This is a genomic window from Mesorhizobium sp. CNPSo 4689, from assembly GCF_057784325.1.
Genome location: NZ_JBWLUZ010000004.1, coordinates 508,825 through 564,668, shown reverse-complemented (window position 1 = coordinate 564,668; position 55,844 = coordinate 508,825). Strand labels below are relative to the sequence as shown.

The 55,844-nt window shown below is 63.3% G+C and carries 54 protein-coding genes (2 of these 54 only partly in view); 19 read left to right on the top strand and 35 right to left on the bottom strand.

Going from position 1 to position 55,844, the window contains the following annotated elements; genetic code table 11:
* The 6 genes from AC04SI_RS10355 to AC04SI_RS10330 form a co-directional block, all read right to left on the bottom strand.
* Positions 1-756, bottom strand: the beginning of a protein-coding gene (locus tag AC04SI_RS10355; protein ID WP_488474190.1) for a type I secretion system permease/ATPase. The gene continues 1,026 nt to the left of window position 1, outside the view; only the first 756 of its 1,782 coding nucleotides appear in the window; it begins with the start codon at positions 754-756; its stop codon lies beyond the left edge, outside the window.
* Between the two features lie 532 nt (positions 757-1,288).
* On the bottom strand, positions 1,289-2,515 hold the full coding sequence (locus AC04SI_RS10350) for a polysaccharide biosynthesis/export family protein (protein WP_404278311.1): 1,227 nt from the start codon (positions 2,513-2,515) through the stop codon (positions 1,289-1,291).
* A gap of 171 nt (positions 2,516-2,686) precedes the next feature.
* Positions 2,687-3,907 carry a glycosyltransferase gene (locus AC04SI_RS10345; protein ID WP_488474172.1) on the bottom strand — a complete coding sequence of 407 codons (1,221 nt, stop codon included), beginning with the start codon at positions 3,905-3,907 and terminating at the stop codon, positions 2,687-2,689.
* A gap of 210 nt (positions 3,908-4,117) precedes the next feature.
* Entirely contained in the window at positions 4,118-5,695 is a 1,578-nt protein-coding gene (locus AC04SI_RS10340) for a hypothetical protein (RefSeq protein ID WP_488474171.1), read from the bottom strand.
* Positions 5,696-6,034: 339 nt separating this feature from the next.
* Positions 6,035-6,604 carry a transcription termination/antitermination NusG family protein gene (gene nusG / locus AC04SI_RS10335; RefSeq protein ID WP_192180640.1) on the bottom strand — a complete coding sequence of 190 codons (570 nt, stop codon included), beginning with the start codon at positions 6,602-6,604 and terminating at the stop codon, positions 6,035-6,037.
* Between the two features lie 20 nt (positions 6,605-6,624).
* The gene (locus AC04SI_RS10330; RefSeq protein WP_488474170.1) at positions 6,625-8,721 is read right to left on the bottom strand and encodes a GumC family protein; all 2,097 of its coding nucleotides are present in this window, start codon (positions 8,719-8,721) and stop codon (positions 6,625-6,627) included.
* Positions 8,722-9,166: 445 nt separating this feature from the next.
* Between AC04SI_RS10330 and AC04SI_RS10325 the strand changes: the two genes are divergently transcribed.
* The 3 genes from AC04SI_RS10325 (at position 9,167) to AC04SI_RS10315 (ending at position 11,928) form a co-directional block, all read left to right on the top strand.
* Entirely contained in the window at positions 9,167-9,793 is a 627-nt protein-coding gene (locus AC04SI_RS10325; protein WP_404278301.1) for a hypothetical protein, read from the top strand.
* Between the two features lie 577 nt (positions 9,794-10,370).
* A complete protein-coding gene (locus AC04SI_RS10320) occupies positions 10,371-11,006 on the top strand; it encodes a Crp/Fnr family transcriptional regulator (protein ID WP_404278299.1) in 636 nt (211 codons plus the stop codon).
* Between the two features lie 280 nt (positions 11,007-11,286).
* Entirely contained in the window at positions 11,287-11,928 is a 642-nt protein-coding gene (locus tag AC04SI_RS10315) for a ThuA domain-containing protein (protein ID WP_404278297.1), read from the top strand.
* A 50-nt stretch (positions 11,929-11,978) separates the two neighbouring features.
* On the opposite strand, the gene AC04SI_RS10310 is transcribed toward AC04SI_RS10315, so the two are convergent.
* From AC04SI_RS10310 to AC04SI_RS10260, 11 genes are all read right to left on the bottom strand, one after another.
* A complete protein-coding gene (locus AC04SI_RS10310; protein ID WP_404278295.1) occupies positions 11,979-13,334 on the bottom strand; it encodes a glutamine synthetase family protein in 1,356 nt (451 codons plus the stop codon).
* Positions 13,335-13,617: 283 nt separating this feature from the next.
* The gene (locus AC04SI_RS10305; protein ID WP_404278293.1) at positions 13,618-14,316 is read right to left on the bottom strand and encodes a GntR family transcriptional regulator; all 699 of its coding nucleotides are present in this window, start codon (positions 14,314-14,316) and stop codon (positions 13,618-13,620) included.
* Positions 14,317-14,584: 268 nt separating this feature from the next.
* A complete protein-coding gene (locus AC04SI_RS10300; protein ID WP_404278291.1) occupies positions 14,585-16,093 on the bottom strand; it encodes an aldehyde dehydrogenase family protein in 1,509 nt (502 codons plus the stop codon).
* A gap of 21 nt (positions 16,094-16,114) precedes the next feature.
* On the bottom strand, positions 16,115-16,459 hold the full coding sequence (locus AC04SI_RS10295) for a cupin domain-containing protein (protein ID WP_404278289.1): 345 nt from the start codon (positions 16,457-16,459) through the stop codon (positions 16,115-16,117).
* Positions 16,460-16,488: 29 nt separating this feature from the next.
* Complete coding sequence (locus AC04SI_RS10290) at positions 16,489-16,830, bottom strand: cupin domain-containing protein (RefSeq protein ID WP_404278287.1); 342 nt, start codon at positions 16,828-16,830, stop codon at positions 16,489-16,491.
* A 23-nt stretch (positions 16,831-16,853) separates the two neighbouring features.
* Positions 16,854-17,204 (bottom strand): cupin domain-containing protein, encoded by a 351-nt coding sequence (locus tag AC04SI_RS10285; RefSeq protein WP_404278285.1) that lies wholly within the window; start codon positions 17,202-17,204, stop codon positions 16,854-16,856.
* The gene (locus tag AC04SI_RS10280; RefSeq protein ID WP_404278283.1) at positions 17,201-18,475 is read right to left on the bottom strand and encodes a glycosyltransferase; all 1,275 of its coding nucleotides are present in this window, start codon (positions 18,473-18,475) and stop codon (positions 17,201-17,203) included. Before AC04SI_RS10280 ends, AC04SI_RS10285 begins: the two co-directional genes overlap by 4 nt.
* Positions 18,476-18,487: 12 nt before the next feature.
* Positions 18,488-19,561 carry an ABC transporter ATP-binding protein gene (locus tag AC04SI_RS10275; RefSeq protein WP_404278281.1) on the bottom strand — a complete coding sequence of 358 codons (1,074 nt, stop codon included), beginning with the start codon at positions 19,559-19,561 and terminating at the stop codon, positions 18,488-18,490.
* Complete coding sequence (locus AC04SI_RS10270; protein WP_404278279.1) at positions 19,558-20,349, bottom strand: ABC transporter permease; 792 nt, start codon at positions 20,347-20,349, stop codon at positions 19,558-19,560. The genes AC04SI_RS10275 and AC04SI_RS10270 overlap by 4 nt, the downstream gene beginning before the upstream one ends.
* A gap of 183 nt (positions 20,350-20,532) precedes the next feature.
* Positions 20,533-21,375: an ABC transporter permease gene (locus AC04SI_RS10265; protein WP_404278329.1), complete on the bottom strand. Its 843-nt coding sequence runs from the start codon at positions 21,373-21,375 to the stop codon at positions 20,533-20,535.
* A gap of 101 nt (positions 21,376-21,476) precedes the next feature.
* Complete coding sequence (locus AC04SI_RS10260; protein WP_404278277.1) at positions 21,477-22,541, bottom strand: polyamine ABC transporter substrate-binding protein; 1,065 nt, start codon at positions 22,539-22,541, stop codon at positions 21,477-21,479.
* Positions 22,542-22,767: 226 nt separating this feature from the next.
* On the opposite strand from AC04SI_RS10260, the gene AC04SI_RS10255 reads away from it, so the two are divergent.
* The 4 genes from AC04SI_RS10255 to AC04SI_RS10240 are packed head-to-tail and all read left to right on the top strand — an operon-like array spanning position 22,768 to position 27,696.
* Complete coding sequence (locus AC04SI_RS10255; RefSeq protein ID WP_404278275.1) at positions 22,768-23,706, top strand: GntR family transcriptional regulator; 939 nt, start codon at positions 22,768-22,770, stop codon at positions 23,704-23,706.
* An 11-nt stretch (positions 23,707-23,717) separates the two neighbouring features.
* Positions 23,718-25,001, top strand: a complete 1,284-nt coding sequence (locus AC04SI_RS10250; RefSeq protein WP_404278273.1) for a nucleotide disphospho-sugar-binding domain-containing protein — start codon at positions 23,718-23,720, stop codon at positions 24,999-25,001.
* 5 nt (positions 25,002-25,006) lie between these two features.
* Positions 25,007-26,392: a glutamine synthetase family protein gene (locus tag AC04SI_RS10245; protein WP_404278271.1), complete on the top strand. Its 1,386-nt coding sequence runs from the start codon at positions 25,007-25,009 to the stop codon at positions 26,390-26,392.
* Complete coding sequence (locus tag AC04SI_RS10240; protein ID WP_488474169.1) at positions 26,392-27,696, top strand: NAD(P)/FAD-dependent oxidoreductase; 1,305 nt, start codon at positions 26,392-26,394, stop codon at positions 27,694-27,696. The genes AC04SI_RS10245 and AC04SI_RS10240 overlap by 1 nt, the downstream gene beginning before the upstream one ends.
* A 55-nt stretch (positions 27,697-27,751) precedes the next feature.
* Here the strand turns inward: AC04SI_RS10240 and AC04SI_RS10235 are convergent, their stop codons facing one another.
* From AC04SI_RS10235 to AC04SI_RS10210, 6 genes are all read right to left on the bottom strand, one after another.
* Positions 27,752-28,258, bottom strand: a complete 507-nt coding sequence (locus tag AC04SI_RS10235; RefSeq protein WP_404278268.1) for an L-2-amino-thiazoline-4-carboxylic acid hydrolase — start codon at positions 28,256-28,258, stop codon at positions 27,752-27,754.
* Positions 28,255-29,043 carry an ATP-binding cassette domain-containing protein gene (locus tag AC04SI_RS10230; RefSeq protein WP_404278266.1) on the bottom strand — a complete coding sequence of 263 codons (789 nt, stop codon included), beginning with the start codon at positions 29,041-29,043 and terminating at the stop codon, positions 28,255-28,257. Before AC04SI_RS10230 ends, AC04SI_RS10235 begins: the two co-directional genes overlap by 4 nt.
* Entirely contained in the window at positions 29,040-29,867 is an 828-nt protein-coding gene (locus AC04SI_RS10225; protein ID WP_404278262.1) for an ABC transporter ATP-binding protein, read from the bottom strand. Before AC04SI_RS10225 ends, AC04SI_RS10230 begins: the two co-directional genes overlap by 4 nt.
* The gene (locus AC04SI_RS10220; RefSeq protein WP_404278260.1) at positions 29,864-30,694 is read right to left on the bottom strand and encodes an ABC transporter permease; all 831 of its coding nucleotides are present in this window, start codon (positions 30,692-30,694) and stop codon (positions 29,864-29,866) included. Before AC04SI_RS10220 ends, AC04SI_RS10225 begins: the two co-directional genes overlap by 4 nt.
* Positions 30,691-31,677, bottom strand: coding sequence for an ABC transporter permease (locus tag AC04SI_RS10215; RefSeq protein WP_404278258.1), 987 nt, complete (start codon positions 31,675-31,677; stop codon positions 30,691-30,693). The genes AC04SI_RS10220 and AC04SI_RS10215 overlap by 4 nt, the downstream gene beginning before the upstream one ends.
* A gap of 270 nt (positions 31,678-31,947) precedes the next feature.
* Positions 31,948-33,558, bottom strand: a complete 1,611-nt coding sequence (locus AC04SI_RS10210) for an ABC transporter substrate-binding protein (protein WP_404278256.1) — start codon at positions 33,556-33,558, stop codon at positions 31,948-31,950.
* Between the two features lie 383 nt (positions 33,559-33,941).
* Between AC04SI_RS10210 and AC04SI_RS10205 the strand changes: the two genes are divergently transcribed.
* Positions 33,942-35,123 carry a M24 family metallopeptidase gene (locus tag AC04SI_RS10205; RefSeq protein ID WP_488474168.1) on the top strand — a complete coding sequence of 394 codons (1,182 nt, stop codon included), beginning with the start codon at positions 33,942-33,944 and terminating at the stop codon, positions 35,121-35,123.
* 34 nt (positions 35,124-35,157) lie between these two features.
* Here the strand turns inward: AC04SI_RS10205 and AC04SI_RS10200 are convergent, their stop codons facing one another.
* Genes AC04SI_RS10200 through AC04SI_RS10190 form a run of 3 tightly spaced genes read right to left on the bottom strand, consistent with a single transcriptional unit; the run spans position 35,158 to position 37,657 of the window.
* The gene (locus AC04SI_RS10200) at positions 35,158-35,577 is read right to left on the bottom strand and encodes a cupin domain-containing protein (RefSeq protein ID WP_404278252.1); all 420 of its coding nucleotides are present in this window, start codon (positions 35,575-35,577) and stop codon (positions 35,158-35,160) included.
* Between the two features lie 4 nt (positions 35,578-35,581).
* A complete protein-coding gene (locus AC04SI_RS10195) occupies positions 35,582-36,448 on the bottom strand; it encodes a phosphoenolpyruvate hydrolase family protein (RefSeq protein WP_404278250.1) in 867 nt (288 codons plus the stop codon).
* Positions 36,449-36,460: 12 nt separating this feature from the next.
* Entirely contained in the window at positions 36,461-37,657 is a 1,197-nt protein-coding gene (locus AC04SI_RS10190; RefSeq protein ID WP_404278249.1) for a Tm-1-like ATP-binding domain-containing protein, read from the bottom strand.
* A gap of 110 nt (positions 37,658-37,767) precedes the next feature.
* Here AC04SI_RS10190 and AC04SI_RS10185 point away from each other — a divergent pair, with 110 nt between their 5' ends.
* From AC04SI_RS10185 to AC04SI_RS10155, 7 genes are all read left to right on the top strand, one after another.
* On the top strand, positions 37,768-38,463 hold the full coding sequence (locus AC04SI_RS10185) for a TetR/AcrR family transcriptional regulator (protein ID WP_404278247.1): 696 nt from the start codon (positions 37,768-37,770) through the stop codon (positions 38,461-38,463).
* 360 nt (positions 38,464-38,823) lie between these two features.
* Entirely contained in the window at positions 38,824-40,140 is a 1,317-nt protein-coding gene (locus AC04SI_RS10180) for an ABC transporter substrate-binding protein (protein WP_404278245.1), read from the top strand.
* Between the two features lie 67 nt (positions 40,141-40,207).
* Positions 40,208-41,113, top strand: coding sequence for a carbohydrate ABC transporter permease (locus AC04SI_RS10175; RefSeq protein ID WP_006200308.1), 906 nt, complete (start codon positions 40,208-40,210; stop codon positions 41,111-41,113).
* 1 nt (position 41,114) lies between these two features.
* Positions 41,115-42,074: a carbohydrate ABC transporter permease gene (locus AC04SI_RS10170; protein WP_404278242.1), complete on the top strand. Its 960-nt coding sequence runs from the start codon at positions 41,115-41,117 to the stop codon at positions 42,072-42,074.
* Entirely contained in the window at positions 42,071-42,307 is a 237-nt protein-coding gene (locus AC04SI_RS10165; RefSeq protein ID WP_404278240.1) for a hypothetical protein, read from the top strand. Before AC04SI_RS10170 ends, AC04SI_RS10165 begins: the two co-directional genes overlap by 4 nt.
* A complete protein-coding gene (locus AC04SI_RS10160; RefSeq protein WP_404278238.1) occupies positions 42,304-43,407 on the top strand; it encodes an ABC transporter ATP-binding protein in 1,104 nt (367 codons plus the stop codon). The genes AC04SI_RS10165 and AC04SI_RS10160 overlap by 4 nt, the downstream gene beginning before the upstream one ends.
* Positions 43,407-44,510: an ABC transporter ATP-binding protein gene (locus AC04SI_RS10155; protein WP_404278236.1), complete on the top strand. Its 1,104-nt coding sequence runs from the start codon at positions 43,407-43,409 to the stop codon at positions 44,508-44,510. Before AC04SI_RS10160 ends, AC04SI_RS10155 begins: the two co-directional genes overlap by 1 nt.
* A gap of 42 nt (positions 44,511-44,552) precedes the next feature.
* Here the strand turns inward: AC04SI_RS10155 and AC04SI_RS10150 are convergent, their stop codons facing one another.
* The gene (locus AC04SI_RS10150) at positions 44,553-44,984 is read right to left on the bottom strand and encodes a DUF4437 domain-containing protein (protein WP_488474167.1); all 432 of its coding nucleotides are present in this window, start codon (positions 44,982-44,984) and stop codon (positions 44,553-44,555) included.
* Between the two features lie 104 nt (positions 44,985-45,088).
* On the bottom strand, positions 45,089-46,060 hold the full coding sequence (locus AC04SI_RS10145) for an AraC family transcriptional regulator (RefSeq protein WP_404278234.1): 972 nt from the start codon (positions 46,058-46,060) through the stop codon (positions 45,089-45,091).
* A 90-nt stretch (positions 46,061-46,150) separates the two neighbouring features.
* Between AC04SI_RS10145 and AC04SI_RS10140 the strand changes: the two genes are divergently transcribed.
* Entirely contained in the window at positions 46,151-47,365 is a 1,215-nt protein-coding gene (locus AC04SI_RS10140) for an MFS transporter (protein WP_404278232.1), read from the top strand.
* Positions 47,366-47,409: 44 nt separating this feature from the next.
* Here the strand turns inward: AC04SI_RS10140 and AC04SI_RS10135 are convergent, their stop codons facing one another.
* Positions 47,410-47,979, bottom strand: a complete 570-nt coding sequence (locus tag AC04SI_RS10135; RefSeq protein ID WP_404278230.1) for a TetR/AcrR family transcriptional regulator — start codon at positions 47,977-47,979, stop codon at positions 47,410-47,412.
* A 98-nt stretch (positions 47,980-48,077) separates the two neighbouring features.
* On the opposite strand from AC04SI_RS10135, the gene AC04SI_RS10130 reads away from it, so the two are divergent.
* Entirely contained in the window at positions 48,078-48,986 is a 909-nt protein-coding gene (locus AC04SI_RS10130; protein ID WP_404278228.1) for an SDR family oxidoreductase, read from the top strand.
* A gap of 59 nt (positions 48,987-49,045) precedes the next feature.
* On the opposite strand, the gene AC04SI_RS10125 is transcribed toward AC04SI_RS10130, so the two are convergent.
* Positions 49,046-49,393 carry a GFA family protein gene (locus AC04SI_RS10125; protein ID WP_488474189.1) on the bottom strand — a complete coding sequence of 116 codons (348 nt, stop codon included), beginning with the start codon at positions 49,391-49,393 and terminating at the stop codon, positions 49,046-49,048.
* A 125-nt stretch (positions 49,394-49,518) separates the two neighbouring features.
* Between AC04SI_RS10125 and AC04SI_RS10120 the strand changes: the two genes are divergently transcribed.
* Complete coding sequence (locus AC04SI_RS10120) at positions 49,519-50,814, top strand: amidase (protein ID WP_488474166.1); 1,296 nt, start codon at positions 49,519-49,521, stop codon at positions 50,812-50,814.
* 30 nt (positions 50,815-50,844) lie between these two features.
* Here the strand turns inward: AC04SI_RS10120 and AC04SI_RS10115 are convergent, their stop codons facing one another.
* From AC04SI_RS10115 to AC04SI_RS10095, 5 genes are all read right to left on the bottom strand, one after another.
* On the bottom strand, positions 50,845-51,234 hold the full coding sequence (locus AC04SI_RS10115) for a hypothetical protein (RefSeq protein ID WP_404278224.1): 390 nt from the start codon (positions 51,232-51,234) through the stop codon (positions 50,845-50,847).
* Between the two features lie 80 nt (positions 51,235-51,314).
* Positions 51,315-52,295, bottom strand: coding sequence for a hydroxyacid dehydrogenase (locus tag AC04SI_RS10110; RefSeq protein ID WP_404278222.1), 981 nt, complete (start codon positions 52,293-52,295; stop codon positions 51,315-51,317).
* Positions 52,296-52,303: 8 nt separating this feature from the next.
* Positions 52,304-53,020, bottom strand: a complete 717-nt coding sequence (locus AC04SI_RS10105; protein WP_404278220.1) for a FadR/GntR family transcriptional regulator — start codon at positions 53,018-53,020, stop codon at positions 52,304-52,306.
* Between the two features lie 2 nt (positions 53,021-53,022).
* Positions 53,023-54,192, bottom strand: a complete 1,170-nt coding sequence (locus AC04SI_RS10100) for a mandelate racemase/muconate lactonizing enzyme family protein (RefSeq protein WP_404278217.1) — start codon at positions 54,190-54,192, stop codon at positions 53,023-53,025.
* Positions 54,193-54,249: 57 nt separating this feature from the next.
* A complete protein-coding gene (locus tag AC04SI_RS10095) occupies positions 54,250-55,137 on the bottom strand; it encodes a sugar phosphate isomerase/epimerase family protein (protein WP_006200479.1) in 888 nt (295 codons plus the stop codon).
* Positions 55,138-55,536: 399 nt separating this feature from the next.
* On the opposite strand from AC04SI_RS10095, the gene AC04SI_RS10090 reads away from it, so the two are divergent.
* On the top strand, positions 55,537-55,844 hold the 5' end (the start) of the coding sequence (locus AC04SI_RS10090) for a sugar phosphate isomerase/epimerase family protein (protein ID WP_404278214.1). It continues 748 nt past the right edge of the window; only the first 308 of its 1,056 coding nucleotides appear in the window; it begins with the start codon at positions 55,537-55,539; its stop codon lies beyond the right edge, outside the window.

Sequence of the window (55,844 nt, the reverse complement as noted above, 5' to 3'; positions counted from 1 at the left end):
GCCCACGATGTCGCTGACACGCTGCTGCTGTGCCAGATATTCCCGGCTCGCTTCCCTCCAATGGTCATGCAGGCGCTTTCCCATGCCCATTGCCGCAAGCACCTCTGCGTTGCGGCGACTGGCCTCGGCGCAGCTGTTGCGCCGCACGCCGGTCAGAACCGCGGCGCCCATCGGTTTGCGCGTGAAGATCTCGGTTGCGGCCGTCAGGGTCACCAGCACGATTGCGCCGCAAGTGGCCGTGATCCCGAGGATCGGATGGAAGCTCCAGATGATTGCCAGATAAAAGGGCAGCCACGGCAATTCGAACAGCGCGCTGGGCCCGGGGCTCGACAGAAATGTGCGGATGCTGTCGAGATCTCGCTGCGGCTGCAGCCCGTCGCCCTGCGGGCCAAGGAACAAGGGCAGCCTGGACACGGCGGTGAACACGCGTCCTCCGACGGCTTCGTCCACTTCGGCGCCGATCCGGGTCATGATGCGGCCGCGCACGAGGTCGATGACCGCCTGCCCGATAAACAGGGCGCCTGCCAATATCGCCATCCCTACCAGGGTCGGAACGCTGCGGCTCGGCAGCACCCGGTCATAGACTTGCAGCATGAATATCGCACCGGTCAGCATGAGGATATTGCTCACGCCACTGAACACCGCGACGCCCGCGAGCGCTCCCTTGCAGGAGCGCAGCGCGCAGGCCAGTTCCGAACCGGGCGCCGGCTGGATGCCCCCGGCAGAGGATTGAGCGCCTGTGTTCGCCAACACGATCGGCAAAGCGCCCCTCCGCTTCCGCCCTGCCTTGTAGGCAGCCACCACCAGTAGCCCCAGAACTGCGGCCGTCAGCCAAACCGGGAGAGCGTCCAGTGAGCTCCCATCGGCAAAGTGGACCCAGTCAGGCAGTCGATCGGCCAAAGGCCGCGTCGGCGATGTCAGTCCCTCGAAATCAACAAGGCGCGGCAGAAACCCAATTCCGGCGAGCACAAGAGCGAGGAGGAGGACTATACCGGCAATGCGCGACCGGACGGTGGGACGGCGGCGACGCGGCGCGCGACGTAGCGTCGTCTTTCGGCGCGCCGGCGGCCGGAGAAGGCCGAGCGGCCTTTGTGCCGGTTCAACGGGGGCAATCGCCCGGCGGAGATAGCTCCCCAGGACTGTCAGTGCTGCGCCGAAGACCACGATCAAAGTTCCTGAGATGAAAGTCGTACCCACTTAGAGCGGTTCAGCTTCGATAGAATCGCCGATGCGCTCTAACTCTTTGTTTTTACGCAATTCCGGCCCGAGGGTTCCGCATTTGAGGCCGCTACTGCCCGGTGGTCAAAGCGTCGGGTGCGTAGAACCCTTTGTTGGCCACGATGGAGACCTCGATGACGTCGCCTGCTCTTACTTCGGTATTTTCGTCGGCGACGAGGTCGTGGGCGATTTTCTGCTCGCGCCTGAAGATCGAAATCTTCACGGAGCCTTGCAGGTCGTCGAAGGTCCGCTGTTCGCCATAGGTAAAGATAAAGAGAAGCTTGTCGGCGACGTACCTTATCTGGCTTTGAGTCTTTCCAAGCTCGACCTGCGTGTCCTGGGTCTGCGCGATCAACTCCATTTCATAACTTTGATGCTTTTTTCGAAGCTCGCTTTCCGAGTTCAGTATCGCCTGCCGCACCTGCTCCTGCTGAAGCTCGGTCTGCGCAAGTTCCGCGCGATAGCTGGTGTGGGCTCTTTCGGCCGTCATGACATTCGAATTCGTTATCAGGCCTTTTTCCCGCAGCGACCGGGCAGACTTCAGTTCCTCGAGTTGAAGGTTCGCGGTCTTCTCCCGCTCATTTCGCGAGGTGGCAATCATTTTCGCTTCCTTCCTCGCCCGATCCAACGAGGCCTCGAGATAGGAAACGTCGTCCCGATACGCGGCAAGCCGCGCGTCCAACTGGGCTTGTTCGGACGCGACGATGTCGGCAATCAAATGTCCGGCGAACTCGACCGGCGGATCCGGTGGGGCAACGAAAGACTTGTCCTGTCGAGTTTCCGCCTCGAGCCGGGCGAGCCGAACCTTGAGGCGATATTCTTCAATCGCCAGATTTGCGCGCGCGCTGCGCAGATCGGCTATTTGCAGGGCCGGTTCCATGTTTCCCACGGTGGTAGCCCGAAAGCCGCCTGCGATGGCGAGCGCATGGCGAACCGTTATTCCCGGTTGAAAAGGGTACGATCCGGGATGGGCCACCGTTCCGGAAATGAAGAACGGCCGGTACTGGCCGATCTCCACTTTCACGAAGGGCTCGAGGATGAGCTTCTGCTGCTGAAATGCGCGCTGAATGGCCTGCGAGAGGGCAACGGTGGTGAGGCCGCGCGCCTGGACATCACCCAACAAGGGAAGCGATATGGAGCCCCGATCATCGACCACGACGTCGAGCGGATAGGATGCCTCGCCGATAACCGAAACGCGCAGGATGTCACCGCTGTCGAACGTATATCCGTCCGCGCGGGACGCATCCGCGGCGAGCAGTACAAAGGCTATGGCGAGGCCACCAATCATCGCGAGCATGCTGCTGACCGCAGGTTCAAGCCTGGGAAATAGTCGTCGGCTCCAATTCTTCGCTGGCAAAGGCCTGGATGGAAGTTGTTGCTCAGCACGCAAACGCATCGTTCGTACTCCGGTTGTCCTGCCTGCCGTCAGAATCAGTTCGTTGGCTCCGTTCGGGGAGCGGAAGGTCCATCAAAATCCGTGAAGCCCCAAGGTCTGCTTGGCCAGCCCGTCGCCAATGCGGACGTCGTTCGGCCTGGCGGGTGAAAGGACTGACTCCAGCACGGACTGATAGATCAGCTCGACCCTTTCGCACATGGACTCCAGCCCCCAGGACGAAAGGTCGGTGAGCTTCGCGCCATCAGCCAGCCGAGCGCGATAGTGTTCGTTCTCGAGAAGATCGGCGACCGCCGCCGCCGCGGCGCCTACGTCCTCCGCAGGCGTCACGATGCCGTTCACGCCATGCTTCACGACCTCTTCCACTCCGGGCAGATGCGAGACCACGCTGGCCCGGCCGCCCGCCAGGTATTGCATCATGACGCGCGGCAATCCTTCTCGCATCGACGTCAGCACGCACACGTCGGCCAGGCTGATCAGCCGTTCGGGCTCGCGGTGATGGCCGATCATGCGAACCCTGTTTGCGAACGGGGATCGTTGGATCGCCGATTCGACAGCGGATCGCGCCGGTCCCTCGCCAGCGAGGAGCAGCCGCACGTTCGGAATTCGGTCGACCACTTGCCCGAATGCTTCAATGAACTCGACGTGGCGTTTTCTCGGTTCCAGTGCGGCCAGCACCAGGACCACGGGCGGCTTTGGCTCACCGATGGCCGTTCCCAGGAGCAGATGCGGTTCTTGCGGCCATTGCGCGTTGGCGAAGCGCGCCAGGTCGAAGCCGGAGTGGACGACATGGTGCTGATCGGGGCTGCCCAAATGATTGGCGATGCAGATGTCGCGCATCGCCTGGCTGACATCGATGAAAGCGCGCGTGAAGTTCGCCGCCAGGCGCTCGGCAGCCAGGAACATCAACCTCTGCGCACTGCCCACATGCACGAAAGGCAGAATGTGCACGCCATGGATGATGCCTGGGATATTGGCTTCCCTGGCAGCAAGGCGGCCGACGATGCCGGCTTTGCTTTGGTGCGTATGCACGATGTCAGGCCGCCAATCGCGCATGAGGCGCGTGAGTTGCCTGAATGCAGAGATGTCGCGGGATGGTGAAATCGGGTTCAGGAGCCGTTCCAGGGTCACCATCCGAAGGGCTCCGGCTACGGACGCCCGCAAACTCGGGTCGTATTCCTCACCGTGAACCAGCATCACCTCGTGGCCGTGCCGCGCCTGGGCGAGACAACAGGCCAATGTGTTCTCTTCGGAACCTGCCCGAAGCAGTCGGGTGAGCACATGAACGATCTTCATTTGCCTATACCTCTGGGGACGTGAAATCCGGCGGACGGTGCATTCGGGCAGGAGATCGGCGCAGCGGTCGGGACGTTGGGGACTTCTCTCGGCGCCTGTCCCGCGCATGGCCGGGATCGCCCGGCCGTGAGGGCGTTCGTCATGGCAAGGCTGCTCGCTTGCGTCTGCCGTGGTGGTGGATGTCGGCGGTTGTGCCGCCCGCGCTGTCTCTTACAGAGACAGCCAGATATGCCTGAACAGTTCCCGGTTGACCGTCTCTAGGCTGGCACTCGCGTCAACGGTCCGGATGTCTTTGTCCCGGGTCCGCAGCTCCGCCATCAGCGACAGCCGCGCATCGAACGCTTCCTTCCTGATCTCTCCCGGCTTCCGCTGCTCGGAGACGGCAAAATCGGAAACCAGGTGCAAAATGAGGTGCGGCCGGCATTCCTCCATCTTTTGATAGAGTTTCTGCTCGAGCCGGGCGAGAGCCGACAAGCCCGGGATGGAGAACAGGTGCTCGGGGATGGTTGGCCCGTCCAGATATCCCCTGCGCAGCGTCTGCGGCCACCTGTCACTAACGACGATCATGCCGCGTGTTGCCCATCGATGTGCACGCTTCACAACTGCGTATCGCTCAAACGCAATCAGGACCGCCCACAATGCCAACCCGGTCGCGACAACGCCTCCCTTGGCCCAACTTCGGCGGATGGAATCGTTGCCATCCTGGACTAGGGACTTCAGGCTGCGTCTATGAGGTAAAATCAGGCTCTGCAGCCGCTTGCGAAGCCACCATCCGCGGCCATCGCCGGTTCCGACATAGGCCTGCGCACACCCGAATTTCCATCGAAATGTCTGGGTCAGCCGATCGACCTGAGTGCTCTTGCCCACCCCATCAGGACCGATTACCGCCACAACAAGCCCGCCAGCCACCGGCCGTCTCTTCGGTGGAAGGCGGCCGGGCATCAGGCGCTGAAGCAGCCTCAGGGCGAGATATGAGGTCTTGCGGACCAGATGAACCGCAGCATCGGCGACTGCATAATGCCCTGTGAAACCAGACATTGCCCGGATCGAACGACGCAGTCTGGCAAGATCGCCATAATCAGCGACCAGATCGTCGCCGCTTTTCCGGAACCTGCAGATCGCCGTCCTTCCGCCGCCAAAGGTGTATTCCACGACATGCAAGCTTTGCTCGCCGGGCAGCGGTGGCTCGCTGGGCAGCAATGGCAGGCGTGCAAGCTGGTCCTTCCAGCGATCGGGCAGGGTGATCCACCGGCTCCACGGGAAGGCCCGAGCCCGGAAGGCGAAACGGGCAATCGCTATTCGGATCTCGTCTTCAGGAGAGACGACGGGAACCGATACGTCCTCCACACAAATAGACTCCCATCGTGCGATCGTCGCATAGTCGAACGCCAGATAGCGCTTACGAAACTCCCGACCGACCCGGACACCGATATGCGTGTCGAGATGCAGGTACCGGCCGCGCGAAAAGTCGGGTATGAACCAGTCCTCCCGGCCGGCACAGACATTGTCGTAGCAGGAGAGGCTCACGCCGCGGCGACCCTGCATCCGGCTGACGATCGAGCAGAAGACCGGGTAGTCGTGCTTGTCCAAAAGGACATCCAGATCGTCCCGGCCAGCAAGTGCGTCCTGCACCGATGCGAGATCCTGAACGATCCCGTATTTCAGGCCGGCCGCATTCAGCGCTCGAAAAAGTTCGGCGGCGATCGGCAGTGCCGGTTCCGTTTCGAAGGGGCGAAAAGGAGCATTTCCGTCAGTCTGCGTTGGCTCTGTATCGGCTTCGCTGTCCACAACGGCTTTCCGCCGCCAGGCGAAGTCTTGCCACGACCCCGCGCCAGGCGCCCCGGCAGGTGCTGGAACATGCGCGTCCGGCGCCAACGCTTCTGCCAGCATCCTTGCCTTGGCCTCAGGGGACCAGCGACGATATTGTTGCGGCTGCAGGCCATCCCTAAGCTCTCCGGGGCCCGCGGGGTGACAGCTTCCTGGTTTGGACTTGCGTGAAGGTTTCAAGGGCTTGGAACTCGTATTGCACGCTACCGCACTGAGGGTGAATTGTGCGCCAACTCAACACTCCCTCGCCGCATAGTTTCGGCGTCACATTGCGAAAAAACCAACTAGAAAAACACAAGCTCAATTTTGAGAGACGATCGATATGTTGTCTCTATCAATGGTAATCGGAATTGAACGGTTCATAATATCGAGAAGAATTCTAACGGCTCCGGCTCTTCCAACGTAATCAAGCACGCCGAGCTGGTCCGAGAACGGTCCGTCGGTGATCCGAATTCTTTGCCCCGGCCTCAGCAGCACATCCGGATGCAAGATTCCGTCGTCATCGGTCGCCGATATCAGGGACTCAACGACGCCATACGGCGCCGGTGTCGGCACGCCATGACTCATGACGAGCTTTCGAACGCCAACGGTGGAGTTGATCGGGTACCAACTTTGCTGATCGACAGCCAGGGAGACAAACAGGTAGCAATCAAAGTACGCGCTGCAAACGGTCTTGACGCTACGAGCGTGCCGCACAGTCCGCTTGCGCTTGGGCAGGTAGGTTCGGAAGTTCTGCGACAGAAGGTGCCGCTCGGCCAGGCTCTCGGAATGCTGATGTGTCTGGACCACGCACCAACGCGCAGCCTTGCCGTCGCGGCTGTCTCTTGTCGGTTCCAGGAGCGGATCATAATGTAAGTCGGATTGCAGCATTGTGAATTCTTCTTTTTCTCTTAGTTGAGGTAGTAACTGTCCGAGACACTGCTTTCGAGCGACGTGTAGCGGCCGTATCTTGGCAGCTTTGGTTCGTCCACCATTGTCAGGGCAATGCCGGCGATCTTGGAACGGCCGCCAAGACTTCGAATTCCCTCGGCAGCGGCCTCGCGTGAGGTGTCACGCCACTTCACGACAAAGACGACCTTGTCGACGTACGGCGCCAGGATCGAGGCATCGGCCGCGGGGCCTACAGGCGGTGCGTCGATTATCACCGTGTCGAACTTTCCGCGGAGTTCATCGAGGAGCGAGCGCATTCGCGCCGAAGCCAGAAGGGCAGGTGGGTTCCGCGTCCTGGCGCCGGCAGGCAGCAGATGGATTCCCGAACGTTCGTCCCGATGAATTGCGTTAGCGGCCTTCATCGGCAAAGTCAGAAGGTCAACCAATCCGACCTTATCCCCCATGCCAAAGAAGGCCGTGGCTGCTGAAAGCCGCAAGTCTGCATCGATCACCAGGACCCGGTCGCCGTCGGCGGCTGCGGAGCAGGCCAGACTTAGCACCAGAGTTGTCTTTCCTTCGCCGGGCATCGCCGAAGTCACCAGCATGAGGCGCGGCGAACGCCCCGCCCCAGGCGTTGCCTCCATGCCCAGGCGAAGCCGTCGTACGGCTTCGCTGTATCTGGATAGCGGCCGGCGCTCGAGATAAGCCACCGGTTGAGATTGGGAATTGGCGTCTCCCGACCAGCCCGACATTCTCGGCACGGACGCAAGAACCGGAACGGCCAGCTCTTCCTCTATCTGTTTCTTTGCCATGAAGCCGGAAGCGAAAAGTTCACGAAGAACGGCGCCGGAGCCGCCAAAGAAGACACCGAGGACCAGACCCAAGGCCGCAAAGAGGGGCCTGTTCGGGAAACTTGGCGCATCCGGAATTTCCGCGTCCGTGATGACGCGTACGCCGCTGTTGAGGAGGGTGGATTTTTCCTCGGCGAGCTTGGCGCGAGACAGGAACGTCCCAAAGAGCTCCTTGTTGGCGTCGGCAATCCTCTGCAGGTCGCGCAACTGGACGCCAACCTGACCTTCAACTTCGGACTTGTCGGATACCGACGCCAGGGCTCGCGAGAGCGAAGCTTCGCGAGCCTCGGCGGCGTCGACTTCATTCTTTAGATTGCCGATGAGGCGCTGGACCTCGGCGGAAATCTGTCCCTCGATGTCCCGGCGCTCCGCCTGGGCAGCCAGCACGTCCGGATGCCGTTCGCCATACTTCAACAGAAGGTCGGTTTCCCGCCGCGCCACCACGGATTGCTGAGCTCGAAGTGCGCTGACGACAACGGACTGCAATACGTCAGGTATGGTCTGGATATCGCCGCCACCACTCAGTAATTTGTCAACCAGCTGATATTTTGTTTTTTTCTCCGACAGTTCCGCGCGCGCATTGATCAGGGCGACATTCAATTCAGACAGCTGCTGGTCGGTCAGGCTGCCCGATTGTGTCGACAATAGATTGTGATCGATCCGGAATTTCTGGACGGCTTGTTCCGACCGGCTGAGCTCTTCCCGCAGATACGCGGCCCGCTCACTGAGCCATGTGGACGCTTTCTTGGCGCCCTCGTAACGGGACTTTACCCGGTCAACGACATAGGCCTGGGCAATTGCATTGGCGAGGGATGCCGATTTGTCCGGATCGTAGGAGGTCACGGAAAGCTCGATGACGTCGGCAAGTCCGACGCGCGAGACTCCCAGCGCACCCTTGAGCCAATCCAACGCCGCTGGCCCGATGTTGGGATCTTCCGTCAGCTTTTCGCCATCGACGACCTTCTGCAGAAGGGAAGTAGACCTCAGCACCGCAATCTGGCTTTCGATGAATGTTGAATTGTCCGAAAAGTCGGATTTTGAGTAATCCTGTGGAGTGACATAATCGTTCGGCGCGTCGAGTAAGACTTCCGCAGCTGCCGTGTACGATGGTGGGATCTTATAGGCAGCAACCAGGAATATAGCAAAGGTGATCGCTGCAGTCGCACAGACAAACTTCCAGCGCCGGACAAGGAAATCAAGAATCTCCCTGACGTCGAGCGGCATCAATTGCCGGGTCATGATCGGATTGTCAGTCGGGCTAGGCATTTCCGAATCCTTGCGACGAACAACAGAACTCCTACCCCTTCAGCGCCGGCTGAATGGCTCGCACTTCAAGATCCTTCGGGCAGCTAGCTGCTAAGCGCACTCACGCGCATGAAACGGTAGGGGTTCTCGCCCCGCCATCTGGCATGTCCAAATCGCTCTCTTCCGCCCGTTGACCGATCACGCAACCGGTCAATCGAAACCATATCAGCTTCGCGGACAGCCTCGCCATTACCATTAATGAGTAGTAACTCGGCTAAAGGTCGATCTGGTCTACCCGATAGTCTTCCGGAGGGCTTGAGGGCGTCGCCCAGGCACCTTTCCGAGTTCATCCGGGAGGTCTACAACTACACTGGCGTCATCAAGGGGCGCGAAGGCGAAGCGTGCGCCCTCCGGCGACGCGAAAGCGGCGGATATCCTCATTTGTCTCGGCGACCCTGGGGTTGATATGGACACGTATGGCGAAATCGGTTTGCAGTTTGTGGATTGGGTGGCGAACAGATCAGGAGCCATCCTGGTGTTGCTGGCAAGCTTGCCGCTGGCGCTTCTTCTGAAGGAGGGCCGGATGCTGAGCTACAGTGCCCTTGTCGTGTTTGTCGGGGCTGTCGCAGTGATCTTGTTCAGCTTCGAAGGCCCTGCAGGAGCAGTCCTCGTCGTTCTCGCGAATACTTTCTTGGTTTTGGTTGCCCTGCTTTTCACCCGAAGGCGGTTGACGCAGATCGAAGACAGGCTGGCATCGGTCATCTCGGCAGTCGGCGACCTGGAGACTGCCGAGGAAAGGCGACAAACCTTCAACGCGAAACGTCCCTCGAATTCGCGACTTTTCCTGCGCCGGAAACCAGCAGCCGCAACAAAGGAACAGATCGTTTCGGCCGGCGCTACGGAAAGTCTTGGAAGAGAGAGAGAGTTGCTCTCCGGTGCATCTTTGCAAGAATTGCGATCGCCCGATCTTTTGCCAGGCTCTGCGGTTCCAGTGTCGGCTCGACCAGCAGGTCGCAATGCCACATTCAGGGGATATTCCAAGAAAGCTGTGCTTGAGCTGGACCATCCCGCCGGCGATGGTTCGAGCCAGTAGGCGACCGCAAAGGCCGTCTTGATGGTTAAGCCGAGGGCCGAAGGATAAGTCCATTCGGTGGCGGGACCATCTGTTCGTTGGTTTGCCACAGGTGACCAGCAGGCACACTTGCCGATGGAATGGGGTACAGCGCTTAGAGCGGTTCTGCGTTTCGCGGAAACGCAGAACCGCTCTATCGCTCTGTTTTCACGCAGTTCCGGACGGAAACCGCTACGCACTTTTCCTGGAATTGCTCTAAGCTGAGCAAGCCTTTGCGGCCGGTGCGGCTGTGCCCGTTTGCTCGAATGCTGGCACCGCGCGGCGATGTTTCTCCAAGACCCACGGTGGTCCTCCCAGGCCAACTTTGGCCCCGCCTGCCCGCTCCAACCTCACAGGGTGGTAGGACCCTAGCCAAAGGTGGTAGACTGCGGCCCCACCTGGATGAAATCATTGATGGCACTTTCGGAGTATTTGATTTAGATTTGCAGCTTCAGGTTGACCTGTGGCTGGGTTATTTCGGGGTGAGATGAGCTTTTCGAAGCAGATTCTTGGATTCGGGCTGAGACCTACACTTGCTGAAGCAAGTTGGGAAAGGGGCGTGTCTGAGTTGCCGGGAGCCGTGCGCCGTTCCTATACGGCCAACACGACGATCGCGCGTGAATATCAGGCCAGATCGGCAATCCTGATCATAACGTCCGGGTGGGCGGCATTTGCCAAGACGCTGCCGGATGGCTCACGCCTGATCGTCGATTTTGCGCTTCCTCACGAAATTGCCTTGATCGAATTCGCCGGCGAAGTCAGCGAGACGGTAACGGCCCTGTCGGACGTAACCGCGATCGAGCTGGCCGGTCCTGTCCATTCTTGTTTTTCGCGCTTTCCGCAGCCCTTTTGCGAGGCTGTGCTGCAGGCCGAGACAAGTCGATATTCCAGGGTTGCGGAACATCTGGCTGGAGTCAGTCGGAGAGGAGCCATCGAGCGCACGGCCCATCTTCTTCTCGAACTGGCCTGCCGCGCACATCGGTCGGCAACGACTTATCCTGCCCGCTTTGTTTGCCCGTTGACCCAGGCCGAATTGGCCGACGCGCTGGGTCTTTCGGCTGTGCATGTGAGCCGCGTCATGAAGGCATTGCGAGAGGCCGGCCTGGCTTCATTCCGCAACGGCGTGGTCGAGCTGCATGACCATGCAGGGCTTATCGAAACAGCCGGATTTGATCGGTCTTATATCTCGATCTGACGTCCAGGCAACTTTGCAGGACCGGCCGACGTTCCATCGATCGTGAATCGAAGAGATACCGGCTTCGGCTCGGCCTGAGCATCCAGTTTCCGCAGCACTCCCGCGATGCACGCATCACATGCCCGGTAGCCTCCAGGGGCTGGGTTTTTTTGTGTTTGAAGATTCGCCCGGGTAGAGCCAGCTTGTCCAAGCGGCGGGGCTGTCGCCCGAATCACGATCCGGCGGCTTATGTTTGGCAACCCTGGTTTATACCTCGGGCAAACCATTGACGGAGATGACTATGCGGCAAGCGCTGATCGTATGGGGCGGCTGGGAGGGACACGAGCCGGAACAAGGGGCGCGTGCCGTCAAGGCGCTGCTCGAGGAGGAGGGCTTTGGCGTGCGCGTCGAGACTACGACCGCTGCATTCGCCGACCCGGCGCTCGCCGAACTGAGCCTGATCGTGCCGATCTACACCATGTCCAAGCTCAGCAAGGACGAGGAGCGCAATTTGGCGAAGGCGGTGGAGGGCGGCGTCGGCCTCGGCGGCTACCATGGCGGCATGGGTGACGCGTTCCGCGAATCGACGGACTACCAGTTCATGTGCGGCGGCCAGTGGGTCGCACATCCCGGCAACATGATCGACTACCGGGTGAACGTCACCAGGCGCGACGATCCGATCATGAGCGGTATCGACGATTTTTCGTACCGCTCGGAGCAGTACTACATGCATGTCGATCCCGCGAACGAGGTGCTGGCGACCACCACTTTTTCCGGCGACCATGCGCCCTGGATCGACGGTGTCGTCATGCCGGTCGTCTGGAAGCGCCGGCATGGCCAGGGCAAGGTCTTCTATTCGTCGCTCGGGCACGCGGCCGCGGAATTCGAGGTGCCGCAAATGCGGACCATTCTTCGCCGCGGCCTGGCGTGGGCGGCGCGCTGACGGAGTTGGCGCCCCGGCCGAGGTCCTCGGCCGGGAGTGCTGACCGTTGATCAAACGCTTTCGAGATAGGTCTCGAGTTCGAAATCGCTGACATTGAGCGCGAAGGTGTTCAGTTCCTGGCGTTTGCAGGCGACGAAGGAGTCGCGCAGGATCGCCGGGAAGATCTCCGCGACATGCGGCCCGCTTTCGAAACTGGCGATGGCCGAGGCCCAGTCCGGCGGCAGCCTGGCCGGCTGGCCGCCTTGCCCTTCGCCACGGGTCGGGTCGCCCGGCGACAGTTCTCTTTCGATGCCGATGAGTGCGGCGCCGAGGATGGCTGCCAGGACCAGATAGGGATTGGCGTCGGCGCCCGAAACGCGATGCTCGATGCGGCGCGCAGCCGACGGTCCGCCGGGAATGCGGATCGCCACCATGCGGTTCTCGTAACCCCAGGCAACCGCGGTCGGAGCGTAGGACCGCGGGCGCAGCCGGCGGTAGGAATTGAAGTGCGGCGCAAACACCAGCGTGCTCTCGGCCATGGCCGCAAGCAGACCGCCGACGGCATGGCGCATGATCTCGGAGCCCTGGTCGCTGCCGTCGTCGAAGACGTTGCGGCCGTCGGTGTCGACCAGGCTGAAATGGACATGAAAGCCGTTGCCGGCACGGTCGCCATACGGCTTGGCCATGAAGCAGGCGGCAAAGCCATGCTTGCGGGCAATGCCCTTGACGGTGCGCTTGAACAGCACGGCATCGTCGGCGGCGCGCAGGGCATCGGCGACATGGTTCAGATTGATCTCGAACTGGCCGACGCCGTTCTCGGCGATCGCCGTGTCGACGGGGATGCCTTGCATGCGGCAGGCATCATAGACGTCGTGGATGAAGGCCTCGAAGTCGTCGATCTCGTCGATCGACAGTGCCGCGTCGGAATCGAGACGGCGCCCGGTCACCGGCGAGACCGGCCCGACCGGGCGCTGCGATTGCGGGTCGACCAGGTAGAATTCGAGTTCGGTAGCGGCGACCGGCGTCAGGCCGAGCGCCCTGTAGCGGTCGAGGATGCGGGCCAGCGCCCGCCGCGGGTCGCCCAGATAGGGCGCGCCGTTCTCGTCGGCAAGCCAGAGCGGGACAAGGGCTGTCGGATGCGCGGTCCAGTTGACGGGCAAGATGCCGCGTCCGGTCCACTGGCAGAGGCCATCGGCATCGCCGGTCGAGAAAACCAGTGCGTTGCCTTCGATGTCTTCGCCCCAGACGTCGAGCCCGATCAGCGAAAAGGGCATGCGCAGCTTGCCCTCAAGCGCCTTGCGCGCCTGCTCGACGGGGATGCGCTTGCCGCGCATGATGCCGTTGAGATCGCACACCGCGGCTCTCAGGCTCTGGATGTCGTTTCTGCTTTCAAGCCAGTTCAGAACGTCCGCAATTGCATCGCCCAATTTCCAACCTCTTGGTTTTTGAAGGTGCCGTAGCCTGGAGCCACGATATCCCTGTTAAAAATAGCTCGTGAGTTTCTGAAGGCCGCCTCGGCCTTTGCCGACGGCGTTTCCTTCATTTTTTCAATTCGCTAGCCGGGATATCGGGGGGCATCTCAAAACCAATTGTGCGATCTGCGATCGCAACATAGAGGTAAGCTGGGGCAAAGCCAAGCAGCATTTGAGCCGCCGGTTCCGCGAAGCGGAGGTCAATCAGTGGGTAGGTTTCTCCGGCCTGGATCCCTTTCTAGTTCCGAATTTTCGGAAATCTGGCCTGCTGCAGGATATGCGCCGCGCCCTCGTCGATGTCGCGCACGATGGCAGCGCGTGCGCGCTCCGCGTCCTGGGCCTCGATCGCCGCCACGGCCTCCTCGTGGTAGTCGATGTCGAGAATGGAGGCGAGGTCGTCCTCGAACCCCATGCCGAGGTTCCTGAGAAAGGGGCCGACCTGCATCCAGACCGTCTCGATCAGGAAGATCATCTGCTCGTTGCCGCAGTGGCGGTAGATGGAGAACTTGAAGGCGTAGTTCTTGCGCAGATAGTCGTCGATATCCCCCTTGCGCGCCGCCATGGTCAGTTCGGCGCAGTGGCGTCGGATGGCCCGCAAATTGTTGCCGTTGATGAGCCTTGTCGCCAGCTCGGTCGCCGAGCCTTCCAGGATCGTTCGCACGGCGGTCAGCTGGGAGAACCGCTCGGCCGAGATAATCGGCACCTCGACGCTGCCGTTCGGCATCGGGCTTAGCGCGCGCAGCGCCTGCAGGCGCATGAAGGCGCTGCGCACCGGCATGTCGCTGGTGCCGAGCTCCTTGGCGAGCTTGCGCGAGGTCAGCTTCTGGCCAGGCACAAACTGACCCGACATCAAGGCCCGCACGAGTTCCAGATAGACTTTCTCATGCAGGGGGACGGTGTCGACGGCGGTCAATCCGAATTGTGTCTTGTCGGCCATTGGCGATGCGCTACTTCATTCGTTCTGAAATCTACGCAGCTGGCTTGTCTTTGCCGCTAGGATATTGAGCCGAACGCGGCGCGGGGCCGAAGCCGGCGATTTTTCAATCACACGATAGACGGTTCAGCCGCGATGCCGCAAGCCGCGTGATCGCCGCGCCCCCAGTTGCGGTCGGCATGAGTGCACCGGTCGACAGCCGCAGATAGTATAGTCAGTGTTCCCGTGCGGACGACGAAGGCTCCCGCATGGCAGCCGTTGCCGCGCAGCCTCAAACGTGCTTGCGGCCGCCGGTGTCGCGGAACCAGCTGTCGGGATAGGGATACCACCAGCCCTGGATCGCGGGCTTGTGGTCGATGATGACCATCTTCGAGCGGCGGAAGGCATCGAGCCCCTGACGGCCGAGCTCGCGGCCGAGGCCTGATGCCTTCCAGCCGCCGAAGGGCAATGCGTCATTGTCGATCAGCGGGTTGTTGACCCAGACCATGCCGGCCTCGAGCCGTTCGGCCGCCTCATGCGCTTCGGCGAGGTCGGTGGTGAACACCGAGGCGCCGAGCCCGAACGGGCTGTCATTGGCGAGGCTGATCGCCTCGTCGAAATTCTTCACCCGGCAGATCGTGGCGACCGGCCCGAAACACTCTTCGCGCACGATCGCCATGTCCGGAGTAACGCCGGTCAGGATGGTTGGCTCGTAGAACCAGCCGATATTGTGCGCCGGCGGTATGCGCCCGCCGGTTACCGCTTTGGCGCCGCTGCGGATGGCATCATCGACCAACCGCATGACCTTCGCCCGCGCCGCCTCGCTGACCATCGGCCCGATCTCGCTCTTGTCCAGCCCGTTGCCGATGCGCAGCGCGCGAGTCCTTTCGGCGAACAGCTCGACGAAGCGGTCATGGACGGCATCGACGACGAAGAAGCGCTCGGCCGAGGTGCAGACCTGGCCGGTGAGATGGAAGGCGGCGGTGACGCTGCCGGCGGCCGCCACGTCCAGCGGGGCGTGCTCGCTGATGATCAACGGATCGCTGCCGCCTGCCTCGATGACGCAGGGCTTCATGCGCTCGGCGCAGGCCACCGCGACGGCTTTGCCCGCGGCGACCGAGCCAGTGAAGGCGACGGCATGCGTGCGGTCGGAAGCGATCAGCGCCTGTGCGGTAGCGGCTCCACCGGGCAGGCAGGAGACCAGGCCCTCGGGCAGCGAGCGGAACACGGTCATGTAGTCGAGCGTCGAGAGCGTCGTCGGTTCGGCCGGCTTGATGACGCAGGCATTGCCGGCGGCAAGCGAGGCAGCGACCGTCCAGCACATCAGCAGGATCGGAAAATTGTAGGGCATGATGTGCACGGAGACGCCGTAGGGTTCGTAGCGTGCATATTGGAACGAACCTGCCTGCGTCGTGCCGGCGACCTTGCCGGCGTCGTCTCGCGCCATCTCGGCATAGTAGCGGAAGATCGGCGCGCAATTGGCGATCTCGCCGATGGCTTCGGGATAGGGCTTGCCCATCTCGCGCACCATCAGTTCGGCGCACCGGGTAAAATCCGCTGCCTCGATGGCGTTGGCGACGGCATGCAGATGTTTTGCGCGGCTCTTGGCGTCGAGCTTTTTCCACGCGGCTTGCGCTTGCGTCGCTGCGCTGAGCGCGGCGTCGATCTCGCTGTCGGTCGCGGCAGCGATGGAGCCGACGGTTTCCAGCGTCGCCGGATCGATCACTGGTTTGTTTGCGCCGGCCAGCGGCCGGTAATCCGGATTGACGAAGAAAGCCGGCCGGTCGGATGAGAACTCCATGGAACAATCCTCCCGATCCGCTCAGCGGATCATGTAGACTTTCTTGATCGTCTCATGGACGGTGCAGACGCCCTTCCAGTCCTGCGGGAAGAACGCTGCCGTATCGGGCTCGATCTCGATCACCTCGCCGGATTCATGGACATAAGTGCAGCGGCCTTCGAGGAAGTGACAGAACTCGTCGCGGGCGACGTGGCAGTGCCACTTGCCCGGCGTGCACACCCACAGCCCGCATTCGGAGCGGCCTTCCGGCCCCTTATACAGCAGCTTGCCCGAAGTGCGGGATTCGCCTTCGATCATCGTCGGGATGACGCCCCAATCGACGAGGTCGGTGATGGCGAGCGGGGATTGCATGATCGGCGTTGTCATTTCGATGTCCTTGAAAGGGCCTGATGCGCTCAGCGGCACATGAAGGCCTTGGTCAGCGTTTCCGTTATTTCGGAGGTGCCGGTCCAGCCGGCGGGGAAGAACACCAGCGTCCCGGCCTCGACCGGGATCCGCTCGCCGTTCTCGTGGATGTAGCTGCCGCGCCCGGAGAGGAAATGGCAGAACTCGTCGGCAGCGAAGGTGATGTTGCGCGTGCCGGGCGTGCATGACCACAGGCCGCATTCGCTCGACCCATCCGGGTACTGGAACAGGATCTTGCCCGAGGCGCGCGGCGAGCCGGCGATTGGCGATGCGCTTGCGCCCCAGTCGTCCAGCGCTACCGAGGCGGCGTTCGGCCAGTGCGGTGTCGGCATGTCGTGATGCTCTCCGTTGCTGTTCAGGCCAGCATGTAGACGTTGCGCATGGCCTCATGCACGGTGCATTCGCCTGTCCAGCCGGCAGGGAACATGACTACGGTTCCCGCGGAGACTTCTATCACTTCACCGACATCCGATCTGTAGGTGGCGCGGCCGGCAACGAAATGGCACAGTTCATCGCGCGGGATCGCCAGCCGCCAGCGGCCTGGCGTGCAGATCCAGATGCCGGCTTCCGGCTGGTTGTTCGGCCCTTTGTGAACCAGCCTGCCGGTGGAGTGCGACGCGCCGTCTAGGGCGTCGGGCTGCGCGCCCCAGTCGACGAGGTCGGTGCGGGTCGAGGCTTGATGGAGATGGGGTGCGGAGGAGGTCATAGCAGTTTCTCCAGCAGCGCGGCCGCCTTCTCCGGGCCGTTCTGCGACTGCATCTGCGCCGAGGTCTTCGCCAGCTTGGCCTTCATCGCCGGATCGGTCAGGCAGGTCTCGATCTTCGCGACCAGTTCGGTGTCGCTCCAGTCGTAGCGCGGCATGCCAAAGCCGCAGCCGATCTCGCCGACGCGGGTGGCGTTGTCGTGGCCGTCCCAGACATAGGGCATGATGATGGCCGGCTTGCCGAAATAGAGGCACTCGGTGAACGAGTTGTTGCCGCCATGGTGGATCACGGCATCGACTTGCGGGATCACCGAAGGCTGCGGGAACCAGCTCTCTACGATGACGTTGCCGGGCACGTCCGTGTACTGGTCCTTGTAACCGCCGACATTGACCAGCGCGCGATAGCGCGTCTTGCCCAGCGCCGCGATGATGCGCTTCAAGAGATCGACATCGCCGGCGCCGAGGCTGCCGAAGGAGACGTAGAGCAGCGGCCCGTCGTTGTTCCTGGCGAAGGTTGGCACCGTGTAGGGCCTTTCCTGCCGCACGCAGCCTTCGAGATACTGGAATTTTGCCCGGTCGAGCGGATGGCGGCGCTTGAACTTCGCTGCTTCGGGGTAGAGCAGCAGGTTGAGATAGGGCGAGGCCTCGAAGAACTGGCCGATTGGATAGGACGCCTCATTGTTGGCAGCGAGGAAGGCGTTGAAGTCGTCATGGATCGGCTTGATCACCGCGTTGAAATGATCGCGATAGCGTTGATGCCCGGCATGGTCGTTCTCGCCGCAGCCGGAGAGGTGCGGCGGGATGTCCTCGTCCTCGATCTCGTTTTCCGAGCAGGAGATGACGCGCACCCACGGCTTGCCGTACTGCTTTATCGCCGGGAACAGGATGACGTTGTCGACGCAGATCACGTCCGGCTTGATGGTCGAGAGAACGCTCGGCAGGTCCTTCTGCGCCCATTTGGCGCTGTCGACGATCGCCGTCCAGCAATCCTTCACATAGTTGTCGACCTGGTCGTAGGGCGATTTGCGGAAGTTCGGGATATGGCCGTTGATGAAGTCCTCCCAGAACTTGGCCATCTGCTCCGGCGGCATTGGTTCGGAGAGGTTCACTGGATGCGCCTCGAAACCGTAGCCTTTGTAGACGTCGACGAAGCCGGGGTCCGACAGGAACACCGCCTTGTGGCCGCGCGCCTCGACCGCCTGCGCGATGCCGACGGAATTGAGCGCCGGGCCAAAGGCCGCCTCGGGGAAAAACGCGATCGTCTTCTGCGCCATCAAGCTTCTCCTTCAATCTGTGAAAATTCTGACGTCGGCGGCGTCCCAGCCGAGTTCGATCTTGTCACCCGCCGACACCGGCCGGCGGTCGGCGGCATCGGCAGTGACCCGCACCAGGAACGGTTTTGGCGACAAAGCGGTGCGGACATGCAACTGCAGGTCGAGCCCCTGATAGGCCAGCGCCTCGACCGTGCCGGTGGTGCGGTTGGCGGTCTCCGGCGACGGGAACAGCCGGATGCGTTCGGGCCGCACCGAAGCGACAGCGGATGCACCAGGCGAAAGTGTTGCGGGGACCTTGCCCGTGACCCGCGAACCATTGGCCGCCAGCACGCCGTCGGCGGTGGCCTTGCCCGGCACGAAATTCATCACGCCGATGAAGTCGGCGACGAAGCGATCCGCCGGGTGCTCGTACACCGCGTGCGGCGTGTCGCATTGCAGCAGCTTGCCATCTTTCAGCACCGCCATGCGATCGGCCATGACCAGCGATTCCTCCTGGTCATGGGTGACGATGACGAAGGTGATGCCGACCTCGTGCTGCAGGCGCTTCAGCTCCAGCTGCATGGCGCCGCGCAACTTCTTGTCGAGCGCGCCGAGCGGCTCGTCGAGCAACAGCAGCCGAGGCCGCTTGACCAGCGCGCGGGCTAGCGCGACGCGCTGCTTCTGGCCGCCCGACAATTGTTCCGGCTTGCGGTCGGCGAAGGGGACAAGCTCGGTTGTCGCCAGTATGGCATCGACGCGGGAGCGGATTTCGGTAGCCGGCAGCCGCTCCATTTCCAGGCCGTAGGAGACATTGGCCCTGACGCTCATATGCGGAAACAGCGCATAGGACTGGAACATCAGATTGACCGGCCGCTTGTTGGGCGGGATCCGGGCGATGTCGCGTCCGTCGAGCAGTATGCGCCCGTCATTGGGCGTCTCGAAGCCGGCCAGCATGCGCAGCAGCGTGGTCTTGCCGCAGCCCGAGGGTCCGAGCAGAGCGAAGAATTCGTTCTCGCGGATGTCGAGCGAAATGCCGTCAACGGCCCTCACCCGGCCGAAATTCTTCGACACACGATCGATCGCCAGCAGGGTGCGCGGTTCGCTCATTGGCCGATCACCCCGCGATTGAGCCGCTGCGACAGGGTCAGCGCGGTGACGCTGACCGCCATGACGATGGTCGCCAGTGCGTTGATCTCCGGCGTGATGCCGAAGCGGATCATCGCGTAGATCTGCATTGGCAATGTGGTCGAGGCGCGTCCTGCGCCGGCAGTGAAGAAGGCGATGATGAATTCGTCGACCGAAAGCGTGAAGGCGAGCAGCGCGCCGGCGATTACCGCCGGCAGGATGACCGGCAATGTCACCCGCCTGAAGGTGGTGAGCGCGGAGGCGCCGAGATCGGCCGAGGCCTCGACGATCGACCAGTCAAAACTCTTCAGCCGGGCGCGCACCACCGAGCAGACGAAGGCGAGATTGAAGACGACATGGGCAAGGATGATGGTGTGCAGGCCCATGGTGAGGTTGAGCATGGAGAAAAAGGAGAGCAGCGCGATCGCCAGCACGATGTCGGGGATGATCATCGGCGCGAAGATCAGAGCCTCGAGGCCCCTGCCATATTGCCGGCGCATCTCGACGCCGATGGCCAGCAGCGTGCCGAGCAGCGTGGCGATGACGGTCGAGACCAGCGCCACGATCAGCGTGTTGAGGGCAGCCTGCAGGATCGCCGCATTGCCGGCCAGCGACGCATACCATTTCAGCGAAAAGCCCGACCAAGCCGTCGGCAGTCCGCCTGCGTTGAAGGAGAGCGCGACCAGCACGGCGATCGGGATGTAGAGGAAGGCGAAGACGAGGACGAGGATCGACCGCATGCCGAGGGTGCGGGCAAAGGATTGGGTCATCGCCGCCCTCCGATGATTGAGAGGCAAGCAGGCGTCCAGCGTCCTTCTCCCCGTTCACGGGGAGAAGATGCCGGCAGGCAGATGAGGGGCAGCGCCCGACATTGCAGGAGCTGGCGCCGCCCCTCATCCGCCCCTTCGGGGCACCTTCTCCCCGTGAACGGGGAGAAGGGAAGGAGCGCGCCCTCAGCCATTCGCGTCACCTCTTGCTTCTGTGGCGCGGCCGGCGGCGCGATCGGCCAGCAGCGCCTGCGTCACAAGCACCAGTAGCATGATGGCAATCAACGCCATTGCGAGCGCGGCGCCGAAGGGCCAGTCATTGGCGGTCAGGAACTGGTCGTAGACGAGATTGCCGATCATCTGGAAGCGGCCGCCGCCGAGCAGCGCCGGGGTGACGAAATTGCCGATCGACAGAACGAAGACGAAGACGGCGCCGGCGGCGATGCCGGGCACGGTCAGTGGCAGGATAACCCGCCGAAATGTGGTCAGGGCAGACGCGCCGAGGTCTCGCGAGGCTTCGGCGAGTTCCGGGTTGAGGCGCGACAGCGGCGCGTAGCAGGCGAGGATGACGAAGGGCAGATAGTTATAGACCAGACCGGCGATGACGGCACCCTCAGTGTAGAGCATCGATGGCGGTTCGCCGGTGTAGCCGAACCAGCGCAAAAGCTGGGTGATCAGGCCCTCGCGGTTGAGCAGCACGATCCAGGCATAGGTGCGGATCAGGTAGTTCGACCAGAACGGCAGCACGGCGAAGAACAGGAACACCGGCTGCAACCGGCGGGGTGCGGCCGATATGGCATAGGCGGCGGCGTAGCCGATGACGACAGCGATCAGGGTCGCCGTGCCGGCGATGCGCGCCGAGTTGAGGAAGATGCCGGCATAGAGCGGGTCGAAGACCAGCCCGAAATTCTCCAGCGTGAATTTGTATTCGATGCCGCCATAGATGCCGCGCCGAAAGAAGGCGAGCGCCAGCACCAGCGCGCATGGCACCACCATCAGGACGGTCAGCCAAGCCAGCGCCGGCGCCATCAGCAGGGAGGAGCGAAGTCTGGTTGGGGACACGATTACGAACCGCATTCGGCGGCCAACGGCGGATGCCCGCCGTCGGCCGTGATCCAGTTTGATGCCGCCTACTGCGCGACCTTGATCTCGCTAACGATCTTCGAATAGTCGCGCTGGGCGTCACCGACATCGCGCAGCTGCTCGAACTTGACCAGATCGGCAACCGGCATCGCCATGTTGGGGAATTTGGCCAGGAAGTCGGCAGGCAGGCTCTCCATCGCCGGCTTGTTGGGCACCTTGTAGTCGATGTTCTGCGCCGCCCAGGCGTGGTTCTTGGCGTCGAGCATGAAGTTGATGAACTGGAAGGCGGCGTCCTTGTTGGGGGACGCCTTCATCACCACCATCGTGTCGACCCAGAGATCCGAACCCTCCTTCGGGATGACGTATTTGATCTCGGGCTTCTCGGCGATGCCGTAATTGCACCAGCCGTCCCAGGCCTGCACCAGCAGCGCCTCGCCCGACACCAGCTTGGAGTAGAAGGTGGTGTCGTCATAGGCGAGCAAGGTCTTCTTGGCCGAGATCAGCAGGTCCTTCACCTCGGCCATCTTGGCCGGATCGGTCTCGTTGACCGAATAACCCTTGTCGAGCTGGCCGGCGGCAAGCAGCCAGCGGTCGGTCGCCAGCATGGTGGTCTTGCCCTTGAGATCATCGGATGGGGCGAGCAGATCGCTCCAGCTGGTCGGCGCAACCTTGACCAGATCCGAGCGGTAGCAGAGGCCGGTGGTGCCCCATGTATAGGGCACGGAGAAGGCATTGCCGGCATCGTGCGGCAGCTTGGTCGCTTCCGGATAGAGGTTGGCGAGGTTCGGAACCTTGGCGTGGTCGATCGGCTCGGTCAGACCGAGCTTGTTCAGCACCTCGGCGAAGGGCGAGGAGACGAAGACCACGTCATAGCCCTTGCCGCCGGAGGCGACGAGCTTGCCCATGATCTCCTCATTGGTGGCATGCACCACGACCTCGCCGGAAACGCCGGTCGCGGTCTTGAAGGCGGCCATGGCATCGGGCGCCATGTAGCCGTCCCAGTTGGAGATGACGAGGTCGGCAGCGGCGGCCGGCGCCGAGAGCGCCAGCGCAAGGCCAAGCGCGATTGAAGACATTGTGAGCGAACGGTGCCGCAAAGCGGTGACGGTCATGACAGACTCCCATTCCGGTTGACGTCGAATTCGTTTTGGATCGGCGTTCGCGGTTCTGCCGCAGGCTCGATCCCGTTCCCCGGTCTTTTTCTTGCCGATTGCAGTGACAGTACTATTGCAGAAAAAAGTACGTCAATCCATAATTTGACAGGCCGCCATGGAATCTGGCCGATTGCGTCCGCGATCGGCCAAACCATGGCGATCACGTCCGTTCACGAGACTAGTCATGCAAGCGGCAGCCAGGCGACCTCGCACCAACCATCTCGATCTTGCCCAGCGCATCCTGGATGTCGCCCGGCAGCGCGGCTTTGCCCCCGGCGCGCATCTGCCAGAGCAGCAGATCGCGTCGCTCTGCAACGTTTCGCGAACTCCTGTGCGGGCGGCGTTGCGCCTGCTCACCGAACAGGGTGTCGTGCAATGGGAGGCCGCTACCGGCTATCGTCTGGTTGCCGACCTCACCGCCCAAGCCGCCGTTGCCGCGGAATTGCCTGTCACGGCCGAGGACGAACTGGCCGAGGCGATCCTGCGCGACCGCTCGGCGCGGCGGCTGGACCAGACGGTGACCGTCGTCGGTTTGATGCGGCGGTACGATGCGGAACGCAAGACGGTACTAAAAGCGCTCCAGAGACTGACCGAGGAGAATCTTGTCGACCGCGCGCCGGGCCAATCCTGGCTGTTTCGCCGCGCGCCCGACGATCCGGAGGCACAAGGCGAGAGTTACGAGTTCCGCCTGCTGCTCGAGCCCGCGGCCATCCTGGCGCCGGGCTTCCGGCTGGATGGAGCTCGCGCGGCAGCACTGCGCCAGGGCATGGAAGCACTGGCAACGCTACCAGATGCGGCGTTTGACACCAGGGAGTTCCAGCGGCTGGACATCGAATTCCACGACATGATCGCCGATGGTTCCGCCAACCGCTTCGTTGCCGATGCGCTGTCCGACCACCTCAGGCTGCGCCGGCTGCCGGGAACCTATACCGGCGTCAACGTCTTCCGGCTGAAGCAGTCGCTGCGCGAGCACCTCACCATACTCGACCATCTGGAAAGCCGTCAGTATGAGGTTGCCGCCGACCTGCTGCGCGTGCATCTGAGGCTGTCGCGCAGCCAGCGGCCGCAGGCGGCGAGTCGCGGTGCGCCCGCTTTGTTCGGCATGATCAGCCGGCCGGATTGAAGAGGGCCATTTTGACGCGCAAAGCCAGCCCGACCATCGCGCTGTTTCCCGAAGCAAGCTTCGGCGCGGCGCTGAATTGCGTCGGCATCGCGCAGGCGCTGCGCGCCCGTGGCGCCCGGCCGGTGTTCATCTGCCATGCCGGATTTTCCGGTGTGTTCGCCGACTACGGTTTTCAGGAATACCAGCTGCCGACCGACGATCCGCTGAGCGACAGCGAGCGGCAGAGCTACTGGCAGGCTTTCGTGCGCCGGCATCTGCCGCATTTCCGGCTGAGCCCGATCGACCAGCTCGAAACCTATGTCGCCCCGACATGGCAGGCGATCGTCGACACCGCGGTCAATGCCGAAGCGCCGCTGCGGCAATTGCTGGCGCGGCTTAAGCCGGACGCCGTCGTGCTCGACAATGTCATCATGTTTCCAGCACTTGCCGGCGCCGGCTGCCCATGGGTGCGCGTCGTCTCCTGCGCCGAGACCGAACTGCCCGACGCGGAGGTGCCGCCCTATCTCTCCGGCCTTGCGGCCGACGATCCAGGCCGCGAGGCCTTCGAGGCGCGTTACCTCGCGGCAGTGACGCCGGCGCATGAGCGATTCAACCGGCTGCGCGCCGATGCGGGCCTGGCAGCACTGCCGAAGGGCCTGTTCCTGGAGGCCTCGCCCGACCTCAATTTGCTGTTGACGCCGACCATCGTGCGTCGCGAGCGCGCTACGCCGCTCGACCCCGAGCGCTTCATCTATCTCGAAGGCTGCGTGCGTTCGGAAGGGCCATTCGAAGTGCCCGTCTTCCCGCGCGATGGCGGGCCGCTGGTCTATGTCAGCTTCGGCAGCCTCGGCGCCATGGATGTCGGGCTGATCCAGCGCATGCTTGCCGTGTTCGACAGGTTGCCGGCGCGCTTCATCGTCAATGTCGGCGGTCTGCGCGATGCCTATCGAGCGGTGCCTGACAATGTCTATCTCGACGCCTGGTTCCCGCAGCCATCGGTGGTGGCGAAGTCGGACCTGTTCATCCACCATGGCGGCAACAACAGCTTTTGCGAGGCGCTGCGCTTCGGCGTGCCGTCGCTGATCATGCCCTATTGCTGGGATGGGCACGACAATGCGCAACGCGCCGGCGAGACCGGTGTCGGCGATCATATCGGCCGTGACGGCTGGACCGAAGGAGTATTGGAGAGAGCCATTCTCGGCCTGCTGGCCGATGATGCAATGCGCGCCCGCCTGAAGGAAAATGCAGCGCAAATGGCGCTGAAACCCGGAACGGATGCGGCCGCCGAGGCCATTCTCTCTCTCGTACGGACATGAACGAAATGCCTGACAATCACTCAACCATCACGTCGCCTTTGAGCGGCAGTAACGACCCGAAAAGCTGGCTGGCCCAGCACGCGATCAGCGAAGTCGAGTGCCTGGTGCCCGACTTGAACGGCGTGCTGCGCGGCAAGGCCTTGCCGGTGGCGAAATTCCTCAAGGCGCTGGAAGATCGTGCGCTCTATCTGCCGAGCAGCGCCTTCCTGGTCAGCATAGACGGCCGCTATTCCGGCTCGATCGACGAGGGTTTTGCTTATCAGGACCCGGACATGCGGATGGTGCCGGATGTTTCCACGCTCTGCCTGGCGCCCGGTGCCGGCGCGGGCAAGGCCTATGTCTTTGCCGACGCGTTCCAAATAGACGACCGGCCGTGGATGGCCTCGCCGCGTCATGTCTTGCGGGCCGTGCTCGATCTCTATCGCCAGCGCGGCTGGCGGGCAGTGGTGGCGCCGGAGCTCGAATTTTATCTCACCGCGCCCAATCCGGACCCCGACCGTCCCCTGACCGCACCTGTCGGCGGCAATGGCCGCGCCGAGAGCGTGCAGCATCCCTATGACATGGCGGCACTCGAAGAATTCGAGCCGGTGATCCGGCGCATCTACGATTACGCGGCGGCCGCCGGGCTGCCACTCGACACGCTGATCCATGAATCCGGCACCGCGCAGCTCGAGATCAACTTCCTGCATGGCGATGCGCTGGCGCTGGCCGACAAGGTGCTGTTGTTCAAGCGGTTGACGCGTCAGTCGGCGCAGCAGTCCGGCATGCACGCGACCTTCATGGCAAAACCGATCGCGGCACAGGCCGGCAGCTCGATGCATCTGCACATGTCAGTCATCGACGAGGCGGGCAACACGCTGTTTGCCGGCGGCGAGGATGCCGACACGGCTATGTTCGGGCATTTCATCGGCGGGCTGCAGAAATATGTCCCCGAAATCATGCCTCTGTTTGCGCCGAACGTGAATTCGTACCGACGCATCCGGCCGAACCACAGCGCGCCGGCCAACATCGAGTGGTCGCATGACAACCGCTCCTGCGGTCTGCGCGTGCCGGCCGGTGGCCGCGCTGCGCGGCGCATAGAAAACCGGCTGCCCGGCGCCGATGCCAACCCCTACCTGGCAATCGCCGGCTCGCTGCTGGCAGGCTATCTCGGCGTAGAGGAGAAAATCGCGCGTTCGGCCGAGGCGTCGGGCAATGCCTACAAGATCAAGAGCACACTACCGAAAACCATGGAGGAAGCGCTCGACCGGTTCACCGCATGCGAGCCGGTGCGGGCGCTGCTCGGCGAGGACTTCTTCCAGTCCTATCTGCGCGTCAAGAGCGTCGAACTCGATCTGTTCCAGAGCGTCGTGACGAGCTGGGAACGCGACCACCTGCTGCTCAAGGTGTAATGATGGGATTCAATTCCGAGGGTTTCAATTCCGGCCTGGATATCGGCAAATCCTATTATGTCGCCACCGCCAATCCGTCGCCGGATCATCCCGCCCTGAAAGGCGAGGTCGACGCCGACCTCGTTGTCGTCGGCGGCGGCTGCACCGGCCTGTCGGCGGCGCTTCACGCCGCCGAGCGCGGCCTGAAAGTCGTATTGCTCGAAGGCGGCAAGATCGGCTGGGGCGCATCGGGGCGCAATGGCGGCCAGATGATCCCCGGCCTGCGCAAAGGCACCAAGGGGCTGGTCAAGGCTTTCGGACCGGAGCGGGCGAAAGCGCTGTTCGATCTCGCCTTTGAAGCGCGGGGGCTGGTGCTCGACATCATCGAGCGCCATGCCATCGACTGCGATCTCCGGCTGACCGGCCATCTGGTCGGCGCAGTGAACGGCTCTGATCTCAAGGACCTCGAGGAAGAGGCCGAGTGTCTGGCCAGCATGATGAAGTTTCGCGACGTGGAGATTCTGTCGGCGGCGGAGGCACGCGGCAAGGTCGACACGCCCTACCATGGTGCGATGTACGAGCCGCTTGGCGGCCACATGCATCCGCTGAACTACACGCTCGGCCTTGCCCGCGCTGCAGTCGCGGCCGGCGTCACCATCCATGAGAATTCGGTGGCCATTCGGCTGGGCCGCGAGCCTTCGATACGAGTCTCGACGGCCAAGGGTTCGGTCCGGGCAAAGCATGTCGTGCTGGCCGGCGATGCGCTGCTGCATGGGCTCGAGCCACGCGTCAACAGCCGCATCATGCCGGTCGGCAACTACATCGTCGCCACCGAGCCGCTGGAGGACAAGCGCAATGTCATCCCGGCCAATGTCGCGGTGTCAGACACCCGCTTCGTCGTCAACTACTACCGGATGTCGGCGGATGGACGGCTGCTGTTCGGCGGCGGCGAGCGCTACACGCCATCGCCGCCGGCCGACATTGCCGGCTTCGTGCGTCCGCATATGGAAGCCACTTTCCCGCAACTGAAGGGCTGCCGTATCGACCATGCCTGGGGCGGGCTGGTATCGGTGACGACGTCGCGGTTGCCGCATGTTGGGCATTATGGCGAGGTCTATTTCGCGCATGGCTATTCGGGCAAGGGCGTGATCCTGTCGACGCTTTCGGGCAAGCTCTTGGCCGAGGCGATCACCGGCGATGCTTCGCGGCTCGACCTGTTCTCGACGCTCACCCCGCTGCCGTTCCCCGGCGGTACGGCACTGCGCGGTCCGCTCTATGTGCTGGGCATGCTGTGGTATGCGATGCGGGATCGGATCAAGCACTGAGCCTTCGTGCAGGGCCAGCGCGACAGACGCTGCGCTGGCCACAGATGATATCGCGCTAGGCAGCATCCCGGTTCGTCAGGGCGATGTGGCAGCAGCCGGAGCCGTGGCCGGGCGTCCAGGTGACGTTGTCGAAGCGCACGCCGGTCGCCTCGAACAGGCCGCGGTCGAAGGCGCCGGCGATGCGGCAGAGCGTGGCGAGTTTTTCCTCGCCGACGCCGGCCTCGACCCAGGCGTCCTTCAGCGGGCAGCGCTTCACCTTGAAGGCAATGCGATGTTCACTGCGTTCGACATCAGTCGGATACATGCGGCCGCCATCGGGGCTGACGGCCAGAAACGCCTCGCCGATCGCTGGCGCGTCGTTAGGGCCGAAATCGGCAAAGGCTGCCGCGGCAACCTCCCTGCCGCGCTGCTCGATGGTGCGGATCATGACCGCCTCGGCGCGCTCTGCTCCCAGTTCAGCCGTCAGTTCGTCGAGGAACAGGCGATAGAGATCGGCCCGATTGCGAAAGGCGAAATCGAGTTCACGTGACAGGTTTTCGGCTCTCGCTGCGGGGTCGGTCATGGCGCTTCCTGACTTGCTCTCAATTTCGGCGTCGCCGTCACCAGCGCCTTGCCGATTGCGGATTGCGGCGCGCCGATGACAGCGCGGGCATCGCCGCTTTCGGCGATCCGCCCGGCGTCGAGGATGACGACGCGATGGGCGATGGCTCTGACGACGCCGAGATCGTGCGAAATGAACAGATAGGCGATCCGTTCCACACGCTGCAGGTCGAGCAGCAATTTGAGAATGTCTCCGCGAATCGAAACGTCGAGCGCCGACACCGCTTCGTCGAGCACGATCAGCGATGGGTTTGTGGCGATGGCGCGGGCGATGGCAACGCGCTGGCGCTGGCCGCCGGAGATTTCGTGGATGGCGCGCGGCGCGAGTTCGGCGTCGAGGCCGACGCGCTCCAGCAAAGCGGCGATCCGGCGCGGGCGCTCGGCGCGCGATGCGATGCCATGGATGCGCAAGGGATCGTCCAGCAGGCGCGCCACGGTGGCGCGCGGGTTGAAGGCGGCGAGCGGATCCTGGAACACCATCTGCAGGCGCGCGCGCCGGGCACGCAGCGCGGCACCGTTCAGGGTGAGGAAGTCATCACCTTCGAACCGGATGTTGCCGGCGTCGGGTTCGATCAGCCGCAACACCAGCCGCGCGATCGTCGACTTGCCGCTGCCGGACGGTCCGGCGAGCGCCAGCGTCTCGCCGGGATCGATCGCGAAGGAGACGGCATCGACGGCGGCGATGGTCCTGCCGCCACGCCGATAGCGTTTGGTGAGGTCGGAGACGGTCAACAGCGGACTGCTCATCGCGGCACTCCGGCTTGCGGCAGCAGCGGTTCGGCGTCGAGGCCGAGATGGGCGTCGAGCAGCGCGCGTGTGTAGGGGTGGCGCGGGGCATCGATGATTTGCTCTGTCGCACCAATCTCGACCAATTCGCCGTGGCGGAACACTGCGATGCGGTCGGCAAGTTCGGCGGCCAGCGCGATATCGTGACTGATGAACAGCAGCGTCATGCCGTCCTCAGCCACCAATTTCCGGATGAGGGACACGATCTCGGCCTGCACGATGGTGTCCAGCGCGCTGGTCGCCTCGTCGGCGATCAGCAATTTAGGTCCGGCGGCGATGGCGGCGGCGATCGCCACACGCTGCTTCTGGCCGCCGGAGAGCTGGTGCGGAAAGGCGCGGAGGGCGGTGTCGGGGTCTGGCAGGCGGACGCGGTCGAGCAGGGTTCTGGCCTTGGCATAGGCCTGCGGCCAGCCGAGGCCGAGATGGGTTCGGGCGACTTCGGCGATCTGCTTGCCGATTGTCATGACGGGATCGAGGCTGGCCGATGGATCCTGGAAGACGAAGCCGATGTCGCGGCCGCCGAGGGGTGTGTTGTTGCGAAGACGGGAAGGTTGGTGAGGCGATCGAAATTCCGACATCTGCCAGTCGATACGGCCACCAATCCTGGCGGATGCCGGCAACAGCCCCGCAATCGCCAGCGCCAGTGTGCTCTTGCCCGAACCGCTCTCTCCGATGATGGCCAGACGCTCGCCGGCGGCGATATCGAGATTGATGTTCTTCAGCGCCTCGCGGCCATTGCCGCGATAGCTCACCGTCAGATCGCGGATCGAGAGCAGCGCCGTCATGACAGGCTCCGTCTCACCGCTGTCGTCTCGACGACACCTTCACCGGCGAGATAGACGCCGAGCACGGTCAGCACCAGCGCCATGCCCGGAATGATCGAAAGGAAGGGCGCGGTGCGCAGCACTGTGCGGCCTTCGGCGATCATGCCGCCCCAGGTGACGCGGTTGGGGTCGCCGAGGCCGAGGAACGAGAGCGCGGCCTCTGTCAGGATGGCGGCGGCGACGATCACCGACGACAGCGCCAGCACCGGCGGCAGAGCATTGGGCAGCACCTCGCGAAAGGCGATCTCAAGGGGATGCATGCCGATGACGCGGGCGCCGGCGACATAGTCGCGCTCGCGAATGGACAGCACCTCGGCGCGCGCCACCCGCGCCGGTCCGGTCCAGGCGCCGAGCGCGATGGCCGCGACAACCACGCCGAGCGACGGCCCGACGACGCTGACGAAAGCCAGCGCCAGCAGGAAGCCCGGCACGGTCTGGAAAGCGTCGGTGATGCGCATCAGCACTTCGTCGACGAGGCCGCCGGCGAAGCCGGCCAGCGTGCCGACGATCGCACCTATGACAAGCGCCGCAGTGGCCGCAGCCAATCCGACCGCCAGCGAGGTACGCGAGCCGTGGAACAGTTCGGCCAGCACGTCGCGGCCGAGCCGGTCGGTGCCGAGCGGCAGCGACCAGTCCTGGAAAGGCGGCAGCAGCGCCGGCCCGGCAATGGCTTGCGGGTCACCGGGAAAAAACAGCGAAGCCGAGAGCGCCATGGCAAACAGCGCCGCCAGGATGATCGCGCCGGCGATCGCCTCGGGCGTGCGCAGGAAACGCCGGACCACGCTCACGCGCCAGCCTCACTGGCGCCGACGCGTGGATCGAGGAAGGCGTAGGCGACGTCGACGAGAAGGTTGATGACGATGACGAGAACTGCGCTGGTGAGAATAATCCCGAGCAGCAGCGGCGTGTCGCGCCCAGCGACGGCTTCCTGCGCCAGTCGGCCGAGGCCGGGCACGGCAAAGACGCTTTCGATGACGACGCTGCCGCCGAGCATCTGTGCCGATTGCAGGCCGAGCATGGTGACCAGAGGCAGCAGCGCGTTGCGAGCGACGTGAGCGAGCACGATGCGGCGGCGCGACAGGCCCCTGGAGCGGGCGGCAAGGACAAAATCCTGCCGCCATGCCTCGGCCATGCCGGCCCGCATCATGCGCAGGTAAAGCGCGAGATAGATGAAGCCAAGGGCGGACACCGGCAGGACGAGATGGGTGGCGATGTCGGCGGTGCGGGCAAGGCCGGTCTTGTCCGACGCCAGGCTCTCGATGCCGCCGATCGGCAGCCAGCGCAGGTCGACGGCGAAGATCACGATCAGCACTAGGCCGAGCCAGAAGCCGGGCACGGCATAGAGCGCCAGCGAGCCGATCGACAGGAAACGATCGCGAAAGCTGCCGGGTCTGGCGCCGGCATAGATGCCAAGCGCCGATCCGAGGCCAAAGGAGAGCGCGATGGCGCTGCCCATCAGGATAAGCGTTGTCGGCAGGCGCTCGAGGATGATTTCGCGGATCGGCCTGGAGAAGGTGACGGAGTGGCCGAGGTCGAGATGGAGCAGCGCCCAGAGATAATTGGCGAGCCGCGTCAGTTCAGACTGGTCAAGGCCCCAGCGGTGGCGCAGCAGTTCGATCATGCCGGCATCGCCGCCGGTCGAGACGATATAGGCGTCGACCGCATCGCCGGGCGCCGCTTCGAGCAACAGGAAGGTGCCGATGACGACGATCAGCAGTACGAAGATGCTGCCGACGAGACGGCGGCGCAGGAGGGTGAGGGCGCGGGTCATGGCGGCCTCGAATGTTTGGTGCTGAGCCAACCAAGGTGAAAGTCGCGCTTGAGCACCCCCCTCTGTCCTGCCGGACATCTCCCCCTCAAGGGGGGAGATTGGAAGTCATCGGCGATTTCGCCAATCTTCAATGTCGCAGGAAAATATGCCGACGTTGCGGCCAGCCAATCTCCCCCCTTGAGGGGGAGATGTCCGGTAGGACAGAGGGGGGCCTCGTAGAACTCTACGTCTACGACGATGTCGTCGCGAACTCTCATCCGCGAAATACTGTCACGATTCCAAATACGTGTCCGCCCAGTTCGATACCGCCCAGCGCGGGTTGTTGGCCATATTCCCAACCGTATCGCGCGCGACGCTGATGAAACTCCATTCGGCGACGTTGATCAGCGGCAGGTCGGCAGCGACCTTCTTCTGGAACTCCTTGTAGAGTTCGGTACGCGCGGCTGTATCGAGCGTCTCGGAGGCCTTGGCGATGAGGGCGTCCAGTTCCTCGTTCTTGTAGCCGCCCTGGTTGGAGAACGGTACGCCGTCCGGAATGCCGCTCTGCACCAGGATGGTGGTCGAGATCGCCGGGTCGCCGCGGAATACCGGCGGGCCGACGGCGAGGTCGAAGGCATGGTCGGTGTAGACGGCCTTGATGTGCGCGGGCGAGTCGTTGTTGACCAGCTCGGCATCGATGCCGATGGCGGCGAGCGCCTGGCGCAGATAGTCGCCGAACTGCTTGGTCTCGTTGAAATAGGGCGCCGGCAAAAGTTTCAGCGAAAAGCGCTTGCCGTCGGAGCCTTTCTTGTAACCGGCTTCGTCGAGCAGAGCGTTGGCCTTGGCAACGTCGAAGGCATAGGTCGGCACGTCGGCGGTGTAGAATTGCGGATCGTTCTTCGGCACCGGACCGGTGGCGGTGGCCGCATAACCGAGGAACACCGTCTTGACGACGAAATCCTTGTCGATGGCATGCGCGATCGCCTGGCGCACCTTGAGGTCGGCGAGCTCCTTGCGGCGGTGGTTGATTTCGACGACGAGCTGGTATGTGAGCCCTTCATAGCCCTTGGTGATGACCTTCAGGCCCGGCACCTTGGAGATGCGGTCGAGGTCGGCCAGCGGCACGGCCGAGAAAGCGGCGAGCTGGATTCCTTCGGCCTCGAGTGCGGCGGCCGCCGAGGTGCGATCCGGCAGCACCTGGTAGACGATCTCGTCGAGATAAGGCTCGTCCTTGCCCCAATAATCGGTGTTCTTCGCCAGCCGGTAGTACTGGCCGGCCTTGTACTCAGCGAACTTGAACGGGCCGGTGCCGACCGGCGCGTTGTTGGCCGGGTTCTCCTCGATCTTGCCGGTCTCGTAGACGTGCTTCGGCACCACGCTGCTCAGCGCCGGCAGGGCGTTGCGGATCAGCTGGAACGGTGTCGGCTTGGCGAATTTGAACACGGCGGTCAATCCGTCCGGTGTGTCGACGGCGGCAAGGTCCTTGAACACGGTGCGGCCGAGATTCTGCAGTGGCTTCCAGATCTGCAGCGCCGAGAAGGCGACGTCGGCGGAGGTGAAGGGCTTGCCGTCATGCCATTTGACACCGTCGCGCAGCTTGAAAGTCACCGACAGGCCGTCGGCAGCGCCTTCCCAGCTGAGTGCCAGACGCGGCTGCAGCCCATCCTTGCCGTCGAAGGAGGCCTCGGCCAGCGTCTCCACAACCTTGCTGGAAATGAAGAAGACGCCATTGGAGGCAACGATGGCCGGGTTGAGGTTGCGCGGCTCGGAATCGGCGGCGACGACCAGCCGTCCACCCTTCTTCGGCGTCTGCGCCCAGCCGATCACCGGCATGGCGGTGGAGGCGAGCAGCGCCGCCGAACCGGCAAGCACAGTGCGCCTGGAAATGGTGAAACCTGACATGATCGACCTCCGTCCTCTCCGCACCCGTCCGGATGCGACAATCCCTTCGACGCCAACGGGCCCGCGAGCATCTTTGCGGCGGTGATTATGGCCCTTGCCGAGGGTTTCGCCAGAGAGGGAATTGGCGCAATCTGGCGTGGCTTTGAAATTTCCGTCCGCTGGACCACTTATCCGATGGCGGTCCCGTTTCGCCAATCTGGTAAGACCAGAACTGGCCATACGGCGTTTTGGAATGGCAATCTATGACCATTTCTGCAAGGAGCCCGATTTCTGGCTGGACCAGTGCGGCGATAATAGTGCAGATTTGACCGACAGCCAGACGATCAGCGACCTGCGCAGCCGGCAAGCCGGTCCGACCGGCCGGCACATTCAGGGAGAGAACAATGAACATCGCCCCGGGCAAGATCGGCACCATTCCGTTCGACCAGGCGAGGCTCGATGGGTTGATGGAAGAGGCCGGCATCGACGTGCTGCTCGCCACCTCCAAGCACAACACGCAATATCTGCTCGGCGGCTACAAGTTCATCTTCTTCGCCGCCATGGATGCGATCGGCCACAGCCGCTATCTGCCTGTCGTCGTCTATGAGAAGGGCGGGCCGGACCATGCCGCCTATATCGGCAACCGCATGGAAGGCGCCGAGCACCAGAACAACCCGTTCTGGACGCCGACGCTGCATGCCGCCTGCTGGGGCACGCTCGATGCCGCCAATCTGGCTGTCGAGCATGTGCACAAGATCGGCCAGGGAGGAGCGCGCATCGGCATCGAGCCGGCTTTCCTGCCGTCGGATGCCTATACGCTGATCCGTAAAACATTGCCGGATGCAAAGCTGGTCGACGCGACCGACATGCTGGAGCGCATGCGCGCCATCAAGACGGAGGCGGAGCTGGAGAAGCTGCGCATCGCCTCCGAGCTGATCACGGATTCCATGCTGGCAACGATTGGCTGGGCGCGCGAGGGCACGACCAAGACCGAGATCATCGAACAGCTGCGGCGCGAGGAGACCAACTGCGGTGCGCATTTCGAATATTGCCTGCTGACGCTGGGCTCCAGCCACAACCGGGCTGCCTCACCGCAGGCGTGGAAGAGGGGCGAGGTGCTGTCGATCGATTCCGGCGGCAATTATCACGGCTATATTGGCGACCTCTGCCGCATGGGCATTCTGGGCGAGCCGGACGCCGAGCTGGAGGATCTGCTGGCCGAGGTCGAGACGGTGCAGCAGGCGGCGTTCTCCAAGGTCAGAGCCGGCACGCTCGGCGGCGACATGATTTCTCATGCCGAGGGGGTGCTGAAGAAATCCAAGGTCGCGCCCTATACCGATTTCTTCGCGCACGGCATGGGGCTGATCACGCATGAGGCGCCGTTCCTGATGACCAATCATCCAGTCACCTATGAAGGCACCTATGCCGCAAAGCCGCTGGAGAAGAACATGGTGCTGTCGGTCGAGACTACCATGCTTCATCCGACACGCGGGTTCATCAAGCTGGAGGATACGGTTGCCGTGACTGACAGCGGCTATGTCATGTTTGGCGACCGAGGTAGGGGTTGGAACAGGGGTGGCGCTTGAATCACGGACGACCGGCGCTGCCCCACAAAGCCAATCACCCTTTGCCCGCCGGCAGCAGCCTGAAATCCGGCAAGTCGCGCAGCGCCAGTTCAGGCCCAGCCGGCGAATAGACGACGAAGAGCTGCATCGGTCCGTCGCCGGTGTTGAGCGTCGAATGGAAGCGGCTCTCCGGGACGTAGATGGTGCAGCCGGGGCCGACCTTGGCGACCACCGGATTGCCTTGCTCGTCCTCGACCATCTGCTCGCCATGGCCGGAGATGACGAAGATGATTTCCTCGGCCCCGGGATGGTTGTGGCGGGTGTGGCCCTTGCCGGACGGCAGGTCGACGACGCCGCCCGAAAAACGCTCCGCGCCGTTCACTTCCGGCGCAACCGTCAATGCCAGCCGCCCCCAGTCGAAGCCGAAGGCGCTGACGTCCTTCGGGTAGACAAACACCTTGCTCTTGTCGGCCATCGTCTCATCCCTTCCTTTTCTTCGCGGTCGCTTTCTGGTCGCCGATCGCGACGGCCTTGAAATCCGCGGTCTGCCGGGCGATCGCCGCTTCCGCCGGCAAACGCTCCATCGAGCTGGCACCGTAAAAACCGTGCAGCCCTTCGCACCTCTCGAGAATATAACGGGCATCGTCCGGCATCGAGATCGGCCCGCCATGGCAAAGCAGGATGACATCCTTGCGCACCGAACGAGCTGCGGCTGCGATGGCGTCGATCTCTTTCACACAGTCGTCAAGTGATTTGGCCGAGGTGGCGCCGATCGAGCCGCCGGTGGTGACGCCCATATGGGCGACGACGATGTCGGCGCCGGCTTTTGTCATGGAGCGCGCCTCGTCCGGGTTGAAGACATAAGGGGTCGTCAGAAGGTCGAGCTTGTGCGCCTCGGCGATCATGTCGACCTCAAGGCCGAAGCCCATGCCGGTCTCCTCGAAGCTTTGCCGCATCTGGCCGTCGAACAGGCCGATGGTGGGAAAGTTCTGCACGCCCGAAAAGCCCATCGTCTTCAGCTCGGCCAGGAACAGCGGCATGATGACGAAGGGATCGGTGCCGTTGACGCCGGCCAGCACCGGCGTCTTCTTGACCACCGGCAGCACCTCGTAGGCCATCTCCTTGACGATCTCGTTGGCGTTGCCATAGGCGAGCAGGCCGGCGGCCGAGCCGCGCCCTGCCATGCGGTAGCGGCCGGAATTGTAGATGATGATGAGGTCGATGCCGCCGGCCTCCTCGGCCTTGGCCGAAAGGCCGGTGCCGGCGCCGCCGCCGACGATCGGCACGCCGTCGGCGATCATCTTACGGAATTTTTCCAGGATTTTCTTGCGCGGAATGGCGGCCATGCTTGTCAGGTCTCACTTGCTGGCGATGTCGAGGAAGGCGGCCGTGGCGGCCTTGGCGAATTCCGGATCGTTGATGTGCAGCGGCAGGCGCGTCACGCACCGTGTCTGAGTCGGCTTGATCGTACGCTCGATAGCTTCGAACAGCGCGGCGTCGGCTTCCGGGTTGAAGAAGGCGCCGCCTTCGATGTCGAGCGCCGAAACGCCCTTTTCGGGGATCAGGAAATGCACAGGACCCTGGCAGCGGCTCAATCTGTCGCCGATCCATTCGCCGATCTGGCGGCATTCGTCCGCTGTGGTGCGCATCAGTGTCACATTGGAATTGTGCTCGTAGAGCAGCCGCCCGCGATATTTTTCGGGAATGGTCGGCGGCGCCCAGAAGTTGACCATATCGAGCGCGCCGGCCGAGCCGACATAGGGCAGCTTCGTGCGGGCAATGGCACCGAAGCGGTCTTCGGTCGCCGGCAGCACGCCGCCGAACAGCAGGTCGCAAACCTCGGTGGTGGTGATGTCGATGACGCCGGCGAGCAGGTCAGAGTCGGCGAGCTTCTCCATGGTACGGCCGCCGGTGCCGGTGGCGTGGAAGACCATGCAGTCGTAGGTGGCGCGCAACTGATCGGCGATGGCTGTCACGCAAGGCGTGGTGACGCCAAACATGGTCAGGCCCAGCGATGGCTTGCCGTCGGCCGACGGCGCGGACCTCGCTGCCATGCCGGCAATGGCCTGGGCGGCATTGTGCAGCACGACCCGTGACAGCCGGTTGAGACCGGCCATGTCGGTGACGGACGGCATCATGACGATGTCGGAGACGTCGACATAGGGCGCGGTGTCACCGGACGCGAGCGTCGAGACCATGATCTTGGGCAGGCCGAGCGGCAGGGTGCGCATGCCAGAGGTGATGATCGAGGTGCCGCCGCCACCGCCAATGCCGATCATGCCTGATATGTCGGTGCGCGACTGCGCGAATAGGGCGAAGGCCGCGGCCATCGCCGCCATCGACCTGCCGCGGTCGTCGATGCCCAGCACGGCATTGCGGCCCTCGGGATGATGGCCGGCGACCTCCTCGGCGGGAACATCGACGGGCACGGTGGCGGCGCGGGTTCCGACATCGACGCGGGTGACGGCCGCTCCGGTGGCGGCGATCGTGTCGGCCAGGAAGGCAAGTTCTTCGCCCTTGGTGTCGGCGGTGCCCACCACATAGATGCGCTTCATCGCGTTTCCCCGGTCCTGGCGTGCCCGGCGTCGTCGCCTGCCACTCTCTGCAGGCCGCTCGGCAGCGCCAAGGCCATTGCATTTTTTTGAGACGCGCGTATCGTATTGACATGAATGTCTCACGTCAACAAGCCGCAATGAACGATGACGCCGAGCGAGGGGTAAGCCAGGCGGCCGAACGCGGAGCGCGTGCCCGCACCAGACGGCTGATGCTGGAGACGGCGACGCGGCTGATGCAGGCCGGCGCCACGCCCTCGGTCAGCGAGGTGGCGGAAGCAGCCGAAGTGTCCCGCGCGACCGCCTATCGCTATTTTCCGAGCCAGGCGGCCCTGGTGCAGGCGGTGGTCGACGAAGGGCTCGGTCCGATCCTCACCTGGCAGTCGACTTCCGCCGATCCGGAGCGCCGGGTCGCCGAATTGTTCGGTGCAGCGATGCCGCGCATCGAGGCCTTCGAGGCGACATTCAAGGCGGCGCTAAAACTGTCGCTCGAACAGTGGGCGCAACGGCAGGCGGGCACGCTGGGCGGCGAGCCGCAATTCACCCGCGGCCATCGCGTCGAGCTCTTGAAGGACGCGATCGCTCCGCTCAAGGGCCAACTGCCGCCGCGCGAATTCAAGCGTCTGGCGCAGGCGCTGTCGCTGATCTTCGGCGTCGAGGTGCTGATCGTGCTGAAGGACATTTGGGGCTTGGACAGCCGCAAGATGATGTCGGTGGCGCAGTGGGCGGCCGGTGCGCTGGTGCGGGCGGCGGTGACGGAATCAATGGGCGACGGAGACGGGGCCGCGCGACCGGCGGTCGCCAAATAAACGCGAATCTGGTTCGACCAGATAGGGAAGCCAGGTACACATAGTAATTGTGCTGACACAACCAAAACAAGACCCTTATGTATCAAGGAGTAGGAAAATTAAAGTAAAACAGGCAGATACCGCTACAAATGGCTTGTCGAGCCGCTCCTGATCGCAGAAGAAAGGGCTTGACGTGCATTCGCAATTGGTAATACCAGATCAGGACCGATAAAGCGGATCGAATGTGAGGGCTGCGATCCATTTTCCGGCCGGGCGAGGAGGCCCAAAACCGGAATGTGCCATCACGGGAGGAACTACCAGGGCCGGCCTCGCTGCCGGCTCGCATGACGCGGTAGAATGCGCACAAGGGAGGAAATCATTATGCGCAAGACAATGACCAGCCTGCTTGCTGGTATCGGCTTAGTGCTCGCCTGCGGAACGTCCGTCTACGCGCAGGACAAGGAACTCACCATCTTCTGGGCGGAATGGGATCCGGCCAACTATCTGCAGGAACTCGGCAACGAGTACGAGAAGGAAACGGGCGTCAAGATCACGGTGGAAACCACGCCCTGGCCCGACTTCCAGACCAAGGCCTTCACCGAGTTCAACGCCCATGGTGACGCCTATGATATGGTCGTCGGCGACTCGCAATGGCTCGGTGCCGGTTCGACCGGTGGCCACTATGTCGACCTGACCGACTTCTTCAACAAGCACAAGCTGGGCGAGGTGATGGCGCCGGCCACGGTGAAGTACTATGCCGAATATCCGGGCGGCAGCAGCAAGTACTGGGCCATTCCGCTCGAAGGCGACGCCGTCGGCTGGTCCTATCGCAAGGACTGGTTCGAAGACCCCAAGGAAAAGGAAGCCTTCAAGGCCAAATATGGCTACGATCTCGACGTGCCGAAGGATTTCAAGGCGCTGCGAGACATCGCCGAATTCTTCCACCGGCCGGATCAGAAACGTTACGGCATCGCCATCTACACTGACAATTCGTATGACGCGATGGCAATGGGCTTCGAAAACGCGCTGTTCTCCTTTGGCGGCGAGCTGGGTGACTATAAGACCTACAAGGTCGATGGCTTCATCAACTCCGACAAGGCGATCGCGGCGCTCGACGCCTACAAGGAACTCTACACGTTCACGCCTCCGGGCTGGGCCAAGTCGTTCTTCGTCGAGGACAACCAGGCGATCACTGAAAACCTGGCGGCGATGAGCATGAACTACTTCGCGTTCTTTCCCTCGCTGATCAACGAGGCGTCGAACCCGAACGCCAAGAACACCGGCTTCTTCGCCAATCCTGCCGGACCTGACGGCGACCAGTTCGCCGCCCTTGGCGGTCAGGGCATCTCCATCGTTTCCTACTCGCAGAAGCAGGAAGAGGCGGTGAAGTTCCTCGAATGGTTCATCAAGGACGAGACCCAGAAGAAGTGGGCAGCGCTTGGCGGCTACACCTGCAGCGCAGCCGTGCTCAAGTCGGAGGAATTCCAGAACGCCACACCTTACAACAAGGCCTTCTACGAGACCATGTTCAAGGTGAAGGACTTCTGGGCGGTGCCTGAATACGCAGAACTGCTGCAGCAGCTCAACCAGCGCATCTATCCCTACGTGATCGGTGGGCCTGGAACCGCCAAGGAAACGCTGGACGCGCTGGCCGCCGACTGGAACGCGACCTTCAAGAAATACGGCCGCGGCCAATAAAAGTCATGCCTGACGGAGGAGGCCTTCGCGCCTCCTCCGTTTGTTTTTAAGAATCTGGAGCAGGGTTTTGGCGACCACGATGATCACGACGCTGGACAGGTCCTCGCGGGCCGCTGCCCGCGGCCTCAGCGACATTTCGATCCGCAATCTCTTCATCATCCCGACGATCCTGTTCTTGATCGTCTTCAACATCTTCCCGCTGATCTATTCGCTGGGCTATTCCTTCACCGATTTCCGCGCCTCGACCAATGCGCCGGCGAATTTCATCGGGCTGCAAAATTATCGCGACCTGCTCAACGATCCCTATGTCTGGTCGAACTTCGCCATCACCGCGAAATACGTCATCATCTCGGTCGCCGGGCAGTTGCTCGTCGGTTTCGGCGTCGCCATGCTACTCAACCGCGACATTCCGCTGAAGGGATTGCTGACGACGCTGCTCCTGCTGCCGATGATGCTGTCGATGGCGGTGGTCGGCCTGTTCTGGAAGCTACTCTACGACCCCTCCTTCGGCATCATCAACTACGCGCTCGGCCTCGGCACCTTCGAATGGCTGTCGGATCCGAACATGGCGCTTTATGCGGTGGCGCTGACCGACATCTGGATGTGGTCGCCCTTCGTCATGCTCTTGTCGCTGGCCGGTCTCTCGGCGGTGCCGAAGCATCTCTACGAAGCCGCCGCCATCGATCGTGCCGGGCCGTTCTACACCTTCTTCCGCATCACGCTGCCGCTGGTCGCGCCGATCCTGATGATCGCGGTCATCTTCCGCACCATGGAAGCGTTCAAGACCTTCGACCTTGCCTACATCCTGACCAGCCAGCCGACGGCCGAACTGATCTCGATCCGGCTCTACAAGATGGCGTTCCAGGAATGGCAGACCGGGCGCTCCTGCGCGATGGCCTACATCGTGCTGATCATGGTGCTGGCGATCACCAACATCTATGTGAAGTACCTCAACAAGGTGAAGGAGCGCTGAGATGGCCGCCGTCCGCACTTCTTCCGAAATCGGCTTCAACCGTGCGGCAATCGTCGCGGTGCTGGTGGTGACGATCATCTTCCTGGCGCCGATCTACTGGATCGCCTCGACGGCGTTCAAGCCGCGCAATCTCGCGACGACCATCCCGCCGACGGTGGTGTTCCAGCCGGAAATCTCGCCCTTCGTCAAGCTGTTCGCCAAGCGTTCGCAACTGCGCAATCCGCCGACGCCGGAAGAGTATGCGGCGGCTCCGTGGTGGGAACGCGTCGTCTTCAATGGCGGCGAAAAAATCGTTCGCGACGGCAAGGGCGAGGTGCAGTGGTCGGGCTATCCGAGCCGGTTCATGAACTCGCTGATCGTCGCCATCACCTCGACGGTGCTGGCCGTCGGCATGGGCACCTTCACCGCCTACGGGTTTTCGCGCTTCAGGGTGAAGGGGGAGGCGGACCTGCTGTTCTTCATCCTGTCGACGCGCATGCTGCCGCCGGTGGTGGTCGCCATCCCGATGTTCCTGATGTACCGGGCAGTCGGCCTCAACGATTCCCATCTAGGCCTGATTATCCTCTACACCGCCTTCAACCTGTCCTTCTCGGTCTGGCTGATGAAAGGGTTCATGGACGAGATCCCGAAGGAATATGAGGAGGCGGCGCTGGTCGACGGCTACACGCGCATGGAAGCCTTCTTCAAGATCGTGCTACCCGAGGCAGCAACCGGCATCGCCGCGACCGCCGTCTTCTGCTTTATCACGGCGTGGAACGAATATGCCTTTGCGCTGATCATGACCAGCCGCCGTGCCCAGACAGCACCGCCGTTCATTCCCAGCCAGGTCGGTTCCGGCCTGCCGGACTGGACGGTGATCGCTGCTGGAACCTTCCTGTTCCTGCTGCCGGTCGCGATCTTCACCTTCCTGCTTCGCAATCATCTGTTGCGCGGCATGTCCTTCGGAGCGATCCGCAAATGAGCTTTCGCGCCATCAACCAGAAATACCTGGAACCCGGCTCGCAGATATTGATGGTGCTCGGCATCATCGCCCTCTGCCAGCCCTGGAACATGCTGCTGCACAGCTATGGCGTGACCATCATCCTGCTCGGGCTGATCGGCTTCAACATCACTTCGAAGATCGCGCCGGAGGAAGAGGCCGGCACCGGTCATAGCGCAGATGCGCAGGCGCGAAATCCGGGAGCACAGCATTGACCCAGATCGAGCTTCGCGGCGTGCAGAAATATTTCGGCGCCGTCCAGGTCATCAAGGACCTCAACCTCAAGATCGACGACAACGAGTTCATCGTGTTGCTCGGCCAGTCCGGCTGCGGCAAGACGACGACGCTGCGCGCCATTGCCGGGCTGGAGACGATCGACGGCGGCGATATCCTGATCGACGGCAAGCCGGTGCAGCATCTCAAGGCTGCCGACCGCGACATCGCCATGGTGTTCCAGTCGTTCTCGCTCTATCCGCATATGAGCGTCTACGAGAACATCGCCTTTCCACTGCGCGCGACGCGCAAGAGCAAGGCCGAGATCGACCAGGAAGTGCGCTCGGTCGCCAAGACGCTGCAGATCACGGACTTGCTGGCGAAGAAGCCGTCGGCGCTGTCGGGCGGTGACATGCAGCGTGTCGCCATTGGCCGGGCGCTGGTGCGGCGTCCCAAGGCGATGCTGATGGACGAGCCGATCGGCGCGCTCGACGCCAAGCTGCGTGAAGAGATGCGGGCCGAGATCAAGCGGCTGCACATCAAGCAGGGCTCGACCAGCATCTATGTCACGCACGACCAGATCGAGGCGATGAGTCTCGCCGACCGCATCGTCATCATGCATGAGGGCGTGCTGCAGCAAGTCGGATCGCCGGACGACGTCTATTCGCATCCGGCCAATCTGTTCGTGGCGCAGTTCGTCGGCAGCCCGGTGATGAATGTCGCCGAGGCGTCGGTCACCGAGAAGGCCTCGGCCGCCTCGGTCACGGTCGGTGACGCGACCACCGGCTTCGAGTTCCCGCGCGCGCTTTTATCGAAACTCAACGGTCATGCCGGCGGCAAGCTGGCGCTCGGCATCCGGCCTGAAGGGGTGATCGTGCGCCATGAGGCGGCGGACGGCTTCCTGCCGGTCGAGACGCAAATCGTCGAGCCGCTCGGATCCTTCGATATCGTCGACATCAAGGTCGGCTCCAGGATGCTGCGCGCGCGCACCAAGAGCGGCTTCGTCAGCGGGCCAGGCGAAAAGGTCTTTGCCAGGATCGATCCGGCGCAGGCGCATTTCTTCGACGTGGCGAGCGGCAAGTCGCTCGGGGTGAGACTCTGATGGCCCATATCCAGCTCAAGAACATCTCGAAGAGCTTCGGCAATCACACCGCGCTCACAGGGCTCAATCTCGAGATCGCCGACGGCGAGTTCTTCGTGCTGCTCGGCGAGACGGGTGCGGGCAAGACGACGACGCTGAGGATGATCGCCGGCCTGGAAAAGCCGAGCGAGGGCCAGGTCTTCATCGACGGTGTCGACGTCGCCGACTGGGGCGCCGCCGAGCGCGACGTGGCGCTGGTGCTGCAGCAATATTCGCTCTATCCGCGCTACACGGTGCGCGAGAACCTCGAATTCCCGCTGAAGCCGAAGATCCGTCGGCTGCCCGACGCCGAGATCAAGGATCGCGTCGACCGCGCGGCCAGGACGCTGCGCATCGAGCATTTGCTCGACCGCAAGACCGACCGGCTCTCGGGTGGCGAGATGCAGCGCGTCTCCATCGGCCGCGCCATCGTGCGCAAGCCGCGCGTATTCCTGATGGACGAGCCGCTGTCGGCGCTCGACGCCAAATTGCGCGAGGCGCTGCGCACCGAGTTGAAGAATTTGCAGATGCAACTCGGCGCCACCTTCCTGTTCGTCACCCACGACCAGATCGAGGCGATGTCGATGGGCGACAAGGTCGGCGTGCTCAACCATGGGCGCATCGTCCAGACCGGTACGCCGCAGGAGATCTACAACAACCCGCGCGACACCTATGTGGCGAGCTTTGTCGGTTCGCCGCCCATGAACCTCATCGACGGCAGGCTGGTCGACAACCGCGCGGTGATGGCGCCAATGAATTTCGAACTGCCGTTCTCAAGGGGAGCCAGGACTTCTTGGGGGTTAGACACGGGCGGTGCGACCGACGGTCGCCCGCTCGTCTTCGGCATCCGTCCCGAGGACGTCTATCTGGAGAGCGGTGCGCCGGTCGAGGCGCGTGTCCATGATGTCGAGAACCATGGCGTCGAAAAAATCCTGACGCTCAGGGTCGGCGACACCATGCTGCGCGCCACGGTACCGGCGAGGACCGATGTCGAGATCGAGCAGCCGGTGCGCTTTGCCTGGAACCCGGACAAGGTGGTGCTGTTCGACAAGGGGAGTGGCGTGAGCCTGCGCCACGCCAGTTAGCAGCGAGCTTTTGCGCGACGGCTTCGCAAAGAACCGCTGGCGCTATTTCGGGAAGTAGGTCTCGTAAGGCGTGTCGTTGATCAAAAGGATCACGCACTCGGTGTCCGACAGGCACGCATCGTCGTGCATCTCATTGGCCTTCTGCGTCCAATAGGATCCCGGAGGCAGCTCGACCTTGGTCGCTTCGCCGCCGTCCATCTGCCAATGCGCCCAGAGCCCCTTTATGACCACCGCGCGATAGTCCGCGGTGTGCGCATGAACCGGTGCCCGCCAGTTGCCGGGAACCTTGAGCAACGTGCCCGCCGGGCCCTTGGCCCGCTCGCCCCATAGGGGTCCAAGACGATGCGGCTGGTCGGGTACTTCGGCGACATAGGGGATCTTGCCGGCCGGCAGGTAGCTGTCTTCAAGGCCAAATGCCCGTCCCGGAATGACGGATAGAGCGGCGAGGGCAAGCAATGCAGAACGTCTGGCCATAGCGATTTCCTCCACCGGTCAGATTATTTGCGGGACGTCCCTGGGCAATGACGCTCCGTCCAAAAAGCTTGGCAATTCCTCCAGGCACGGGAGGCCGCGGACGCTCAGGACTCGTCGCCGCTGCCGCCGGTGTTGCGCAGATGGCTCGGCGCCACGCCCATGACGCGCTTGAAGGCGCGGCTGAAGGAGGCTTCCGAATCGTAGCCCAGTTTCGCCGCAGCGACGGATACCCTCATCCCATCCCGGGCCAGCCATTGCCGCGCCTGGTGCATGCGCACCCGCAGGACATATTTGGCCGGCGTCTCGCCGACCACGGTGGCGAAGCGTTGGGCGAAGGCGGAGCGCGATGCTCCCATCATCCGTGCGAGCGCCTCGACCGTCCAATCTTGGTTCGGCTGCAGGTGAATAGCGGCCAGCACCTTGCCGACATCCGGATTCCTGACCGCGGCGATCCATCCGGTGGCGTCGCCGCAGCCGTTCTCGACCCAGGAGCGGATGATCGTAGCGGCAAGCACATCGGCAAGGCGCGCCAGGATGCCGCCGGAGCCAACCCGGTCCATCGTCACCTCGCCCGCCATGGCGTCGAGCAGATGCTGGATGCCCGGCGCATTCGCCATCAGCTCATGCGCGCGCATCAGGTCGGGCATCATGTCCAGAAGCGGATGCGATCCATCGAGGTTGAAATGCATGCTGCCGCAGAACAGCAAGGTCTTGGGGCCGCGACACTCGTTGGAGACGTCGTAGATGTTCTCGCAAACCGGTTCGATGCTGTAGCGGCCGATCGGCACGGCAGGCACGCCCGGCGCGCTGGCCAGAATGTGCTCGTCGCCGCGCGGGATCAGCAGCGCATCGCCCACCGACAGCTCGATCCATTCCTTCGCCGAAGAGAACAGCCAGCAGCCCTGCTGGCCGATGAAGTGGAAGCGCGCAGCCTTCTGCGCCGGAAAGGACACCGCCCACGGCTCACCGAGGACGCAGCGGCCATAGTCGACGCCATCGAGCCGCAAGCCGCGCAGCATGTCGCTCAGCGGATCGCCGGAACTTGGTAACGTCGATTTGGACGAATTGTAATTCATTCCGGTGTTTCTAGCATGGAAACTCCAGACAGTCACTCCCATTTTGCAGTGCAGCCAAATGGTGCGCTGCAACCAGACCGGAGATCCATCATGACCGAGCCCGCCGCAGGCGTCATCGACGCTACTGTTCTCGACTCTTCCGAAACCGAGGAACGATCCGAACCGGCGTGGGGCGCGGTGGTGTCGCTGGCGCTCGGCGTGTTCGGCCTGGTGACCGCCGAATTCCTGCCCGCCAGCCTGCTGACGCGGCTGGCGCAGGATCTCGGCATCACCGAGGGCGCGGCCGGGCAGGCGGTGACGGCGACGGCCGTCGTCGGGGCGATCGCGGCGCCGACTATGGCCATCGTCACCAAGCGGCTCGACCGCAGGCTGGTCATGTGGGGGCTGACGGTGCTGCTGATCGTCTCGAACCTGCTCGCCGCCTTCGCGTCGTCGCTTCCCGTGCTGCTTGCGGCCCGTGTCGTTCTCGGCGTCGCCCTCGGCGGTTTCTGGTCGATGTCGGCGGCGATGGCGATGCGGCTTGTGCCGATGCGGCTGATGCCGCGCGCCATGTCGATCATCCTCACCGGCGTTTCGGTCGCCACCGTCACCGCGGCCCCGGTCGGCGCCTATGTCGGCGATGTCTGGGGCTGGCGGACCGCCTTCATGATCGCGGCGATCGTCGGCGCGCTGGCGCTCTTGGTGCAGATCGCAACGCTTCCAAAACTGCCGCCGGCCGGCGTGGCAAGTTTCGGCACTTTGCTGGAGGTGCTGAAGCGGCCGATGATCAGGGTGGCGCTTCTGGTCGTGCTGCTGGTCGCTTCGGGACACTTTGCCGGCTTCACCTATGTGCGCCCGTATCTGGAGCAAGTTCCCGTCCTGCCGATCGAAACGATCTCGCTCGTGCTTCTGGCCTACGGCATCGGCGGCTTCTTCGGCAATTTCGCCGGCGGCTTCATGGCCGAGCGCAGCCTCAAGACAGCGGTCGGTCTGGCACCCCTGCTCATCGCCTTGTCGGCCCTGGTGTTGCTCACGCTCGGCGCCTCGCCGGTGACGGCGGCGATCGCGGTCGCCGCCTGGGGCTTTGCCTTCGGCGCGGTACCGGTCGGCTTGCAGACCTGGCTGGTGCGCGCAGCGCCCGACCAGGCCGAGAGCGCCGGCGGGCTGATGGTGGCGACGTTCCAGGTGGCGATCGCGCTGGGCGCGGTGTTTGGCGGATTGCTGGTCGATCACGCCGGCGTCGCCAGCGCCTTTGCCTATTGCGGAACGGCGACGCTGCTGGCGGCCCTGGTGGCCTTCCTGCTCGGCCCGAAGAGCGCAAGCTAGGTCAACTGTCGACGCCTTCCACCATCGATCGGCCCGATACCCGGCTACGGGTTTCGGGCTGAAATCGCCGCTACGAAACGCTTCAGGCTGTGTTCGACATAGGCGGTCAGCTCCATGTCGGGATCAAAACTCCACCACAGCAGCGAGCCCTGCCAGTGCGACGCCATCAGCAGGCCGATATCCCCGGGTGTGTCGGGCACATCGGCGAAGCAGCCGGCGAGCGCCTTGCTGAGCACCGCCTTCCAGGCGGCGCCGCGCGCCCGCAGCACGGGATCGCGCAGATCCTCGCGCAGGACGAGCAGACCTTCGGCATAGGATTCGATATCGCCGTAGCCCTTGGACAAGGCGACCAGCAACTGAATGGCCCCGGCCGGAGTTTTGGGAGCCGAGCTGGCGAGGTCGTTGGTTTTCCGGTCGAGCCCATCCCAGGCGTAAAGCAAAGTGCGTTGCTTCAGCTGTGCCTTGCTCTTGAAGCGCTGCACCAGCGTCGCCCCCGAAAGACCGCATGCCCGTGCCAGCCGCTCGAAGGTCAGCGCTTCCGGGCCATCGGCATGGATCAGCCGGTACGCGGCCTCCAGCACCTGCTCGTCGGGTTGGGTTTTTGGCCGGGTCATCTTGACATCCATACATAAACGAATGATCATTTATAAATGATTGGCCAAGCGAAAGCCAGTCCGGTTTGTTTCGATGAGTCGTTTTTTGGGAGGGTTTCATGACGCTTGAAGGAAAAGTCGCGCTTGTCGCCGGCGCAACGCGCGGCGCGGGCCGTGGCATAGCGGTCGAACTGGGTGCGGCTGGCGCCACCGTCTATGTGACCGGCAGGTCGACGTGCGGCAATCCATCCGAATATGCCCGTCCTGAAACCATCGAGGAGACTGCGGAACTGGTAACGGCGCAAGGCGGTAAGGGCATTGCCGGCCAGATCGATCACCTGATCGCCGACGATGTGCGCAAGCTGGTCGAGCGCATCCGCGCCGAACAGGGCCGCCTCGACATCCTGGTCAATGACCTGTGGGGCGGCGAAAAACTGTTCGAATGGAACAAGCCGGTCTGGGAGCACAATCTCGACAACGGCTTGCGCCTGCTGCGCCTGGCGATCGACACGCATCTGATCACGGCGCACCATGCGCTGCCGCTGCTGATCGAGCGGCCGGGCGGACTGCATGTCGAAGTCACCGACGGCACCGCCGAATACAATGCCGACCACTACCGGCTCTCGCCGTTCTATGATCTCGCCAAGGTCGCGGCGACGCGCATGGCATGGGCGCACGCCAAGGATCTCGCGCCGCATGGTGCTACTTCGGTTTGCCTGACGCCGGGCTGGCTGCGGTCCGAAATGATGCTGGAGGCGTTCGGCGTCACCGAAGAGAACTGGCGCGACGCGACCGCGAAGGTGCCGCACTTCATCATCTCGGAGACGCCGCGCTTCATTGGCCGCGCGATAGCGGCACTGGCGGCGGACCCGGAGCGCTCACGCTGGAACGGACTGTCGCTGTCCAGCGGCGGGTTGGCGCAGGTCTATGGCTTCACCGATCTCGACGGCTCACGCCCGGATGCCTGGCGCTATGTTCCGGAAGTTCAGGACGCCGGCAAGCCGGCCGACGCGACGGGATACCGGTAGAGCGGTTCAGTTTTATGCCATTCCGGACGGGACCGCTCTGTACTTTTCACGACGTCCAGCTACGCCGACCGGCCGTCGAAATCGAAGATCTCCACCGCGGCCTGATCCTGATCGTCGAGGCAGTTGATGTTGATGTAGGCGCTGCGTTCGCTCCCTTCGCTGACGTCCTCGGCAAAAGGGTGGATGCCGCAGGTCCGGCAAAAGCGATGGGCGATTGCCTTGCTGCCGAATGTGTAGGGGCCGAGATCGTCGCCCCAGGCGAGCATCCGCAATTTCTGGTGTGGCACGGCCCACAACAGCGCGCCCTTGCGCGAGCAGATCGAGCAGTTGCAGCGCACGGCACCGCCAAGCTCGCCCTCCACCTCGAACGCCACCTTGCCGCAATGGCAGCTGCCTTTGTGGAGCATCATGTCTTCCTCTCTCGTCGCTTCGGCAGGTGCAAACGCAGGCTTGCCGGGTTATCCCTTCGCGTAGGCCACAAGCTGGCCGCTGCCTTAAAGACGTTGCAGCCTTCCGGAGTCCGACACCGACAATGCCATCAGCGCGCGATCGCCTTGAAGTTATCCTGTCGCGTCTCGCCGCCCGCGCCGGCGACGAGCGCGTATTCACAAGACTCTACCAGGAAGCGGCGCGCGCGGCTGCGGATGCGGCGGATGCCCGCGGGAAGGCGGGCGTGAGCCTCGGGCCGCTCGACGGCACGATCGTTTCGATCAAGGATCTGTTCGACGTTGCCGGCGAGCCGACCACGGCAGGCTCGCTCATGCTGGCCAATGCAGCGCCTGCGGGGCGGGACGCGGTGATCGTGCGGCGGCTGCGGCAAGCAGGCGCCGTCATCCTCGGCAAGACCAACATGACCGAATTCGCCTTTACCGTGATCGGCGACAATCTGCACTACGGCATGCCGGGCAACGCCGCCGACCCCAGCCTGATCCCGGGCGGCTCGTCGTCCGGCGCCGGCGTTGCGGTGGGGGAAGGCACGAGCGAGGTCTCGATCGGCTCCGATACCGGCGGCTCGGTGCGCATTCCGGCCTCGCTCAATGGCGTCGTCGGGTTCAAACCGACGGCGCGGCGCGTGCCGCGCGACGGCGCGTTTCCGTTGTCGGCGACGCTGGATTCGATCGGACCGCTCGCCCGCAGCGTCGCCCAATGCGCCGCTGCCGACGCGGTGATGGCCGGTGAGGAACCTGCCTTGCTGGTTCCGGCCTCGCTTGCCGGCCTGCGCGTCGGCATTCCGCGCGGCGTGCTGTTCGACGAGACGGAAGGTGAGGTGGCGACAGCGTTCGATGAGTGCCTTCGCAAGGTCGAGCTGGCCGGCGCACGGGTAGCGGACCTGTCGTTCGACGATTTGCTGGCAGACATGCGCGCGGCGACCAGACGTGGCACGATCGCTGCCATGGAAGGGGCGGAAGTCCATGCCGACTGGCTGGCGACGGGCGCATCGGTCCCAGTCGACCCACATGTCAGCGGGCCCTTGTCGCGCGCACTCGCCGTTCCCGCGTCCGCCTATATCAGGACTGTCCGCCGCCGCACCGCGCTCGCTGCGGCCATGGAGGAGCGGCTGGTGACTATCGATGTGCTCGCCTTGCCGACGACGCCTATCGTTGCACCGTCGATCGCCGCCATGGCCGGCGACGAAGCGCTGCGCGACAGGACGGAAGGGCTGCTGCTGCGCAACACGCAGGTCGCCAATCAATTCGACCTCTGTGCGATCTCACTGCCGATGCCGGGCGCGATGCGACCGGCCGGGCTGATGCTGGTGGCGCGCAACGGCTATGACCATCATCTTTTCCGGATCGCAGCGGCCATAGATGCGCTGCTTGGCCATTGACGGGTTGGCCGGTGACGGAAGTAGCGAGGGTCAGCGGGTCGAACAGTGGCCGCGTTCGCTTGCTTTGGAGGCACGCTCGATGCCGGTCGCGACCAGCCAGGGCAAAGTGTATTGCTGGCCGCGATGGGTCTCGGTCCGGTTCTCGATGGAGCCGGTAACGACGAGTTTGCCGGCATAAAGCCTGTCCGAGACATCGAGCGCCTTGTCTTCCTGCGGCAACCCGTTGATGTCGATCGACACGCCCTTGATGACTTTGCCGGTGGCAAGGTCGAGCGCGCTGTTCGAGGGGCAGGGCGCCACCACGCAGCGCAGGCCGTTGTCGCAGAACACGTAGCTGTGCTGCCCGTCGGCCAGGGCTTGCGTCGTCAACGCGCCGACGCTGGTGATCACGGCAAGGAGTCGGATGGCTGCCCTGGACATGACGGGCACCGTCGCCGCCGAATTCGAGAAAATTGAGGCACCCTTGGTGCGACCATTTCCGCGCCCCAATGGCTCATCGCTTACGCGTCGACCGGAAACCGCCGCCGGTATTGCTGAACCACTTCCGGGTTGCGCAAATTGACCGGCAATTTGTTGGCCAGCACCAGCAGCGCCTCGCCGGCGGCGCCCACCCCCATACGCATCATCGATTCCTCGGTGATGCCGGCCATGTGCGGGGTGATGATGACATTGTCGAAGCCGAAATAGGGATGGTTCGGCGGCAGCGGCTGGGTCGAGAAGACGTCGAGGGCCGCGCCGCCGATGCGTCCCTTCTGCAAGGCCTCGATCAGCGCGTCATCGTCGACCACCGGCCCGCGCGAGACGTTGATCAGCAGTGCGTGTGGCTTCATGCGGGCGATGCGCTCGCGGCTGATCAGGCCGCGCGTCTCCTCCGTCAGCGGGCAGCACAGAACGATGATGTCACTCTGCTCGACCAGCGCGTCGATCGACAGGAAACCGACCCTGTCGGGCGCCGGCCGCATGCTGCGCGTCGTCGCCACGACGTTGAGGTCGAAGCCGTGCGCGGCGATGTGGCCGACCGCCTGCCCGACCGCGCCGAGGCCGACAATGCCGATCGTCTTGCCGGCGAGTTCGCTGTTGGCGTTGGCGTGCTCGCGGCCGGCGAGCCAGCCCTTTGCGCGCAGATCGCAGTCAACCATGCGAAAGCGTCGAAGCAGGGCCAGCGTCACGAACATCACATGTTCGGCGACCGAGCGCGCATTGACCGCAGGCACGTTCGCCACCAGCACGCCGGCGGCGGTGGCCGCCTCCATCGGGATCATGTCGAGGCCGGCGCCATGGCGGATCGCGGCCCGCAGCTTCGCAGCATCTTCGAAAAGAGCCGGCGGCAGAGGCGCGCGGACAATGACGATGTCGGCGTCCTTGGCTTCTGCGGCGAGCGTCCTGGCATCGAGGGCGGAGGCGACGACGAGCCTGCCGGCCCCGACCAGCATGGCCGTGGCGCGCGGGTGCAGCGGATGCGTCGACAGGATCTTGGGCATATTCTGCGTCAGGCCTTTTCGAGCACCGGGCTCGGAGGCTCGGCCGCCTTGCCGCCGATCAGGCCTTTCCAATAGCTCTCCGCGCCCTGCAGGTGGGCGCTCATCAGCGCCTGAGCGAGATTGCCGTCGCGGCGCAGCAGCGCCTCGTAGATCTGGATGTGCTCGGCATGCGAGCGCACGCTGCGTTCGGGATCGTTGAAATAGATCGGCAGGCGCAGCTCCCCCATCAGATAGTAGACGCTGCAGATGTTGTGGAAGACGCTGTTCTTGGTGGCGCGCACGATCTCGAGGTGGAATTCGCGGTCTTCCTTGGCGAGGCCCTCGCCGGCCGCGATGCGTTCCTCCGAAGCCTTCAGGATCTCGCGCAGCCGTTCGAAATTCTCCTCCGTGGCGCGCGAACAGGCGAGCTCGGCCGCCTTGATCTCGTGGATCTTGCGCAATTCGACCGTTTCGTAGATCTGCACCGGATCGAGCGGCAGGCCGGCGCGCGCAAACAGCGCCATGGCCTCGACGCTCGCTTGCTTGGTGTCGATGTAGATACCGGATTTGGCGCGGCGCTCGACGATGCGCATGGCTTCGAGGATAGCCAGCGCCTCGCGGATTTGGCCGCGGCTGACGCCGAAATGCTCCGCCAGTTCACGCTCCGACGGGGTGCGGCCTGTCTCCTTGTCCGAGTTGGAGAATAGATAGGCGGCGAGTTCGGCGAGAAGGTTCTTTTCTTTCATCGTCAGCAGCGTTGCGCGTGCGCCTCCAGGAATCGTTCCGAAAGGGTGAATCCCAAACCAGGCTTTTCAGGGATCGCTATCATACCGTCCTTTGCTTCGACAGTCTCTTCGATAAGATCATGGATCATCGGGTTGGCGCCGAGCGAATATTCGACGGTGAAGCTCGCCGGCGAAGCAGCGCAGACATGCAGCCCGGCAAAGAAGCAGGGCGCGCCCGCCCACAGATGCGGCGCAAAACGCAGGTTGAAGGCGCTGGCGATGGTGCCGATCTTCATCGCCTCGCTGATGCCGCCGCAAAAGGCCGGATCCGGCTGGAAGATGTCGGCGGATTTCAACACCGCGAGATCGCGAAAGGCATAGCGCGTCGCCTCGCTTTCGCCGGTGGCGATCGGGATGGAGCCGCTGGCGCGCACCTCCGCCATGCCGGGCTTGTCGTCGGCAATGACCGGCTCTTCGAACCAGGCGAGGTCGAGATCGGCGGCGAGATGCATGAAGCGCTTGGCCTCGGCGACCGTATAGGTGCCATGCGCGTCGACCATTAGCTCGACATCGGGGCCGAGCGCCTGCCTGGCGGCGCGGACGCGGGCGGCGGAAATATGCGGGGCGCCGTCCATGGCGCCGATGCGCATCTTCAGCGCCTTGAAGCCGCCCTTGGCGATGTAGGATTTGAGCTGGTCGCCGATGGCGTCGGCGGCAGCCCAGCCGCCGGACGCATAGGCCTGCATGCGCTCGACCTTGCGGCCGCCGAGCAGCCGCCAGACCGGCTGGCCCAGCGACTTGCCGAGAATGTCCCAGAGCGCGATGTCGACGGCGCTGATCGCGGCGACACTCAAGCCGCGCCGCGCCAGTTGCGGCATGGCATGGCCGCCGTGGGCCGCGGTCTCGTGGCGCACGCCGTTATAGAGCATCTCCCAGATGACGCCGATGTCGGCCGGGTCGCGGCCGATCAGCTGCGGGGCGACCTCGTGGTTCAGCATGTGGACGAGGGCGCCGTAGCTGCCGGCGCTGCCGGCGGCGTTCTTGCCTTCGCCCCAGCCGACCAGGCCGTCATCGGTCTCGATGCGCAGGATGGCGGCATCGAACGTCGTCACCTGACCGAAGTCGCTGCGATGCTGCCGCGCGACTTCGATCGGTATGCGAACCCACCATGCCTGGATCGTCTTGATGCGCATGTTCTTCCCCGGCCCCGCCGCCGGCCGGGCGGAAGGGCTCATTCCCAGTCGGAGCGGCTACTTGATCAGCGGCAGCAGGGTTTCGGCGGTGATGCGCATCTGGTCGGTGTAGAATTTCTCCGTCAGCACGCTGGAGCCGTGGTCTTGGATGAACTTCAGCTGTTCGGGGGAAATGTCGACCGGGTGGCGCTCGACCATTTCGGGATAGGGCGCCGCCGGCGTGCGGTCGACGGGCGCGACGAACTCGTTGGTCAGCGCGCCGTCATAGCCGACTTCCTTCAGCGTGCGCACGATCTTCGGCCAGTCGATCTGGCCGAGGCCAGCAGCGAAGCGGTTGTTGTCGGCGACGTGGAAGTCGAACAGGCGTTTGCCGACCTGGCGGATGGCGTCATAGACGTTAAATTCTTCCATGTGGATGTGGTAGGCGTCGAGGCAGACGCCGCATTCAGGGCTGACCGCGTCGGCCAAGGCGAGGGCCTGGGCGCCGCGGTTGAACAGATAGGTTTCGAAGCGGTTGAGCGGCTCGACCGCGATCTTGACGCCGACCTTCTTGGCATGGGTGAAGCATTCCCTGGTGGCGTCGACCACCCATCCCCACTCCTCCTCCTCGGTGCCGTCAGGCACCACCTTGCCGACGGTGGCGGGAACCAGCGTGATGATCTCGCCATCGAGTTCGCTGATCATGGTCAGCACGTCCTTGACATACTGAACCGAGCGCTCGCGCTGGCCCTGGTCCTTGGCGGCAAGGTTGCGCTCCCCCAGCATCAGCGTCACCGCGCCCCAGCAGCGAATGCCGTGTTCCTTCAAGAGCGCGCGCGTTTCCTTGGTCTTGTATTGCTCCGGTTCGCCGGAAATCTCGATCGACTCGTAGCCGAATTTCTTGATGCGCTTCAGCGTCGTTTCCAACGGCTCCGCCCGCATCCAGTTGTGCGTCGAAAGATGCATGGTCTATCCTTCCCAGAATTCGCCTGCCACGTTTCCCGCGGCGCCCTCCAGCGAGGCCCGCCGCATGATTCCTCCCCAGGGGCGTTCCAGTGTTTTTCGACGAACTGGTTCGACCAATTGGGCCTGAAGGCAGGTCTACAGCAAATTCCCATGAACGGCAAGAAGTCGCGAGGGGCAACTCATCGCGCTGGCTACTCTATTGATTAAATTAATGTATTTTCACAGTTTGTGATTGCAATTGATCCTGCTGGAGCGCGTTCCACCGCTTGACCGATCGGCCGTATTTGGTAATACCAGAATGGCGACACAAACAAGTGTCTGCGGGAAAACATCAAACGGGCTAGCCCTGCTTCCAATCGGCGCTATGCTTGGTCGTGACATGAGAGAGGGAGGATGCCGATGCCGTCGACGATGAAGGGTCCCGGTCTGTTTCTGGCGCAGTTCGCGGGCGATGTCGCGCCGTTCAATTCACTTCCCTCGATCACCAAATGGGCTGCCGGCCTCGGCTACAAGGGTGTGCAGATTCCGACTTGGGATTCGAGGCTGTTCGACCTCGAGAAAGCAGCCTCCTCCAAGACCTATTGCGACGAGGTGAAAGGCATCTGCGCGGATGCCGGCGTCGAGATCACCGAACTGTCGACGCATCTGCAGGGGCAACTGGTGGCGGTGCATCCGGCCTATGACGCGCAGTTCGACGGCTTCGCGCC

What these genes read in the sequence shown, in the direction of transcription:
- AC04SI_RS10350 (WP_404278311.1), bottom strand. Translation starts at nt 2,515, where the DNA reads ATGCTCGCGATGATTGGTGGCCTCGCCATAGCCTTTGTACTGCTCGCC.
- AC04SI_RS10345 (WP_488474172.1), bottom strand. Translation starts at nt 3,907, where the DNA reads ATGAAGATCGTTCATGTGCTCACCCGACTGCTTCGGGCAGGTTCCGAA.
- nusG (WP_192180640.1), bottom strand. Translation starts at nt 6,604, where the DNA reads ATGCTGCAATCCGACTTACATTATGATCCGCTCCTGGAACCGACAAGA.
- AC04SI_RS10330 (WP_488474170.1), bottom strand. Translation starts at nt 8,721, where the DNA reads ATGCCTAGCCCGACTGACAATCCGATCATGACCCGGCAATTGATGCCG.
- AC04SI_RS10325 (WP_404278301.1), top strand. Translation starts at nt 9,167, where the DNA reads ATGGACACGTATGGCGAAATCGGTTTGCAGTTTGTGGATTGGGTGGCG.
- AC04SI_RS10315 (WP_404278297.1), top strand. Translation starts at nt 11,287, where the DNA reads ATGCGGCAAGCGCTGATCGTATGGGGCGGCTGGGAGGGACACGAGCCG.
- AC04SI_RS10305 (WP_404278293.1), bottom strand. Translation starts at nt 14,316, where the DNA reads ATGGCCGACAAGACACAATTCGGATTGACCGCCGTCGACACCGTCCCC.
- AC04SI_RS10300 (WP_404278291.1), bottom strand. Translation starts at nt 16,093, where the DNA reads ATGGAGTTCTCATCCGACCGGCCGGCTTTCTTCGTCAATCCGGATTAC.
- AC04SI_RS10295 (WP_404278289.1), bottom strand. Translation starts at nt 16,459, where the DNA reads ATGACAACGCCGATCATGCAATCCCCGCTCGCCATCACCGACCTCGTC.
- AC04SI_RS10290 (WP_404278287.1), bottom strand. Translation starts at nt 16,830, where the DNA reads ATGCCGACACCGCACTGGCCGAACGCCGCCTCGGTAGCGCTGGACGAC.
- AC04SI_RS10285 (WP_404278285.1), bottom strand. Translation starts at nt 17,204, where the DNA reads ATGACCTCCTCCGCACCCCATCTCCATCAAGCCTCGACCCGCACCGAC.
- AC04SI_RS10280 (WP_404278283.1), bottom strand. Translation starts at nt 18,475, where the DNA reads ATGGCGCAGAAGACGATCGCGTTTTTCCCCGAGGCGGCCTTTGGCCCG.
- AC04SI_RS10275 (WP_404278281.1), bottom strand. Translation starts at nt 19,561, where the DNA reads ATGAGCGAACCGCGCACCCTGCTGGCGATCGATCGTGTGTCGAAGAAT.
- AC04SI_RS10270 (WP_404278279.1), bottom strand. Translation starts at nt 20,349, where the DNA reads ATGACCCAATCCTTTGCCCGCACCCTCGGCATGCGGTCGATCCTCGTC.
- AC04SI_RS10265 (WP_404278329.1), bottom strand. Translation starts at nt 21,375, where the DNA reads ATGGCGCCGGCGCTGGCTTGGCTGACCGTCCTGATGGTGGTGCCATGC.
- AC04SI_RS10260 (WP_404278277.1), bottom strand. Translation starts at nt 22,541, where the DNA reads ATGACCGTCACCGCTTTGCGGCACCGTTCGCTCACAATGTCTTCAATC.
- AC04SI_RS10255 (WP_404278275.1), top strand. Translation starts at nt 22,768, where the DNA reads ATGCAAGCGGCAGCCAGGCGACCTCGCACCAACCATCTCGATCTTGCC.
- AC04SI_RS10245 (WP_404278271.1), top strand. Translation starts at nt 25,007, where the DNA reads ATGCCTGACAATCACTCAACCATCACGTCGCCTTTGAGCGGCAGTAAC.
- AC04SI_RS10240 (WP_488474169.1), top strand. Translation starts at nt 26,392, where the DNA reads ATGATGGGATTCAATTCCGAGGGTTTCAATTCCGGCCTGGATATCGGC.
- AC04SI_RS10235 (WP_404278268.1), bottom strand. Translation starts at nt 28,258, where the DNA reads ATGACCGACCCCGCAGCGAGAGCCGAAAACCTGTCACGTGAACTCGAT.
- AC04SI_RS10230 (WP_404278266.1), bottom strand. Translation starts at nt 29,043, where the DNA reads ATGAGCAGTCCGCTGTTGACCGTCTCCGACCTCACCAAACGCTATCGG.
- AC04SI_RS10225 (WP_404278262.1), bottom strand. Translation starts at nt 29,867, where the DNA reads ATGACGGCGCTGCTCTCGATCCGCGATCTGACGGTGAGCTATCGCGGC.
- AC04SI_RS10215 (WP_404278258.1), bottom strand. Translation starts at nt 31,677, where the DNA reads ATGACCCGCGCCCTCACCCTCCTGCGCCGCCGTCTCGTCGGCAGCATC.
- AC04SI_RS10210 (WP_404278256.1), bottom strand. Translation starts at nt 33,558, where the DNA reads ATGTCAGGTTTCACCATTTCCAGGCGCACTGTGCTTGCCGGTTCGGCG.
- AC04SI_RS10205 (WP_488474168.1), top strand. Translation starts at nt 33,942, where the DNA reads ATGAACATCGCCCCGGGCAAGATCGGCACCATTCCGTTCGACCAGGCG.
- AC04SI_RS10200 (WP_404278252.1), bottom strand. Translation starts at nt 35,577, where the DNA reads ATGGCCGACAAGAGCAAGGTGTTTGTCTACCCGAAGGACGTCAGCGCC.
- AC04SI_RS10195 (WP_404278250.1), bottom strand. Translation starts at nt 36,448, where the DNA reads ATGGCCGCCATTCCGCGCAAGAAAATCCTGGAAAAATTCCGTAAGATG.
- AC04SI_RS10190 (WP_404278249.1), bottom strand. Translation starts at nt 37,657, where the DNA reads ATGAAGCGCATCTATGTGGTGGGCACCGCCGACACCAAGGGCGAAGAA.
- AC04SI_RS10185 (WP_404278247.1), top strand. Translation starts at nt 37,768, where the DNA reads ATGAATGTCTCACGTCAACAAGCCGCAATGAACGATGACGCCGAGCGA.
- AC04SI_RS10180 (WP_404278245.1), top strand. Translation starts at nt 38,824, where the DNA reads ATGCGCAAGACAATGACCAGCCTGCTTGCTGGTATCGGCTTAGTGCTC.
- AC04SI_RS10170 (WP_404278242.1), top strand. Translation starts at nt 41,115, where the DNA reads ATGGCCGCCGTCCGCACTTCTTCCGAAATCGGCTTCAACCGTGCGGCA.
- AC04SI_RS10165 (WP_404278240.1), top strand. Translation starts at nt 42,071, where the DNA reads ATGAGCTTTCGCGCCATCAACCAGAAATACCTGGAACCCGGCTCGCAG.
- AC04SI_RS10155 (WP_404278236.1), top strand. Translation starts at nt 43,407, where the DNA reads ATGGCCCATATCCAGCTCAAGAACATCTCGAAGAGCTTCGGCAATCAC.
- AC04SI_RS10150 (WP_488474167.1), bottom strand. Translation starts at nt 44,984, where the DNA reads ATGGCCAGACGTTCTGCATTGCTTGCCCTCGCCGCTCTATCCGTCATT.
- AC04SI_RS10145 (WP_404278234.1), bottom strand. Translation starts at nt 46,060, where the DNA reads ATGAATTACAATTCGTCCAAATCGACGTTACCAAGTTCCGGCGATCCG.
- AC04SI_RS10140 (WP_404278232.1), top strand. Translation starts at nt 46,151, where the DNA reads ATGACCGAGCCCGCCGCAGGCGTCATCGACGCTACTGTTCTCGACTCT.
- AC04SI_RS10135 (WP_404278230.1), bottom strand. Translation starts at nt 47,979, where the DNA reads ATGACCCGGCCAAAAACCCAACCCGACGAGCAGGTGCTGGAGGCCGCG.
- AC04SI_RS10130 (WP_404278228.1), top strand. Translation starts at nt 48,078, where the DNA reads ATGACGCTTGAAGGAAAAGTCGCGCTTGTCGCCGGCGCAACGCGCGGC.
- AC04SI_RS10125 (WP_488474189.1), bottom strand. Translation starts at nt 49,393, where the DNA reads ATGCTCCACAAAGGCAGCTGCCATTGCGGCAAGGTGGCGTTCGAGGTG.
- AC04SI_RS10120 (WP_488474166.1), top strand. Translation starts at nt 49,519, where the DNA reads ATGCCATCAGCGCGCGATCGCCTTGAAGTTATCCTGTCGCGTCTCGCC.
- AC04SI_RS10115 (WP_404278224.1), bottom strand. Translation starts at nt 51,234, where the DNA reads ATGTCCAGGGCAGCCATCCGACTCCTTGCCGTGATCACCAGCGTCGGC.
- AC04SI_RS10110 (WP_404278222.1), bottom strand. Translation starts at nt 52,295, where the DNA reads ATGCCCAAGATCCTGTCGACGCATCCGCTGCACCCGCGCGCCACGGCC.
- AC04SI_RS10105 (WP_404278220.1), bottom strand. Translation starts at nt 53,020, where the DNA reads ATGAAAGAAAAGAACCTTCTCGCCGAACTCGCCGCCTATCTATTCTCC.
- AC04SI_RS10100 (WP_404278217.1), bottom strand. Translation starts at nt 54,192, where the DNA reads ATGCGCATCAAGACGATCCAGGCATGGTGGGTTCGCATACCGATCGAA.
- AC04SI_RS10095 (WP_006200479.1), bottom strand. Translation starts at nt 55,137, where the DNA reads ATGCATCTTTCGACGCACAACTGGATGCGGGCGGAGCCGTTGGAAACG.